Genomic DNA, 57,671 nt, shown 5'->3' with positions numbered 1-57,671 from the left:
ATTGGGCACGCGGCTCGCGGCGCATTTGGGATGCGAAGTCGTGCCCGAATATGGCCGCGCGTATTGCGAGGCACATGGCACCGACATCGGCATGGCCGAGCTTGTCCACATTGCGCAAACGCAAGACGCGATGAACCGCGCCGCCGCCGCGCGCGCAGCGGAGCTGGGCGCCGGTTATGTATTGTTCGACACAGACCCGCTGATTACGGCGGTGTGGGCGCAGATGATGTTTGGCGCGGCAGACGGATATTTCGATGCCTTTGCCGGTTTTGCCGACCATTATCTGTTGCTCGATATCGACCTGCCCTTTGTCGACGACGGCTTGCGCGTGTATGCGCAAACGGCCGAGCGCAAACGCTTTTTCGACCTATGCCGCGCGGAGCTCGATAGACGCGGCGTCGGCTACACGCTGGTTCAAGGCGAAGGCGAAGCACGTTTCACAGCGGCGTTGGCCGCCATCGCAGCCTAAGCCTTCTCCAAAGCCTCGCTGGCCGCGACCCAGCGCGCTTCGGCGGCCTCTTGCGCGGCAACAATCTTCCCTCGCCGTTGCGACAGTTCGCCCATCGTCAGGTTCTTATATTCATTCGCAGCAGACGCCGGATCGAACATCGCCCGATCAATCGCGCTCAACACAACCTCAAGCTTGGCAAGGTCTGCCTCGGCATCGCTGACTTCACGCTTAAGCTTGCTTTGCGCCTCACGAGCTGCGGCTTGCGCTTTTTTGTCTTCCTTGCGATCGGCCTTGGAAACCTTCTCTTTCGCGGGGCCCTTGCCCAGGATGAAGTCGGTATAATCCTCAATCGTGCCCGAAAATTCGGTTGCGGTCCCATTATCGACGAGCACCAGCCGGTCAGCCGTTAGCTCCAACATATGGCGGTCATGGCTGACCAGCACCACGGTGCCTTCATATTCGTTCAGCGCCTGCACCAACGCTTCACGCGCATCGACGTCCAAATGGTTCGTCGGTTCGTCAAGGATCAGCATATGCGGCGCATCGCGGGTAATCAGCGCCAGCGCCAGCCGGGCGCGCTCGCCCCCCGACAGCTTGCCGACCTTCGTCGTTGCCTTTGCCCCTGAAAAGCCGAACCGGCCCAATTGCGCGCGCACCGCGCCGGGGGTCGCGCCCTTCATCTGCTGGGTCATATGCTCCAGCGGGGTATCGTCGCCGTCAAGTTCTTCGACCTGATATTGCGTAAAATAGCCAACACGCATTTTGCCCGACGCGCTCATCGCACCGTCCATCGGCGTCAATTGCGCCGCAAGCAACCGCGCGAGCGTGGTCTTGCCATTGCCGTTCCGCCCCAGCAAGGCGATCCGATCATCGGGGTCGATGCGCAGGTTCAACCGCTGAAGTATCGGTTTACCCGCGGTGTAGCCAACACTCGCCAGATCAAGCGTGACCAATGGCGGCTTCAATTCATCGGGACTTGGAAAGTCAAAGCTTAACGTCGGATCTTCGGCCATCGCGGCAATGGGCTGCATACGCGCCAACGCCTTGGCTCTGGACTGCGCCTGTTTCGCGGTGGAGGCACGCGCCGAGTTGCGCGCGACATAATCCTGCAACTTGGCGCGCTGTGCGTCCTGCGAAGCCTTGGCCGCCGCGAGCTGCGCCGCACGTTCGGCACGCTGGCGCTCGAACGAGTCATAGCCGCCGGAATAGAGCGTGGTGGATCCGCCTTCGAGATGCAGGATATTGTCGACGACATTGTTCAACAAATCGCGTTCATGGCTGATCACCACCATCATCGACGGATAGGATTTGAGGAAGTTTTCCAGCCACAATGTCGCTTCAAGATCCAAGTGGTTTGACGGTTCGTCGAGCAGCAACAAATCGGGTTCGGAGAACAAAAGCGCCGCCAAGGCAACGCGCATTTTCCAACCACCGGAATAGCTATCGAGCGGCCGACCCTGCATCTCTTCATCGAAACCAAGCCCGACCAAGATGCGCGCGGCACGCGCAGGGGCGGTGTAGGCATCAATCGCAATCAACCGTTCGTGCAGTTCGCCCAGCCGGTCGGGGTCGGCGCAATGCTCCGCCTCTTCCATCAAAGCCGCACGCTCGACATCACCCGCCAGCACGGTTTCGAACGGCGTTGCCGTGCCCGATGGCGCTTCCTGCGCGATATAGCCGATGCGCGTGTTCTTCGGCATGTCCATGCTGCCTTCGTCGGCTTCAAGCTCGCCGATCATCACCTTCATCAGCGTGGATTTGCCCGCGCCATTGCGGCCGATAAGGCCAACGCGCGAATAAGGCGGCAGCGTCGCGGTCGCGCGGTCCAATATGGTGCGGCCGCCAAGGCGCACGGTGATTCCGTTTAAGTTTAGCATGATGCCGCGCGCCTAGCAGAGGCGGATGTGTATGTCACCGCATACCGTATGGCAAATTCCGGCCGACGAAGGAACCCAGCAAGCTCAGCTAGGCTTACTCCTCACCCATCCGCAACGCAGCAATGAACGCCTCCTGCGGGATGCTGACGTTGCCGTACTCGCGCATCTTGGCCTTGCCCTTTTTCTGCTTTTCCAGCAGCTTTTTCTTGCGGCTGATGTCGCCGCCATAGCATTTCGCCGTCACGTCCTTGCGCATTGCGGCGATGGTTTCGCGGGCGATGACTTTGCCGCCGATGGCCGCTTGGATGGGGATTTTGAACAGATGGCGCGGGATGAGGTCTTTTAGACGCTCGCACATGCCGCGGCCGCGGGCTTCGGCGGTGCCGCGGTGGACGATCATGCTCAGCGCGTCGACCGCGTCGCCATTGACCAGCACGCTCATCTTCACAAGGTCACCTTCGCGGTGGCCGATCTGGTGATAATCGAACGAGGCATAGCCGCGCGAAATGCTCTTCAACCGGTCATAGAAATCGAACACCACTTCGTTGAGCGGCAGTTCATAGACGATCTGCGCACGGCCACCGACATAGGTCAGTTGTTTTTGAATGCCGCGCCGGTCCTGACACAGTTTCAATATGCTGCCCAGATATTCGTCGGGGCAGTAAATCGTCGCCTCAATCCACGGCTCCTGAATTTCCGCGATACGGTTAATGTCGGGCATGTCGGCGGGGTTATGCAGCTCCATACTGCGCGCATCTTCGGTCTTCGACCGGCTCAGCTCCAGCTTGTACACAACCGACGGCGCGGTGGTGATAAGGTCCAGGTCAAACTCGCGCGTCAGGCGCTCCTGAATGATCTCAAGGTGTAACAGCCCCAAGAACCCGCAGCGAAAGCCAAAGCCCAACGCCGCGCTGCTTTCGGTCTCAAAACTGAATGATGCGTCGTTCAGGCGCAGCTTGCTGATGCTTTCGCGCAATTTTTCAAAGTCCGCGGCGTCGGTGGGGAACAGGCCGCAGAACACCACAGGCTGCACTTCCTTAAACCCGGGCAGCGGTTCGGCGGCGGGGCGCTTGGCATCGGTGATGGTGTCACCCACGCGGGTCTGCGCAACTTCTTTGATCTGCGCGGTGATAATGCCGACCTCGCCCGCCGCGATTTCGGACAGGATTTCTAGCTTTGGCCGCATACAGCCGACGCGGTCGACCAAATGCTTTGTGCCGGCGGCCATGAATTGGATTTCCTGACCTTTTTTGATCACGCCGTCGATAACGCGGATCAGGATGACGACGCCCAGATAAGGGTCGTACCATGAATCGACCAACATCGCCTTCAACGGCGCGTTGCGGTCGCCCTTTGGCGGGGGAATGCGCGTGACCACGGCCTCCAACACCTCATTTATGCCGATGCCGGACTTGGCCGATGTCAGCACCGCATTGTCGGCGGGCAAGCCAATGATTTCCTCAATCTCGGCCTTCACCTTGTCCACCTCTGCCGCGGGCAGATCGATCTTGTTGATGACGGGCACGATTTCATGGTCATGCTCAATGGATTGATAGACGTTGGCGAGCGTCTGCGCCTCAACACCTTGCGCGGCGTCGACGACAAGCAACGCGCCTTCGCACGCGGCGAGGCTGCGGCTGACTTCATAGGCAAAGTCGACATGGCCCGGCGTGTCCATCAGGTTCAGCTGATAGGTGATGCCGTCCTTCGCGTTATAATCCAGCCGCACCGTCTGCGCCTTGATCGTGATGCCGCGTTCTTTTTCAATGTCCATATTATCAAGGACTTGGCTCGTCATCTCACGCGCCGTCAGCCCGCCCGTCTGCTGGATCAGCCGATCCGCAAGGGTCGACTTTCCGTGATCGATGTGGGCGATAATGGAAAAATTACGGATAAGGGACAGTTCGGTCATGAGCCGCCCCTAGCAGGGCTGCCCTGCCCCTTCAAGCATGGCGGAACGCCTGTATCACGCTATGTGAATCGGGATAATGGATGGGGGTGTTTGTAGGGAAGTGGTTTTTTGTAGCTGACTTGCTCCTCTCCATCGACTTGCGATGGGGAGGTGGCGCGCCAGAGCGAAGCGGCGGCGTGACGGAGGGGCCCCTCCACCACTCGGCTGCGCCGAGCGGTCCCCCTCCCCATCGCAAGTCGATGGGGAGGATTTAGAAAGCTCCACCAGTCCCCTGACCTGGGCATAGATTGTGGGATCGAAATTTACGCGTCGCTCGGTTTCGAGCGTGCTTTAATCGGCGTAGATATAAAGAGAGCAGTCTTATTTTACAGAAACCTGCATTTCGATTGCCTGACCAATAAGAATTGGATGACTTTGCTAAAAATTATCGACATCATTTACCGTTCGTTTCGGAAAGCAAAGATACGATGCCAATAACTGTAGGTAACATTGTCGACGCACTTGAAGCACTCGGCGGTGAAGCGCATTATTCGGATATTACTGCGCAGGTTCTAAAAGTTGCCAGGCCCCTTTCCCTGCAGACCCGGCAGCAAGTGTAAGGGCACGACTGCAGGAACGATGCTCCGATTATAAAGCCTTCAAGCACAAACAAGACTTGTTCGAAAGTGACGCTGGTACTGGCATCTGGCGTTTTCGTCAGTGGCGGAAAGCGCCTCCCCAGCCGTCCCAGTTAAAAGAAGAGTTAGATACCTACGAAGGATTTGAAGGGCGACTTGTTCCAAAGTTACATTTGGTACGTGAGCGTGACCCAAAGCTTATTGCCAAGTTCAAAGCCTCTTTGGCAGAAGCCCGCTGCGAAGCGTGTAGCATCAATCTATCTGAAATATATGGAGCGCTAGCCGCAGACTATATTGAGGCGCATCACAAGAAGCCTGTGGCGTTGATACAAGAGGGAGGCACGACGACCCTCGATGATCTTGCAGCTCTGTGTCCGAACTGCCATCGCATTATCCATAAAAATTATCCGATGTCTGTCGACGAACTGGCTGTCGCCATTGCAGCACCGAACGGGTTCGTTGGAGATGTCCAAAGCGCGCGCGACAAGCGCAAGAGCTGGAAAGATGCTGTTTATGCAGCAATCGTGAGGCTAGTGAACAGCGAGCACGCAAGCAATTTTACCCGGCAAAACCTAATCGAGCAGGAACTCGCCAAGATCATCGCGGACGTCAACAGCAAGGGCGAAACGCCTGAGCAGACGCTGAGTAGGGTATTGCAGGAACTGAAGTCTGCTGGAGTGATAGATTTTATCGACAATCGTGGGACGTATCGACTTAACTAATTGTTTTAGATCTTTTTTATTGATCCCTTCACAATTGTGATCAACTATCGCACATCATGCACGGACGATCTTTGGGACATTATGACCGCAGCCGCCTAGAGGCAGTCATCTTAGGATCACACATCTTGTACATTGATGGTCGCTTGTCTGCTCTTTCACTCGAAAACCACCACGCGGCGCGGTTTTGGGCAGCGGAATCTAAATGGTGCATCGAAAGCAAGTCTTGGTTTGAAGATTACCGCGAGAGCGGCAAACTCGTGCTGTTTCGTTTGCATAAAGAAAACCGTCGATATTTGCTTAGCCCCGCAAATCTAGAGTTCCGCAATGCCAGAAATAGACGTGTGAACTTGAGAGCCTTCATTGAGCGTTTTCCCAACGTCGAATCTACGGTCCGGCAGCTTCTAGCTCGCGATTGGCGCGCGCTCTTTCACTTTGAACTGGTCAGGTCAGATATGCACTTTGATCATAGCCTTGACTTAAATGGGTTGCAGATATCATCGTTGCCATGTCGACTGTCCGTGAGGGACGACTTAGTGTTAAGATATAACCCGATTGCTGCGCTACCTGCCGACCTGATAATTGGGGGAAATCTTGACATCAGGGATACAGGTATCCTGTCCGTTCCCGACAGTGTTCAAATCATGGGTAGAGTTATTCGCTAATGGCACCTTGATTGGGTGAATGCCGATACCGAAACGAACAGGGAGCAAAAGTCTAGCGGCTTATTCGCCTAAAGTGTCAATTTTAACGTCGAAAGTAAGACCCTGAAACAGTTGTGCTCTGCACGCCTTCGGCTCCAGGGTGACGAATGGAGGGTGACGAATGGAGGGTGACGAATGGAGGATGACGAATGGAGGGTGACGACTGGAGGATGACGGGCGCTGACCATTTCGGGCGCGCCCCACCCCCCCTTGAAATGTAGGATTTGCCCTGCGATCATCGGCGCGGTCATCGGTAACTGCCCCTCTGGCTGATCGGGGTTCGCACAACAGCCGCCTTCCATCGTTACAGCGACAAAGGGGACAGTCATTTCACCGTCGCAGGTATCTTTTGTATCCTTAAGGGCCAAATTCGGCGCTCTTGCGGGTGCTGCGCCGCCGCGGATTTGCCTGTGATCGGCGCAGGCCGGGGTTGACCCTCACCGCCTGCGGCTCTATACAACGTCCAACATCTGCCCCATCGGGATTGGCCTTGTCGTCGCGCAACTTGGCTAAAGCATTGAAGGGTCTGGATTTTCACATACGCGAAACGGCTGCACGGCAGGACCCGAATCTTCGGACCTTTGCCATGCGGCCTTTTCTTGTCTGGTGAAAACGAATTTAGCGCGTTTGACATTTCTAACTGAGGCAAAGCACCTTATGGCAACCCGTACCGCTCCTGCGACACTCTCGCGTCAAAAGCGTATCCGCAAAATCTTCGGTAACATCCACGAAGTTATCGACATGCCCAACCTGATCGAGGTTCAGCGCGAAAGCTATGAGCAGTTCCTGCGCTCTGACCCGTCCATTGGTTATGTATCCGGCCTCGAAAAAACGCTGCGCAGCGTTTTCCCGATTAAGGATTTTGCCGGAACGTCGGAACTCGACTTCGTCCATTACGAACTCGAAGATCCCAAATATGACGTTGAAGAATGCCGTCAGCGCGGAATTACCTATGCCGCACAGATGAAGGTGACACTGCGCCTCATCGTGTTTGAGGTTGACCCTGACACCGAAGCGCGTTCGGTCCTCGATATTAAGGAACAAGACGTTTACATGGGCGACATGCCGCTCATGACGCATAACGGCACCTTCTTCGTCAACGGTACAGAGCGCGTTATCGTTTCGCAGATGCACCGTTCGCCGGGCGTTCTTTTTGACCATGACCGCGGTAAAACGCACTCTTCGGGCAAATATCTGTTCGCCGCACGCGTTATTCCGTACCGTGGTTCGTGGCTCGACTTTGAATTTGATGCCAAGGATATCGTCAACGTCCGTATCGACCGTAAGCGCAAGTTGCCGGTCACGACCTTGCTCTACGCGCTGGGTTTGAACGACGAAGAAATCCTCAGCCACTTCTACGACCGCGTGACATTTGAACGTGGCACCGGTGGCTGGAAAATTCCATTCAATGCGGAACAATGGCGTGCGTCGAAACCGATGTTCGACATCGTCGATGCAAAGACCGGCGAAGTCGTGTTCCCTGCGGGTACCAAGGTTACCCCACGCGCCGCGAACAAGGCGGTCAAGGATGGCCTGACGCATCTGCTGATCCCGACCGAAGAAATCTTTGGCCGTTATTCGGCATTCGACCTGATCGACGAGAAGACGGGCCGGATTTATGTTGAAGCCGGTGACGAAATCACCGCTGAAAACTTGGAAGCATTGGACAAGGCCGGCATCGACAGCCTTGAGCTGCTCGACATCGACCATGTCATCACCGGCGCTTGGATGCGCAACACGTTGAAGGCTGACAAGGCCGAGAACCGCGACATGGGCCTTGATGCGATCTACCGCGTCATGCGCCCTGGCGAGCCGCCAACGCGCGAAACCGCAGAAGCATTGTTCGCTGGCCTGTTCTTCGACCCGGACCGCTATGACCTCAGCGCCGTTGGCCGCGTGAAGTTGAACATGCGCCTGCAGCTTGACGTTGAAGACACGCTCACCACCTTGCGGACGGAGGATATCCTCGCCGTGGTCAAGGAACTGGTGAACCTGAAAGACGGCAAGGGCGAAATCGACGATATCGATAACCTCGGCAACCGTCGTGTCCGTTCGGTCGGCGAATTGCTGGAAAACCAGTATCGCGTCGGTCTGCTCCGTATGGAGCGCGCCGTGAAAGAACGTATGAGCTCGGTTGACGTATCGACCGTGATGCCAAACGATCTGATCAACGCAAAGCCAGCGGTTGCTGCGGTGCGCGAATTCTTCGGCAGCTCGCAGCTGTCGCAGTTTATGGATCAGACCAACCCGCTTTCGGAAGTCACCCACAAGCGCCGTGTTTCGGCCCTTGGACCAGGTGGTCTGACGCGTGAGCGCGCTGGCTTTGAAGTCCGCGACGTTCACCCAACGCATTATGGCCGTATCTGCCCGATTGAAACGCCAGAAGGCCCGAACATCGGTCTGATCAACTCGCTGGCATCATTCAGCCGCGTCAACAAATATGGCTTTATCGAAACGCCGTACCGCAAGGTCATCGACAACAAAGTCACCGACGACGTGGTCTATCTCTCCGCAATGGAAGAGCAGAAGAACACCATCGCGCAGGCAAACGCCGAACTGAACGCCGATGGCAGCTTTGCCGAAGACCTGATTTCGTCACGTGAAGCGGGCGAATTCCTGATGGCACCGCGCGACCAGATCACGTTGATGGACGTTTCGCCAAAGCAGCTGGTTTCGGTTGCGGCATCGCTCATCCCGTTCCTGGAAAACGATGACGCCAACCGCGCATTGATGGGTTCGAACATGCAACGTCAGGCTGTGCCTTTGCTCCGCGCAGAAGCACCGTTTGTCGGCACCGGCATGGAAGAAACCGTTGCCCGCGATTCCGGCGCTGCCATTGCTGCACGCCGTACCGGTATCGTCGACCAAGTCGATGCGACCCGTATCGTTGTCCGCGTGACCGGCGACGTTGAACCCGGCAAGTCGGGCGTTGACATCTACACGCTGCAAAAGTTCCAGCGTTCGAACCAGAACACCTGCATCAACCAAAAGCCATTGGTGAAGGTTGGTGACGTCATCGAAGCTGGGGACATCATCGCCGATGGTCCTTCGACCGAACTGGGCGAACTCGCACTGGGCAAAAACAGCCTCGTCGCGTTTATGCCTTGGAACGGTTACAACTACGAAGACTCGATCCTGATCTCCGAACGCATCGTGAAAGACGATGTCTTCACCTCGGTCCACATCGAAGAATTCGAAGTTATGGCCCGCGATACAAAGCTTGGACCTGAAGACATCACCCGCGATATTCCAAACGTAGGTGAAGAAGCGCTTCGCAGCCTCGACGAAGCTGGCATCGTGTACATCGGCGCAGAAGTGCACCCCGGTGACATTCTGGTCGGCAAGATCACGCCAAAGGGCGAAAGCCCAATGACGCCGGAAGAAAAGCTGCTGCGCGCCATCTTTGGTGAAAAGGCAAGCGACGTGCGCGACACATCGTTGCGTCTGTCACCTGGTGTTGCTGGTACTGTTGTTGAAGTGCGCGTGTTTAACCGCCACGGCATCGACAAGGACGAGCGTGCGATGGCCATCGAACGCGAAGAAATCGAGCGTCTTGCGAAGGACCGCGAGGACGAACGTTCGATTTTGAACCGTGCAACCTACAACCGCCTGAAAGACATGCTCATTGGTCAAACTGCAGCCGCAGCGCCAAAGGGTATCAAGAAGGGCGACAAGATCACTGAGGATAATCTCAGCGAAGTTGAGCGTCACGAATGGTGGAAAATCGCGGTTGCTGATGACAAGATCCAGGGCGACCTCGAAGCGGTCAAGGTTCAGTATGACGATGCCGTCAAGCTGATCGTTGAGAAGTTCGAAGATCGTCGTGAGAAGCTGGAGCGCGGTGACGAACTCGCACCTGGCGTACTCAAGATGGTCAAGGTGTTTGTCGCGGTGAAGCGTAAGCTGCAGCCAGGCGATAAGATGGCCGGACGTCACGGAAACAAGGGTGTTATCTCGCGGATCCTTCCGCAAGAAGACATGCCATTCCTTGCCGATGGTACACCTGTCGACATCGTTCTCAACCCGTTGGGCGTTCCATCGCGTATGAACGTCGGACAGATTTTCGAAACCCACCTTGGTTGGGCCGCACGCGGTCTGGGCATGCAAATTAGTGAGGCTTTGGAAGAGTGGCGACACAATAACCCGAACCCCGAAGCCGCGGCCCCACCAGCGATCGTGCGCGAACGTTTGGCGAAAGCCTATGGCGAAGATTATGCCGACGAGATCAAGAGCCGCAGCGACGCGGACATCATTGAACTTGCAAGCAATGTCGTCACCGGCGTTCCAATGGGCACACCCGTGTTCGACGGCGCACGTGAAGCGGACGTTACCTCTATGCTCCAGCTCGCTGGACTTGACGGTTCGGGTCAATCCGACCTGTTCGACGGCCGTACGGGTGACAAGTTCGACCGTAAGGTAACCGTAGGCATCATCTACATGCTGAAATTGCATCACCTTGTTGATGACAAGATCCACGCCCGTTCAATCGGACCGTACAGCCTTGTTACGCAGCAGCCACTGGGTGGTAAGGCGCAATTCGGTGGTCAGCGTTTCGGGGAAATGGAATGCTGGGCACTTCAGGCATATGGCGCGGCCTATACCTTGCAGGAAATGCTCACGGTCAAATCCGATGATGTTATCGGGCGTACCAAGGTTTACGAAGCGATCGTCAAGGGTGACGACAGCTTTGAAGCCGGTATCCCCGAAAGCTTCAACGTTCTGGTTAAGGAAATGCGCTCATTGGGTCTGAATGTTGACCTGAAGGCGCACGACTTGATCGAAGGTGACGAGGGCTTTGCCGAGGCAGCGGAATAAGCAGAGCTGGGCGGACTTAGGTCCGCCCCCTGCCCCTGCCCTTAGGTTTTCATGGGCAAAAGCCCAATGAGGAAAAGATTATGAACGAACTGAGCAAATTCAACAATCCCATCGCCAAGGTCGAAACATTTGACCAGATCCAGATCGGGATCGCATCGCCGGAAAAAATCCGCAGCTGGTCTTTTGGTGAAATCAAAAAGCCTGAAACCATCAACTATCGTACGTTCAAGCCAGAGCGTGACGGCCTTTTCTGCGCACGTATTTTCGGACCCGTGAAGGACTATGAGTGCCTTTGCGGTAAGTATAAGCGCATGAAGTATAAGGGCGTCGTCTGTGAAAAGTGCGGCGTTGAAGTCACCGTTACCAAGGTGCGCCGTGAGCGCATGGGCCACATCGAGCTCGCGGCTCCCGTTGCGCATATCTGGTTCCTGAAGTCGCTGCCTTCGCGCATCGGCCTACTGCTTGATATGCAGTTGAAGCAGCTTGAGCGCGTGCTGTACTTCGAAAACTACATCGTTACCGAACCCGGCCTGACCGCGCTTGAGAAGTTCCAGTTGCTGAGCGAAGACGAATTGCTCGACGCGCAGGACGAATATGGCGAAGACGCTTTCACCGCCAGCATTGGTGCCGAAGCGGTCAAGACCATGTTGATGGACCTCGACCTTGAGCAAGAGCGTACCGACCTGCTCGACGAGCTTGCTGTTACCAAGTCGGAACTCAAGCCCAAGAAGATCATCAAGCGTTTGAAGGTCGTCGAAAGCTTCATCGATTCAGGCAACAAGCCCGAGTGGATGATTTTGGACGTCATTCCGGTCATTCCACCAGAATTGCGCCCATTGGTGCCGCTGGATGGTGGCCGTTTTGCAACGTCCGATCTGAACGATCTCTATCGCCGCGTAATCAACCGTAACAACCGTTTGAAGCGCCTGATTGAACTGCGCGCGCCAGACATCATCGTCCGCAACGAAAAGCGCATGCTGCAGGAAGCTGTTGACGCATTGTTCGACAATGGCCGTCGCGGCCGTACGATCACCGGTGCCAACAAGCGTCCGTTGAAGTCGCTGTCCGACATGCTCAAGGGCAAGCAGGGCCGTTTCCGTCAGAACCTTTTGGGTAAGCGCGTCGATTATTCGGGTCGTTCGGTTATTGTGACCGGTCCTGAATTGAAATTGCATCAGTGCGGCCTGCCAAAGAAGATGGCGCTCGAACTGTTCAAGCCATTCATCTACTCGCGTCTGGATGCAAAGGGTCTTTCGATGACCCTGAAGCAAGCCAAGAAGTGGGTCGAAAAGGAGCGTAAGGAAGTTTGGGATATCCTCGATGAGGTTATCCGTGAACATCCTGTGTTGCTGAACCGTGCACCGACGCTTCACCGTTTGGGCATTCAGGCGTTCGAGCCTGTCCTGATCGAAGGTAAGGCTATCCAGCTTCACCCGCTCGTCTGCTCGGCCTTTAACGCCGACTTTGACGGTGACCAGATGGCTGTTCACGTTCCATTGAGCCTTGAGGCCCAATTGGAAGCACGCGTTTTGATGATGTCCACCAACAACATCTTGTCGCCTGCAAACGGTAAGCCCATCATCGTTCCTTCGCAGGACATGGTCTTGGGCCTATATTATCTTTCGATGGATCGCCGCGGCGAGCCAGGCGAAGGCATGATGCTGTCCGACATGGCTGAAGTGCATCAGGCGCTTGAAGTTGGCGCCGTAACGCTCCACTCCAAGATCATCGCCCGCGTCCCACAGACCGGTGAAGATGGCGTTGAACGCATGGTTCGCTTTGACACCACACCTGGCCGTATGTTGCTCGCAGAAACGCTACCAAAGAGCCACCGCGTGCCGTTCGAAACCGTCAACCGCCTTCTCACCAAGAAGGAAATCGGCGACGTTATCGATCAGGTTTATCGTCACACGGGTCAGAAAGACACGGTTCTCTTCGCCGACGCCATCATGTCGCTTGGCTTCAAATATGCGTTCAAGGCCGGTATTTCGTTCGGCAAGGACGACATGATCATTCCGGAAGAAAAGACGGAAATGGTCGCTGAAACCAAGGCAATTGTTGCCGACTTTGAGCAGCAATATCAGGACGGTCTGATCACGCAGCAGGAAAAGTACAACAAGGTCATCGACGCCTGGTCCACATGTGGTGACAAGGTCGCCAACGCCATGATGGACAAGCTGAAGGCATCGCCAACCGATGAGCATGGCCGTGAATTGCCAGTCAACTCGGTGTACATGATGAGCCACTCCGGTGCGCGTGGTTCGCCAGCGCAGATGAAGCAGCTTGCCGGTATGCGCGGTCTGATGGCCAAGCCTTCGGGCGAGATCATCGAAACGCCGATCATTTCGAACTTTAAGGAAGGTCTGACCGTTCTCGAGTATTTCAACTCGACCCACGGTGCCCGTAAGGGTCTGGCCGATACCGCACTGAAGACTGCAAACTCAGGTTACCTGACACGCCGTCTGGTCGACGTATCGCAAGATTGCACCATCGTTGAAGTCGATTGCGGTACCCAGCGCGCGCTGGAAATGCGTTCGATCGTTCAGGGTGGTTCGACCATCGCCTCACTTGGTGAGCGTGTCCTTGGCCGTACCACGGCAGAAGACATCCTTGGCCTTGATGGCAAGGTGCTGATCCCTGCTGGAACCTTGCTCGACGAGCCAATGGTTGCTGCCATGGAAGAAACCGGCATTCAGGCCCTCAAGATCCGTTCACCGCTCGTGTGCGAATCCAAGGTCGGTGTGTGCGGTACCTGCTACGGCCGTGACCTTGCACGCGGTACGCCAGTCAACATTGGTGAAGCTGTCGGCGTTATCGCTGCGCAGTCCATCGGTGAGCCTGGAACCCAGCTGACCATGCGTACCTTCCACATCGGTGGTGCGGCGCAGCTGAACGAACAATCGAACCTTGATGCGACCGCAGCGGGTAAGGTCATGTATCGCGATCTGCCAACCATCGTCGACAAGCGTAAGAAGCGTTTGGCGATGGCCCGTAACGGTGAACTTATCATCGTCGACAAGGATGGCCGCGAGATGGAAATTCACCGTCTGCCTTATGGTGCGACGCTGGCATTCGCGGATGGTGCGGAGGTCAATGTTGGCGACCGTTTGGCTGAATGGGATCCATTCACCATGCCAATCATTACCGAAAAGTCGGGTATCATTAAATATCAGGACCTGATCGACGGCAAGACGCTGACCGAGCAAACCGACGAAGCAACGGGTATCGCCCAGCGCGTCGTTATCGAAGATCGTGCCGGCAGCCGCACCAAGAAGGAAGACCTTCGCCCACGCATTACCTTGCTGGATGACGACAGCGGTGAAGCTGCGCGCTATCTGCTCGGCGTTGGCACGATGCTCTCGGTTGAAGACGGTGCCATGGTTCAGGCAGGCGATGTTATCGCTCGTGTGACCCGTGAATCTGCCAAGACCCGCGACATCACCGGTGGTCTGCCACGCGTTGCCGAATTGTTCGAAGCACGTATTCCGAAGGATAACGCAATCATTGCGAAGATTTCGGGCCGCGTTGAATTCGTCCGTGACTATAAGGCGAAGCGCAAGATCGCGATTGTTCCGGAAGAAGGCGATCGTATTGAGTATCTGATCCAGAAGTCGAAGGTACTTGATGTTCAGGAAGGCGATTTCGTTCGTAAGGGCGATAACCTGATTGCTGGTTCGCCGAACCCGCATGACATCCTTGAAGTCATGGGCATCGAAGCATTGGCTGAATATCTGGTTGCGGAAATTCAGGAAGTGTATCGTTTGCAGGGCGTGAAGATCAACGACAAGCACATCGAAACGATCGTTCGTCAGATGTTGCAAAAGGTTGAAATCACATTCGGTGGCGACACAACCTTGCTTCCCGGCGAACAGGTTGACCGCGAAGAAATGGACGCAATCAACGCGAAGTTGTCCAAGGGTCAGGCACCAGCAACTGGTAACCCGGTTCTGTTGGGCATCACCAAGGCTTCGTTGCAGACACGTTCGTTCATCTCGGCAGCATCCTTCCAAGAAACCACCCGCGTCCTCACACAGGCCGCTGTGGAAGGTAAGAAGGACATCCTGACCGGTCTGAAGGAAAACGTTATCGTTGGCCGTCTGATCCCTGCGGGTACTGGTTCTGCCATGAACCGCATGCGGATTGCCGCGACAAGCCGCGACGTTGCGCTGCGTGCCCAGTACAAGAAGCTTCAGGAAAGCCTGATTGCGCCTGAGACAGCAGCTGAAGAGCATGCTGCCGAATTGGCACAGGGTTCTGAAGCAGCCATCGGCGATGATGTTTTGGCAAAGGTGATTTCAGATGATCTGACCACCATTGACGCCGCCATCGATGATGTTGTGGATAGCGACGAAGAAGAATAAGCGTCGATTCCTTTAAGGAATGATAAAAGCCCGCTGGAAGCAATTCCGGCGGGCTTTTTGCTGTGTTATGTGAATAAATCACTGGCCTAATCATTGCGCACTACATATACAGTGACGGAAGACAATTGAGGACAGGTCGGATGTTTGAAACAATACGGGCTTGGGTGAAACGGCACCGCGTCTGGTCAGCGATAATCGCGCTGATACTGTTATTCATTCTCTACCGCATGGTTCGCCCTACCCCGCATGACTATGAATATGTCAGCGAGACCGTCACGCGCGGCGAAGTTTTGCGCAAGGTTTCGGCCAGCGGCAAAATACGTGCACTGAACACGATCAAGGTCGGTACCGAGGTGTCTGGCCAAGTGACCAAGGTTTACGTCGATTTCAATTCGCCCGTGAAGGCAGGCCAAGTCCTTGCCGAGATCGACTCAACCCGCGTGCGTGCCCGCGTGCAGCAGTCCGAAGCGCAAGTCGCACTTGCCCGCGCCGGTTTACAGCAAACGGTTGCGAATGTCGCCCGCGCACGGTCGGAGCTTGAAATACAGGAACGCGATTTTGCGCGGCAACGTGCGCTGGCCGAGCGCGGTTTTGTTTCAAAGGCAGGCCTCGACATTGCGCAAAGCAAGCTTAACAGCGCGCGCAACGCCTTGCAGGTTGCACTGGCGCAAACGCAAAGCGGCAATGCGCAGATCAGCCAAGGCACGGCGGAGCTGTCCTCTGCACGGCTCGATCTGAACCGCACCGTGATTGTCGCGCCGGCCAGCGGCGTTATCATCAATAAACTGGTGGAGCCCGGCACCACCGTCGCCGCCAGTTTCCAGACGCCGAACCTTTTCGAAATCGCTGCCGACACCACCAAGATGCAGGTTGAGGCATCGGTTGACGAAGCAGACATCGGCCAGATTATCGAAGGCCAAGATGTAACCTTCACCGTCGACAGTTACCCCAATGATATATTCCGCGCCAAAGTGCGGCAGGTCCGCAAAGCGCCCGTCGAAACGCAGAATGTGGTCAGCTACCTCGTCATCATCGACGTGGACAATAAAGATGGCAAATTGCTGCCCGGAATGACCGCGAACGTGGAAATCATCACTGGCGCAAAGGCCAATGTGTTGCGCGTGCCAACCAACGCGCTTCGCTTCCGTCCCAAATTGGCGGACCGGGGCGAACCGAAAGAAGAAAAGCCAGGGGCACCCGCAAAAAAGGGAACGCCCAAGCCTAGTTTGTATCTGGCAGGAACCGATCTGTATCGCCCGGTCAGGAAACAGATTCAGATCGGCTTACAAGGTGACGATTATACGGAAGTGACTTCGGGCATCAAAGCCGGCGACAAAGTCCTCGTCCGGACAAAATCCCTGAAGCCAAAGGCCCAAACCGACGACAATGCGGACGAAGATGACAGCGCCGCTTCTTGAAACGCATGATCTGGTCAAAGATTATGTGATCGGCGGCGAGGTGTTGCACGCCGTCAATGGCGTTTCGCTGAGCATAAAACGCGGCGAGTTCGTTGCGATCATGGGTGCCAGCGGTTCGGGCAAATCGACGTTCATGAATATGATCGGTTGTCTGGATGTCCCAACGTCCGGAACCTTGTTACTCGACGGCATTGATACAAAGACGCTCAACAGCGACGCATTGGCGGAAATCCGCAACCGCAAAATTGGTTTTGTGTTTCAACAGTTCAACCTGCTCGCCCGCACAAGCGCGTTGGACAATGTCGCGGTGCCGCTCATTTACGCTGGCCTTGGCTATACCGAGCGCCGGGAACGTGCGCAGGCAAAGCTTGAGGCAATGGGGCTTGGTAACCGTTTGCAGAACACCCCTGCAAAACTATCGGGTGGCCAGCAACAGCGCGTTGCCATTGCCCGTGCGTTGGTCACCGATCCGCTCATGCTGCTTGCCGACGAACCAACAGGCGCGCTGGATACCCAGACATCGCTAGATATCATGGGTATTTTTCAGAAGCTAAATGACGAAGGCATTACGCTCATCGTGGTTACGCATGAACCGGACATTGCCGAATATGCCGAGCGGCGCATTGTCTTTCGCGACGGACGGGTCATCGAAGACGCTGCGGTCAAATCGCGACGCCGCGCGGTTGCCGGATGAATAGTCTACTGAACTCCATTGCTGGTTGGGGCGTAAATATTGCCATTGCGATGACGGCGCTGCGCACCAATTTGATGCGCTCCATCCTCACCACGCTTGGCGTGATGATCGGGGTTTTCTCTGTTATCTTGGCGGTAGCGGTGGGCAATGGCGCACAGGTTTCCGTAACCCAGCAGATCGCGACTTTAGGTTCAAATATGGCCATCGTCGTGCCGCAGCCCGACAGCGGCAGCGGCCCGCCACGCTCCACAGACCGCGGCCGCTTAACCGAGCGCGATGGTCGCGCCATTTTGCGTCAGGTATCCGGCGTGAGCGCTGTCGCACCCCAGATCCGCAGCAGCGTCCAACTGGTCACACCGGGCCGCAGCGCCACCACACAAGCGACTGGCGCCACGCCCGAATATGGCATTGTGTCCAACGTCACCGCGTCCGAAGGCCGTTTTCTGACCGATGGCGATGTCGGTGCGGCCGCACGTGTTGTCGTGATTGGACAGACAGTCGCCGACAAGCTGTTCGCGGATGCAAATCCTGTGGGCGAAACCGTGCGCATCAATCGCGTCCCTTTTAAGGTAATTGGTTTGCTCGAAAGCAAGGGCAGCAATCTGGGCAATGACAATGACGACCAAATTGTCGTGCCGATCACGACGCTGCGCCAGCGGCTGCAGACGACGGCGATGCAGGGGCCGGACGATGTGACACTGCTGTTTGTCGGTTTCGAGGATGAAGATTCACTGCTCGCGGGGCAGCAGGAAATCAAACGCATGTTGCGCGACCGCTACCGCGTACCCAAAGGAAGAATTAGCCCGTTCACTGTGCGCACAACCACTGAAATTGCCGAGACCACCGGTCAAGTAACGCAAATATTTCAGGCCGTTTTGGTCGCCATCGCGTCCATATCGTTGCTGGTGGGCGGCATCGGTATCATGAACATCATGTTGGTCAGCGTTACCGAACGCACACGCGAAATCGGCCTTCGCATGGCATTGGGCGCAAAGCGCAGCGACATCCGTAACCAGTTCCTCGTTGAAGCCGCTGTGCTGTGCGTCATCGGCGGCGCTATCGGCCTAACCTTGGCCGTGCTCGCTGCAGCGGTTTTTCAGCAAGTGGCCGACTTTCCTGCCCCGGTCGGGTTGGACACTGCATTGATGTCTGTCGCGTTTTCCGCAGTTATCGGCATCCTATTTGGCGGCTACCCCGCTATCCGGGCATCACGCCTTTCGCCGATTGAAGCGTTGCGCAGCGAATAATCAGAATTTACCGGACAACGTCAATTGAAGCAACGGATCAAGGCTGCGTGTCCGATTGACGATTTGATCAAGCCCTCCCGATGCCCGCGTTCCCGCATAAATAAACCGGTCTCGTTGGAAACCCGCCATATCGGTCACTTGGAAACGCAATGTCCCTAGGCTGAACTTGCTATATTCGATAAACAGCGTCGATTGCTTGCCCTCATGCTGACGCCGGATCTCGTTGAAGAAATAGGCGTAATTGGGTTCCTGGACGCTGAAGGACGCGCCGAAAACAAGACCAAGGTCGGCCATATCATAACGGATATCCCATTGTTGGTGCCACAATGGACGGTGGGATATACGACGGTTCAGGCCAGTAACGGGGTCGGTCACTTTGCTCCCGTGATAATGACCAATATATTTCGCTTCGATGCCCGCGAACCCAATGGGCCGGGTAAGCCAATCCAGTGGTAATGTTATCTCCAGCTCGGCATTCCATCGCTTGCTTTTGCCGATGTTCCCGGTGCCGTCAAATTGCGCTGTAATGTTCCCATTGCTGTCACGGACAGTGATGGGCACAAGATCTTCGGTGTCGTCAACCAACTGATAATCACCACGGAACTGAATACTTCCGCGTTCCAGAAACTTGTGACGGATAAGGCCGGAGAAAGTCGTTGTTTTTTCGGGCACAAGGTCTGCGTTGCCAGCGTCCACCTGATTGCCGACGGTCACATCGACCGACGTCGCAAACTCATTGAAGTTCAGCTGCGCCACCTGACGCTCGGCGCGTAACTCCAAGGTGGTTTGCGGATTGATTGTCCACGTCGCAATTGCGCGGGGCTTGATAAATTGAAAGCTCCGCTCCGCCATACTGTCCCCCGACAAGGTCAGCTTGGAAAATTCTGCAATGGCGCCTGCTTCGATTTTCCAAGATGGGCCAATCGTCCATACGTCACTGACAAATGGTTCAAACCGCGTTTCTTGAACAAGGACATCTGATGCCGGGAAACTGGTCACGGCACCGGCGACCGAATTGGCCACACTGAAACGTGCATCAAGGCGATTATAAGCCATCTCAGCGCCGAATTGGACGGCATGCCTCCTTAGCCCACTCCAGTCATTCTGGATGCGCACAACGGCTTCTGTGGGCGTGTTGCGGCTGCGCGTTTCAAACAACGTCACCGGCTGGCCCATACGGGCAATTTCGATGCTGCTATTATTGCTTTCCTGCCCTGAACGATAAAGCGTTACGATTTTGGTTTTCGTCTTGGGCAAGGCAGAAAACTCAATGTCACCGCCAATTTCATAATTTACATCGCTAATGGGACCATCGCGCAGCAAAAGTTCATCAGCGATGTCAACACCGGAACCGTTGAAATAGTTGCCCTTCCGAATGTCAAAGCTGTCGCTCCAACGCACTTGGCCATTGAGGTTTACCTTGCTCTCACCCAATTTGGTTTTGACGGCGCCACCAAGGGCAGCTTGGTCATATCCGCCTTTGCCAGTGTAAAAGCGTCGTTCCAGCAAGACAGCCGATCCCGTCTTAAATTCTTCAGGACCAAATCCGTAGACCCGTTCAGAATAAGATGACACGTTCAATTCATAGCTTGTTTCGCCCCGCCGCAGCGTTGCCGACGCATTCACCGATGGCTGGAACCCATAACGGGTTCCAGCAACGATCGACCCTTCATAGGTACCGCTGACCTTTGCCGTCCGCTTACGGACGATGTTGACGACTTGTCCTTGCCCTTGGGTTTCGGTGTCAGCGCCGGCCTGCTCAGACAGCTCAATATATTCGACCTGACTTGCCGGAATCCGGGACAGCATCGTCCATATGTCATCGGATTTTGTGGATGGCCGATCTCCATCGATCAGAACATTACCGGCATTTTCGCCAAAGCCACGACGCCCTTCTCCTTCACTAATGGAAAATCCCGGGATGCGATTCACCATATCCAACGCAGTAACGGGGGCGTAAGTTGTGAAAAAATCGGGTGTGAATTGCCGACTGCCGGCCCGAACTGAAGATGCCTCGGCATTTGCGGCGCTGTCATTGGCAACAGCTTGAGACGGTACAGCCATCGCAGCCATAGCCGACGTCAACAGTGCCAGACGGAGTTCAAAAACGCGCATTAACCCTCCACGAGACCCGCGGGCATCTTCCCCATCGGTCTATGCCGGTGCGTTAACGGACGGCAGGCCTTGGGCGAAAGCTGCGTTCGACCAAAAAGCTTAGAAATCGACGAGTTGCAATTTTGATGCAAATTGGCCGTTGGTCGACAGCCATTACCGGTTGGCAGACAAACGCGTTTACCGTGCGCGATTCTTTTCCCGCTCAATCTGTTCGCTCAGGTCCGCTGCCTTTTTGCAGGCGCCTCGATCACCGTCGGCACAGCGTTTATTCTCCTTGGCACGTTTACGGCTGAGCTTACCAAGAGCTTCGTCGCGTTTACGCATTTCACGGCCGCGTTTTTCATCAGCTTCCGCTTGACTGGTCGTCAAAACATCTAACGTCTTTGAAACGGCTTTCATCGGTGCGTTCGTAACATCCGACACGATCGAAGCAACGCATCCTTGGAGGAGCACACACAGCAAAGCACAAACAATCAAACGCATTTCAAAACCCCCAATATCTCGTGCAACAGGCCTATTTTAACAAATTGACCGCAATGGCGCGAACTTCTTCGGCCATATCAGCTCTTTGCAACGCTACAGCCAAGTTAGCTTCGATGTAACCTACTTTTGATCCGCAGTCATAGCGATTTCCGTCAAATGTGACGGCATGGAAAGGTTGCTTACCGAGCATCTGCGCCATGGCATCGGTCAACTGGATCTCACCGCCAGCGCCTTTTTCTTGGCCTTCCAGAATATGCATCACTTCGGGCTGAAGGATATAGCGACCCGAAACAATCAGGTTCGATGGCGCGTCCTCAACCTTTGGCTTTTCAACGAGACCAAGCACCTCCGTAATCGCGCCGCGGGACTCGCCGGGGGCAATAACGCCATAGCTGGATACCGCGTGGCGGGGCACTTCAAGCACGCTGATAACATTGCCGCCAATGTTCTGATAAGCGTCAACCATCTGCTTCATACATCCCGGCGAGCCATGCATAAATTCATCGGGAAGGAATATGGCGAAAGGCTCATCACCAATGATGTCGCGCGCACACCAGATGGCGTGTCCAAGACCCAGTGGTTCCTGTTGCCGAACATACACGCAGTTTCCGGGTGTCAGGCGTGAGCTCGCCAACACCGATGTGTCTCTGCCACGCGCTAACATTGTATGCTCAAGTTCGAACGCGATATCGAAATGGTCTTCGATTGCGCTCTTACAGCGACCCGTCACGAATATCATCTGCTCAATACCCGCTTCACGCGCCTCATCGACCGCATATTGGATGAGCGGGCTATCGACTATCGGCAGCATTTCTTTTGGAATGGCCTTTGTCGCTGGCAAAAAGCGGGTGCCAAGACCAGCGACAGGAAATATGGCTTTTCGAACAGGTTTATGGGGCATGACTTATGCTTAGCGCGCCAATTGGGATTGTCTATGCTGAACCGGCGATCCGTTCGGCAAATCCCTTTTTCAGCTTTGCTAATTTGGGCGGAATGACAGCCAGGCAATATGCGTTCCGCTGACCTTCTCCTTCCCAATATTCCTGATGATAATCTTCGGCAGGGTACCAAGTCGCAGGGCCTTCAATCGCGGTGACAATAGGCGCTGGCCAGTCCGCGGCGGCTTTTGCAATGCCGGCTTCGGCGGCAGCACGTTGATCATCGTTCAACGGAAAAATGGCCGACCGATATTGCGTCCCGACGTCATTCCCCTGACGGTTTAATTGTGTCGGATCATGCGTTGCAAAAAATATCTCAAGCAAATCGGCATAGCTGATGATTTCGGCATCAAAGGCAATGCGGATGGCTTCTGCATGCCCGGTTTGACCGCCGCAAACCTCTTTATATGTGGGGTCAACCGTGGTCCCGCCAATATATCCGCTTTGCACGCTGTGCACGCCATTCAGCTGGCCAAAAACAGCTTCGGTGCACCAGAAACAACCTCCGGCGAAAATCGCTTCATCATGTGACATGTGCTTATCCTTGAACTTGAATGCGGTCCGGCGCCTTCGCGACATCCCCGCGTACCACCAGCAGATACATGGCTGGTGTGACGATACGTGATAGCACAGTCGAAGAAATCAACCCCCCGATCAATACAATCGCCAGCGGGCCGTAAAGACTTCCGCCAAAAAGCGCGAGTGGCATAAGTCCGCCAATGGCCGTTACCGATGTCAGCAGCACCGGAAGAAAACGGACCTCTCCGGCCTTTTCAATGGCTTCACGCAGCGCATAGCCGCTGGCGCGCAATTGGCTGGTGAAATCGACCAGCAGGATCGAGTTTTTAATTTCGATCCCGATGAGCGCGATAAAACCAATCACTGCCAAGAATGAGAGATTGTTGCCAGTAACAAGAAGCGCGATGATACCACCGAACGTACCCAATGGAATGACGCCCGCGACAACCAATGCCTCTTTGAACCGGCCAAATTCGGCCACCAGAATGGCGAAAATGCTAAATAGGGCAACAATGACGACCGGGCCAAAACCGGCAAATGTCTCGTTGATTTTTTCCGCCTCACCGCCGACCGCGATACTATATCCGGGCTTCAACGGAATGGCGTCCATCTTCTTCTGCGCGTCCAAGTTCACCTTGGAAATCACCGCACCGTCGGACACCTGCGCGGTCACGCTGACGTTGCGTTGCAGATTATAGCGGTAGATTGCAGCCGGCGTTGATTCCAAAGTCGGATTGGAAATTTCAGCCAATGAAACGGCCTGCCCGCTTCGGTTAGACACATAGATCGATTCCAAAACCGATATGGGCTGGGTATCGGTTAGGGGGTGCCGCACAATGATGGGATAGCTGTCGCCTTCCTCGTCCCGGTATGTGCCAGCACGCTCACCGCTGATAGCAAGTCGGACCGCCCGGCGTGCGGCGCCTGCCGGCACATCCAACAGGGCTGCTTTTGCGTCATCGACCCGGATATCAAGGTCAATGCGGTCAAAAGCGACGGGATTGTTGATGTCTCTGGCCCCGGGCGTTTCGCGGAGCGCCAACTCCATCTTTGCTGCGATACGTTTCAGCTCGTCTTGGTCGGGCCCATATACCCGGAATTCAACGGGCGCGTTTATCGGCGCGCCATTTTGGAACAAGACCAGCTTAATGCGCGCGCCAGATATCTCGTCGAATTTCTTACGCAGCCGGTCGACCATTGCCCGGGATTTGGAGCCCTCCCAATTGTCCATGATTGCCAATACTTCACCATGGGCCGGATTTTCGCCGCGTTGGAAAACATTGTAAAAGACAGGCGGATTATATGACCCGACATTTTCCGCGCGCACTTTTATCGCGGGCTCGGTCTTCAAAATCTCCGAAACTTGGCGAACGATGCGGCCCGTTTCTGCAATGCTGGCGCCTTGTTCCGCTTCCACCGTGACGCGGAAATAGGATGTGTCCGCATTTGGAAATAAGCTAAAACCCAGCAAAGGGATGAAGAGAAATGCCGCGCACGTAACCGCAAGGGCACCCCACACCGAACGCCGCGGCCTATCGAGCGCCCAATGCAGCATCGGATGATAAAATCGGTCAATCTTCAACATCAGCCACTGAAGTAACGGATTGCCGCCCTCATGCTCTTCGCGCTTCAAGATACGACTGGCAAGGAATGGGACAATAGTGAGCGATACGATCATCGAGGCGGTAATCGTCGACACGATTGTCGCGATAAAGCTCTGGGTGAATTTGCCCGCGCCCTCCGGCAAAAAGAACAGCGGAAGGAAGGCAAACACCAAAACACCCGTTGAGCCCAAAACGGCCATGGTGATTTCTTTGGTGCCATCGATAGCAGCTTCGCTCCTGCCTTTGCCCATCCGCAAATGTCGCGCGATGTTTTCGACAACGACAATCGAATCGTCGACCAACAAACCAAGCGTCAAAATGAAGCCCGCGACCACAAGCTGGCTAAGGTTAAATCCATATGCCGAAATCGCCAGCAACCCCGAAGCAACCGACAGCGGGATCGATATCATGACAATCACCGAGGCGCGCCAGCCCAAGGGCAGCAGCGTAATCAGCACCAAAAACAGCGCTAGGGTAAAATCGCGCGCAAGTTCTGCGAGACGCTTGCGAATGTCCCGGCTCTGATCAAACTGAACGACAGCCTTTATATCGGGCGGAAGCAGCTTCTTTTGAATCTCAAGCTCTTGGATTAAACGGTTCCGAAGCTTGGTCGCATCGGTGCCCTGTTTTTGGTTGGCCGAAATAAATAGCCCGCGCTGGCCATTATGGCTTACTTTTACGCGCTGTTCCGCCGACCCCATTTTAATGTCCGCGACATCGCCGACGCGCAATAAGGTCCCATCATTGGTGCGGATGGGCAAATTGCGTATTCTATCAAGGTCGCGAAACGCGCCCCCTGCTTCGATGTTAAAACGGCGTGCGCCACTAGTGACTGCACCTGCTGGAACATCGGCACCTGCAAGGCGGATTGCGTCGACCACGGCGTTTGCGGGAATGCGCAGCTCGGCCAAACGCCCCGGGTTGATGGCGACGCTTATTTCGGGTTGCGGCAGCCCATAAATTTCCGACTGCCGGACTTCCTTGTACCGCCCCAATGCCTCGCTGATATCCCGCGCATATTTTTCCATGCGATACCAACTGGCCGTCTCGCTCAGCAAAGCGATTTGCAGAATGGATGCATTCGTCGTTCGAATTTTCTCAAACTGCAGCTTTTGCAGGTCGGCCGGAAGTTGGCTGCGGATGGCCGTCACTTCGCGAACGGTGTCGTTGAAATATTGGTCAGGGTCGCCCGACCAGTCGAATTCCGCCCGAATGACGGCGTTGCCATCACTACTTGTCGAATTTACGCTCTGGACGTCTTCCAAACCCTGAACCAGCTCTTCGATTGGCTTGGTAATCGTCTGCTCAATTTCCGCTGCATCCGCACCCGGTTGCGCCGCAACGATGGACACGACGGGCATCGAGAAATGCGGATCAACGGCGCGTGGCACCTGTTGGAATGCGGAGAATCCAAGCGCGCACAGCAGCGTAAAAAGCACTAAGGTCAGTTGCCACCGGCGGATGGCTATTTCGGCGACATGCATATGCTAAGGCTGCGTCGCAATAATGCGAACAGGCGACCCTGTTCGCAGTTTTTCCAAACCAGACGTCACAATCTTGTCCCCGGGCTTTATGCCCCCGGACACAGTGACGAATGTGTCAGACACACGTTCAATCGCGACATTACGTGTTTCGACGCGATTGTTTTTTGCGACAATGTACACGAGGCCTTCGCCGGTGCGGACCCCGAACAATGCACTCGCGGGAATCTGCAACAGATCTCCGCTTTCCAAAGCAGGAAGCTTGATATTCGCCGTTCCAATTTGTCCCGAACGCAAATTTGCGCGCGAGGGTAGCCGGAATTGCACGGTGAAGGCCCCCGTTGCTTCATTCGCGCGACCATCGATTTCCGAAATGGTTGCAGAAACAGGCCCATCGCCCGCGGACTCGATCATGATGTCCGCCGTCATGCCCACGCGCAATTTTGATGCGTCACGGTCGACTATGGGTACGCGAAAGACAAAGCCCTCATCGGCTTCGCCCAGAATGAGCGCTGGCATACCCGCCGCGATGACTTGTCCCGGCTGGACATTGCGTTGCAAAACGACGCCGCTTGATGGCGCATAAAGCTGCGCGGTGCTGCGCACAAAGCCAGCTTGCCGGACGCGGGCGTCGGCGGCTTTTACCGCAGCGTCGGCCGCTTCAAAACGCGCTTTGGTTATCCAGCCATCCGCATATAATGCACGCACGCGTTCAAACTCCGCGCGTGCACGATCCCGTTCAGCGACGGACACGCTCACGTCAGCGCCAACAGTCGTCGCATCCAACGCCGACAATAATGCGCCACGATTGACGAAATCACCTTCTTCAAAGCGAACAACGGCCACTTTTCCTGGGGTAGTGAAGCCAAGCGGTGTTTCCCGCCGATACCGCACCGTTCCCACCGCGCTAATTTCACGCTGAAGGTTTTCCTTTTCCACGGTGAACACGCGCACAACCTGTGCTGTTTCGACCGCAGCCTTTTTGCTGTCCGATGCCTCTCCACAGCCGGCAAGTGCAACGATCGGCAAAAGCCCAATCAAAAATCTCTTCGATGTAGGCAATTTGCTCTCCCCTGCACTGCTATACATCACTCGATAGGCGAGAGCGCGCCGGGATGAAATAGCATTTTGATATGCAACTTATTTTTCTAGTTCGACGGACTTAACAGGATGCCAGCAGCCCACTTCACCGAATCGATGCCCGCTGCAGCCGGTCGTTAATCGCAACGCCAATCCCTTCGTGCGGTATTGGCGCGACCGATATAGATAATGCGGCGCTCGCATCGGCCCTGTGTAGGGCGTCAAATAAATTGGCGGCGGCCTGCGCTAGGTCGCCTGGCTCGGACAAATTATCATTGCCCTCCATTGCCCCAAACCCGATGTGCCATTCGCCCGGCTCTGCTCGGATCGCGTTTAGGCGCACAGCCTTTGACGGTGCATAATGGCTCGCCAATTGGCCCGGCGCTTCAATATTATCGCCCGACGCCGCCAAGGGCCTCGTCCCCAGAACACGCTCAATATCCGCCGCGGTGACTGGCCCCGGTCTCAAAATCTGCCAACCATGCTCGCGCACCGCAACAATCGTGGATTCGAGTCCCGCAGAACAAGGCCCGCCATCCAAGATCATCGGAACCGCACTGCCAAGCCCCGCAAGCACATGTTCGGCACGGGTCGGGCTTATACCGCCACTTTTATTGGCGGACGGTGCGGCAATGTTCAGGCCGGTTTTTTTCAGCAGCGCCTGCATGACGGGATGCGCGGGGCAGCGTAATGCAATTGTCGGCAACCCCGCCGTGACGGCGCCGGCAATGTCGGCGCCAGGCCGGAGCGGTAGCACCAGCGTAAGCGGCCCCGGCCAAAATGCCTGCGCCAGTTGATGTGCCATCGGGCTGAAATCACCCAGGCTTTCGGCAGACGATTGGTCGGCAACATGCACAATCAACGGATTAAAGTCAGGGCGCCCCTTTGCCGTATAAATTTTGGCCACAGCATCGGCATTGCTGGCATCCGCCGCGAGGCCATATACCGTCTCAGTGGGAATCGCGACGATTTGACCGGAACGCAAAAGTTCCATCGCCGCCGTTATTGCAGCGTCATCAGCGGGCAGGACCCAGCCATTCCCCAAGGTATTTGAGCCAAACATCATTCGCGGCTATAGGCCTTGGTCGACACGATTTAACAGGATTTTTTATTGATCATGGCCTTTTCTGCACCCGTTACTGAACAAGCATTTGTCCTGAAGCATATCGTAGGTATCGAAGCTTTATCGCAACATGAACGCTTCGCCGATGCCACCCCCGATATGGTGCACGCGATTGTGGAAGGCATTGGCGCCTTTGCCGAGGGCGAATTTGCGCCACTCAACCGGATAGGCGACACCGTTGGTGCGCGTTTGAAAGACGGCAAAGTCGTCATGCCCGAAGGTTTTGTAGCGGCATACAAAGCCTATGTCGCAAATGGCTGGGGCTCAATAAACGCACCGTCGGCGTTCGGTGGCCAGGGCCTGCCATTTTCGATGGCGACTGTTGCGCTGGACTCCTTGGGGGCGGCGAACATGGCATTTGCCTTGTGCCCGATCTTGTCGGTTGGCGCGATCGAAGCCATCAACCACCATGGGTCAGACCGGCAAAAACACATGTTCCTGCCCAAACTATCGACCGGCGAATGGTCAGGCACGATGAACCTGACGGAGCCACAGGCAGGTTCCGATGTCGGCGCGTTGAAATCAACCGCGACACCGCGCGGCGATGGCACCTACCAAATCAAAGGCACCAAAATATATATCAGCTTTGGTGACCATGATATGGCCGAAAACATCGTCCATCTCGTGCTGGCCCGCACGCCGGATGGCCCTGCTGGAACCAAGGGTATCTCGCTGTTTCTGGTCCCGAAATATCAGGTGGCCGAGGATGGTAGCATTAGCAAAGCGAATGATATCAAGGTCGTATCGATCGAACATAAGATGGGCATCAATGCCTCCCCAACCTGCGTTCTCGCTTTTGGTGAAGAGGGTGAATGCGTTGGCGAACTGATCGGTCCTGAATTCGGCGGCATGCGTGCGATGTTCACGATGATGAATAACGCGCGGCTAAACGTCGGATTGCAAGGCGTTCAAATTGCCGAAGCCGCAACGCAGAAAGCCATCTGGTTTGCCCGTGAACGTGTCCAATCGGCCAAAGCAAGCGGACCGTCGCGCGAGTCCGTCGCGATTGTCGAGCATCCTGATGTCCGCCGCATGCTGCTCCGCATGAAAGCGGGCACGCAAGCGATACGGGCCTTGCTCTATCTGGCCTCGGGCTATGTTGACCGCGCCACGCTCGGCGAAGCTGGAGCGCAGGAGATGGTTGATCTGCTGACGCCGCTGGCCAAGACCTACGGCACCGACATGGGCAGCGAGATCGCCTCGTTGGGTATTCAGGTGCATGGCGGAATGGGCTTTGTTGAGGAAACCGGCGCAGCCCAGTTTTATCGCGATATCCGTATTGCCGCGATTTATGAAGGAACCAACGGCATTCAGGCCGCCGATCTCGTCGGGCGGAAGCTGGCAATGCAAGGCGGTGATGTCATTCGGAACCATCTCGCGGCCATTTCGCAAGACGCCACCGACCAACCGGGTCTTTCGGCATTGAGCGCAGCATGCGCTGAAGTCACCGAATATATGTTGGGCGCAAGCGTGGATGGTCGTCTCGCAGGCAGTTATGCCTATACCAACATGATGTCCGTCGTGACTGCAGGCTGGTTGATGCTGAAGCAATTGCGGGCCGCACAAACAGAAATCGACGCCGGAGATACGAGCGCCTTCCTAAAGGCCAAAATTGTCGCCTGCCGTTATTATCTGGACATCATGGTTCCCGAAGCCTTTGCGTTCAAAGGCAGCGCAATGGCCGGTGCCGACTTGCTCTACGCATTGGATGCCGAGGATTTGGCGGCTTGAACGATCACACACTCAAACGCATTGCTGAGGCGCTGGAGCGGCTGTCACCGCCGCCTGCACCACCGACGGACCTATCTTCCCATCCGGCCTATCATTGGAACGGCACGGCATTGGCTCCGGTGCATGATTTCAAGCCACTGCCGCTTGACCTTATCGTTGGTATCGACCGGCAGAAAGCCGACCTGATCGAAAACAGCCGTCGTCATGCTTCGGGCGCGGCAGCGCACGACGTCCTTTTGTGGGGTGCACGCGGCATGGGGAAATCCGCGCTGGTCAAATCGGTGGTCGCGGCGTTGCAAGAAGAAGGCTTCTTCATTGCGCTTGTCGAGGCGGCGGCGAACCACGTGACCAGCATGCCTGCATTATTCGACGAGCTTGCCGCATCAGGCCGCCGATATCTGCTGTTTGTCGACGACATCTCTTTCGAGCCCAATGACCAAAGCGCCCGTCTGTTGCGGTCGCTGCTGGAAGGCGGCGTTGAAGCCCGCCCGAACAATGTCCGCTTGTGCGTGACATCGAACCGTCGGAACATCGTTGAAAGAGAAAATGGCGCGGATCCAGATACTGGCGGACGTGATGCGGTGGATGATAGCTTAGCGCTGGCTGACCGGTTTGGCCTTAAGCTCGGTTTTCAATATCCCGATCAGGATGCCTATCTAAAAATGGTGGGCAGCTACGCGGCGCACTTCGACCTCGATTGGGACGAGGCCGATGCCTTAAGTTTTGCGCAAAGCCGTGGCGGCCGGTCGGGCCGCATAGCATGGCATTACACAGTGGAACTTGCCGGCCGCGCGGGCCGACGGATTTAGGGTCAGGACCTAGCTTTTCGTCCGAACCCGCCAAACAATATTGCCCACATCGTCGCTGACCAAAAGCGAACCGTCCTTTGCGATAACAACCATCGTGGGCCGCCCCTGCGCTTTGCCGTCTTTGTCCAGGAACCCGGTCAAAATGTTGACTGGCTTTCCGGCAGGCTCGCCTTTTGGAAAGGGCACGAAGATTACGTCATAGCCAGACACAGGCTTGCGGTTCCAAGAGCCATGGCGCGCAACAAACGCACCATCGGTCAGTCCCGCACCCAATTTACCCTTATAGCCAAAGGCAAGGCCCAAGGGGGCGGTATGCGCACCCAAGGCGTAATCAGGGCGACGTTCATATTCCCGTTTTTCTGGTTTCGGTGGTGAAACGCGATGGTCGGTAAAGCCGCCCCAATAATGCTGCGGCCATCCGTAATCGGCACCAAACTCCACAAGGGCAAGATAGTCGGGCACCATATCCGACCCAAGCATGTCGCGTTCGTTGACCACCGTCCACAGGCGCCCACGGCTATCCCAATCGAGGCCAACGGGGTTACGCAAACCGATGGCATATGGAATTTTCTTGTCCTTCGCGATGTCATATTCGAACACCATCGCGCGGCCATTTTCGGATTCTATCCCATGTTCAGCAATGTTGCTGTTTGACCCGACCGATATGTAAATCTTCTTTCCATCGGGCGATGCAGCCAAGTTGCGCGTCCAATGGTTGTTTGGCGCTTGTGCATTAAACTTTGTCAGCTCTTTGCCCTTCGCGGTAATCTGTGTGTCGCCTGTTTTGTAAGGAAAGGCCATCAATCCATTGGTGTTCGCGACATACAAAGTATCGCGGATCAGCACCATGCCAAATGGCGAGTTCAACCCCGTCAGGAACGGTGTTTTCAACTCCGCTTTGCCATCTCCATCGGCGTCACGCAGCAATGTGATGCGGTTGGCAGACGGCACGCCCGCGCCAGCCTTGCCCATCAGCCATTTCATGACAAACCCTTCAATACCGCCAACGTCGCGCGGCGGGGAATTTGTCTCAGCAACGAGAACATCACCATTGGGCAAGACATACATGTTGCGGGGATGGTCGAGGCTTTCCGCAAAGCGCTCGACAATCAGACCCGGCGCAGCGATTGGTGCTTCGCCGGCTTTCCAGCGGTCAACCTCGGCAACCTTAATGGTCGGGAAAATCTGTTCGCGGCCCTCAGTGATGTTGGGCTTAGGCCCGGTCACTGCATCCAACGGCAATTGCGCGACGTCAGGGCGCGTAATGTACCAGACGCCAGCAAGCGCCAACGCAATGAATATCAACGTAATGTTGCGAACGTGCTTCCACATTATTTTGACCCTTATGTGCTTCGTTTACGATCAAACAACCATATCACCACCGCGATCAGGCTGCCGATCGCCATACCGATAACCAATCCGGCGGAGGGTTGGTCCAATGCCACACCCAAAATAGCGCCGATTAATAAACCGAGAGCGACGAAAATGCCGCCGGCAAGGCGGGGCTGATTGTTTTGTGTTCCAGACATATTCGCTCTTTGCCACCAAGTGCCGCAGCCTAGCAAGCCCGATGTTCATGCTTAATTTGCGCTAACCAATTGCTTTGACGGAAACGCGACACGTAATGTGTAATTAGGCGTTGCAGATGGGCCACCCCCCCCCGGGCCTGTCTGCGACCCAAAACAACAATCGAAAGCCGCTGTCTTTATGTATCTGCCGCTCTACGTCGAACCGCAGGATGTTGCTGAAGCCACGACGTTAATGGACACATTCGGTCCCAAAGCCGGCATGGAAGCCGCCGAACGCGCGGTACAGAGCCGTAATGTTGGCAATCATCTGCATTATTGCCGCTGGCGCCAGATCGAACGCCTCATCATCATGCTGAGCGCGCATACGACTTTGGGAACCATTCACTGACTCTTAAAGTCAGCTATCGTCCTCAAGCGACAGCAACGATGCGTTGCCGCCCGCGCTGGTTGTATCGACAGATGTCGTTCGTTCAGCGCAGAAGCGGTACAAATAATGCGGTCCGCCTGCTTTGGGACCAGTGCCGGATAAGCCTTCACCGCCAAATGGCTGGCTGCCCACCACCGCGCCAATCATCGACCGATTGATGTACAGATTGCCAACGCGGGCAAGGTTTTCGACCAACGCACTGCTGCCCGCAATCCGGCTGTGCAGCCCCATAGTCAGACCAAATCCCTTGGCATTCACCCTTGCGACTGTCGCCTCAAGCTCGCCAGCCTTCCACGTTGCAACATGCACCAATGGGCCGAACCATTCACGGTTCAGGTCGTCCAAATTGTCCAGACGGATAACCGACGGGGGCACAAACAGGCCTTTTGCCGGAACGTCTATCTCATGAACTATTCTGTCCTTCACCTCGGCACGATAGGCCATCAGCTTGTCATAGTTATCCTGATCGATGACAGGGCCGATGTCGGTAGAAGGATCGGCAGGATCGCCCACGTTCAAAGTGTCCATCGCGCCGCGCAGCATCTCAAGCGTGTGTTCTGCGATATCCTCTTGCAGAAGCAACAACCGCAAAGCCGAACAACGCTGGCCTGCCGATTGAAAGCCAGAGATGATGATGTCGCGAACGACTTGTTCGGACAAAGCCGTGGAATCGACGATCATGGCGTTGAGGCCACCCGTTTCGGCAATCAGCGACACCAATGGTCGCGCATCATCAGCGAGCAAGTTGCGCGCAATGGCCTTTGCCGTCGGGACCGAACCAGTAAACACCACGCCAGAAATGCGGACATCGGCGGTCAGGGCCGCGCCGACGTCGCCACCGGCGGTAACAATCTGGAGCACATCTTCGGGAACACCGGCTTCATGCGCCAGCGCCACTGCATATTGCCCAATTGCGGGTGTTTGCGGGGCAGGCTTCGCGACCACGGTGTTGCCCGTGACCAATGCAGCCGCCACTTGCCCCAAAAATATCGCAAGCGGGAAATTCCACGGCGCAATGGCGACCCACACACCCCTGCCTTCATGCCGCAGAACATTTCGTTCGCCCGTCGGGCCGGGCAATTCAACAGGCATTAAATCGGTACGGGCGCGCGCAGCATAATAACGGCAAAAATCAATCGCCTCGCGTACTTCGGAGAGCGCATCAGGGATCGTTTTGCGTGCCTCTTGCACCAAAATAGCCATTAACCGGCCACGGTTGGATTCCAACAGGTCGGCCAGTCTATCCAGACAGTCCGCGCGTTCGTCCAATGGGGTATTTGACCATGCCGGATAGGCGGCAAGCGCCGCCGTGACAGCACCTTCTGGTGAGGCTGTTGTCTGTTTGCCCAATGGTACCGGGCGCGCGATGTCCGCTGCAGTTTCTTGCAAAATCACCGCATCATCCAGGTCAATGCCAAGGCTATTCGTCCGCTCTGGCTGAAACAGATCCGCAGGCGCTGCAATGGCCGGGTGCCGCGTGCCGCCAACGGCCATAATTTTCTCTACCGGATCGGCAAGCAGCTCGTCCTCACTGATGGATTGGTCCGCCAGTTGGTGGACGAAACTGCTGTTGGCGCCATTTTCCAGCAAGCGGCGGACCAGATAAGCGAGCAAGTCGCGATGTCCGCCTACCGGAGCGTAGGTGCGGCATTGATAGCCTTCTTCGCGCACAAGGCGTTCAAACAGCCCTTCGCCCATGCCATGCAGGCGCTGAAATTCAAAATCGCGATTGTCCCCCGCCCATTGCAAAATCGTCGCGACGGTAAGCGCGTTATGCGTTGCAAATGCAGGGCGAATGTTGGGGGCTTCAAACATATCTTTGGCGCACGCAAGGTAGGATACGTCCGTTGCCGGTTTGCGGGTAAACAATGGGAAGTCGGTCAGTCCGCGTTCCTGCGCATGTTTGATCTCGCTGTCCCAATAAGCGCCTTTGACGAGGCGCACTTGCATGATGCGGGACGTGTCATGGCCCAGTGCATTGGCCCAAGCGATGACGGGACGGGCGCGTTTGGAGTAGGCTTGCACCGCCATGCCTAGGCCACTCCAGCCGCGCAGTTCACGGTCACGGGCTACGCGTTCAATGATATCTAGGCTCATTTCCAGCCGCGCGGCTTCTTCGGCGTCAATGGTGAGTTGCACACCAAGCGCAGCGGCAGACCGGGCCAATTGCGTGATCATATCGGCCAGTTCTGGAATGCATGTTGCACTTTGCGCGGTTTCATATCGCGGGTGCAGCGCCGACAATTTTACAGAAATGCTATGCCCGCGCGCCGCGTTGCGGCCGACGGCGGCGATAGCCGCAGCGTAGGATGCGAAATATCGTTCTGCATCATTTTTGGTGCGTGCGGCTTCGCCAAGCATGTCGAAACTGGCGGTGAAGCCGCGGTTGTCTTTTGATTCCATCCGCTTGATGGCTTCGTCAATATCGCGGCCCATCACGAAAACTTGGCCCATCAGGCGCATAGCCGCGCCAACGGCTTGCCGCACAAATGGCTCGCCTGCCTTTGCAATCAGGCGTTTCAATGTGCTTGTGCTGTCACCCAGAACCGCTTTACCGAGGACAAGTCCCCAAGTCGCGCTGTTCACCAGCAAGCTCGACGACTGCCCCTTATGGTTGCTCCACTCCGCTTCCGTCAGCTTGTCGGCAATCAGCAGATCGGCTGTTTGGGGATCGGGTACGCGCAAAAAGGCCTCCGCAAGCGAAAGGAGCGCCGTGCCCTCTTCGGTCCCGAGGCGATATTCCTGCAGGAACTGGTTCACCCACCCATCGGCTTGCACCTGGCGCAAATCGGCCAGCAGGGTCCGCGCGGTGCGCACAACTTCGGCGCGCGTTGTGCCATCGACAGTGGCAGCGACCACCAATGGGGCGAGCACTTCTGGTTCATACTTGCGATGAAAGGGCCGGATGGCAGTTCGTGCGGATTCGAGTGATGAAGTCATTGCGGCGCTTTGCCGGATAAAGCGCATGCAGACAAGTTTCAGTTGAAACGAAAAGCCAGCCCTCGATCGAAGGCTGGCTCATGATCGTCAGGCAATCGCCTGATCGACCGTTCCGTCCGGATGTGATTGAGGTTCAGGGATCACATCCGGACGAAATGCTGATATTCTAACGATTGCGGCGGCAATTGCTGTCCGACTTGTCGATGACGTTCGATACTCCTTTGGTTTCAGGTTCGGCCCGCATTGGGCAATTCGGCGATTTGCTGTGCCGATAATTGCCTTATGAAGATGCTTCATTGTCCGAATGCTGAATGTGTCTGTTATCGATCGTTCATATTCCGCCCGTAATTGACGAAGTTCCGGCTGCCCTCTGCCCCGGACAAGAAAAAACCGGAGGCAGTGACTGCCCCCGGCTTTGATTCGTTCTAAATACAGGCTGCAAAAGCAGCCGTTGGGCTTACGCCGCAGCTTTTTGCTTCTTGGCGATTTCTTTTTTCACCTTGCGCGCGTTTGTCGAGAGTTTCTCGTCCGAAGTCTTCAACAACCAGTTGTCGAGACCGCCAACATGCTCAACCGAACGCAGACCGTGGGTCGAAACGCGGAACTTGTAGCCCTGCTCAAGGGCATCCGACAACAAAGTGACATTCTGCAGGTTAGGCAAGAATGTGCGCTTGGTTTTGTTGTTGGCGTGGCTCACATTGTTGCCGACCAGACGGCCTTTACCGGTGAGTTCGCAGATGCGCGCCATGATGTATGTCCTGTATAAAAAAAGTGTATGCGGAATCACTGTCCCGCGAAAGTCGCTGCCCCTAACGCTCCACACCGAAAAGGTCAAGCCGATGTGTGGTCAAAAGCAGTAATCTACGCTAGCAAAATAACATGCCCTTGTCCAAAGCCCGCGAAATGATGAACGAAGCACTCAACTTGGCGCAGGCAGCCGCCGCGCAAGGCGAAGTGCCCGTTGGCGCGATTGTCGTCAAGGATGGGGTCATTATTGGCCGTGGCGCCAACCGTCCACTTGAGCATCATGACCCCACGGCCCACGCCGAAATCCTCGCCATCCGCGCCGCTGCGGCGCACCTTGGCAATGACCGGCTCACGGGATGCGACCTGTGGGTCACGCTAGAGCCCTGTGCGATGTGTGCAGGCGCAATCGCCCATTCGCGCATCGCCCGCCTCTATTATGGCGCTGAGGACCCCAAGGGCGGCGCTGTGGCGCATGGCCCGCGCTTATTTGAACAGCCCACGGTGCATCATCGCCCCGAAATATATTCTGGGATATCCGCAGACGAATCGGCGGAACTGCTTCAGGTGTTTTTCAAAGACCGGCGCTAACGCAGATTTTTCCCGAAAAACGCGAGCGTGCGGGCCCATGATAAGTCTGCCGCTGCTTTGTCAAAACGGGGCGTGCTGTCATTATGGAAGCCATGCTGTGTACCCGGATAGAAATGCACCTGAAACGCCTTCTGGTTCGCGATGAGCGCTGCCTGATAGGGGAGCCAACCGGCGTTGATGCGCTCGTCGACCTCGGCATAATGGACCAACAGCGGCGCCTTAATAAAAGGAACTTCGGCAGCCGTTGGTTGGCGACCATAATAAGGCACTGATGCAGCCATTTCCGGATAGGCAACAGCCAACGCATTGCAGACGCCGCCACCATAACAAAAACCCACCGCGCCAACCTTGCTTGTGCTGTCGGCATGGTCGCGCAAGAATTCATAGCTGGCGAAAAAGTCTTCCAATAATTTGCCGGGGTTCAGCTTTGCCTGCAGCTCGCGGCCTTTTTCGTCATTGCCCGGATAACCGCCAAGCGACGACAGGCCATCAGGGCCAAACGCCATATAGCCGGCCTTTGCCAGACGGCGCACGACATCTTCAATATAGGGGTTCAATCCGCGATTTTCGTGAACCACCAAAACCGCCGGCAGCTTGCTGCTTGCCTTAGCCGGCCGCGCCAGAAGACCGCTGATGCTGCCATGCCCATCCGGGCTTTGTACCGTCACCCGCGACGTGACGATTTCGGGATCGTCGGCTTTTACTTGCTGCGCCAAAGCATAATCCGGCTGCAACTGGTTGAGTATCATAAGGCCGGTTACGCCCGCAGCCGCGAATTTACCGGCTTGGCGGATGAATTCACGTTTGGTCAGCTTGCCGTGGACATAGCCATCAAAGATTTCCAGAATATAGGGATGGAAGTCACTGGCCTTCATGCGCGGCGAGGTATCGGCTTCTGCCATCCTTATTCTCCTTAATGGACAAACCTGGCTACAACGTCACGATAGGAACGGCTGACTTTTACCTGTGCGCCGGATTCGAGCACAAGGAAGCATTCGCCGTTCGTATGCGGCTTGACCTGCCGCACCTGATCCAAATTGACAATTGTCGAACGGTGGACGCGCTGGAACGTCCTTGGATCGAGGCGCTTTTCCAGATCCTTCATCGTCTCGCGCAGGATGAGTGAGTTGTCGGCGGTATATATGCACATATAGTCGCCAGCCGCATCAATACGTTCGATGCTTTCCACATCGACGCGGAAAATCTGGCCGCGATCTTTGATATTGATAAGCTTCTCAAACCGGGTCGACGCCACGTCGTCGTCAAGCGAACTCAGATTGTCAGCAGCATCCGGCGCAACTTCATTGATGACATTGCGAAGCCTGTCCAGCTCATCCGATGTGCGCTTGTCGGCAAGCCTGCTGCGCACACGGTCCATGGTGTCTGCAAGACGTTCTGGCTCGACCGGCTTCATGAGATAATCGATGGCCTGCGCTTCGAACGCCTTAATCGCATGTTCCGAATAAGCCGTCACAAAGACGAACAATGGCGGATCAATATCCATCACGCCCTGAACAACCGAAAAGCCATCGAATCCGGGCATCTGAATGTCGAGAAACACGAGATCGGGTTTCAGCGTTTTAATCTTGCGAATGGCTTCGCGGCCATTGTGGCAGGTCGCGACGATTTCGATGTCGTCGAATGGCTGAAGCCTTAATTCAAGGCCTTGGATCGCCAGCTTTTCATCGTCGACCAATATTGTACGAATGCTCATGCGGATATTTGTCCTTGCTGCTTAGCCCCCGTTTGAATGTCTTCCCCTGTTATAATCCGGCTTTGATAGGGTAGTTCCAACAAAACCTCAAATCCTCCGCCCGCTTTTACATAATGTTCAAAGCGTTGATCGTCGCCATAAGCTTGTGAAAGTCGCTCGCGGGTGTTCGCCATCCCAACACCGGTGGAGAGGCTGTGATCTTGCTGTCCCGGCTGCAAGCCCGGTCCCGTGTCCGATACGGTAATTCGCACTCTTTGACCGACGAGTTGAGCGGTGACGGAAATGTCGGCGCCCTCTTCTTTCGGGGTCACCGCATATTTAATGGCATTTTCCACCAATGGCTGCAGGAGAAGTGACGGCACCAGAGCGTCTTCGACAGCCGGTTCAATCGTGAAATATGTCCGCAGCCGTTCTTCAAAACGCATTTTTTCAATATCAAGATACAATTTCAGCGTCTCGATCTCTTGCGTCAGAGGCACCTTGGCCGCCGCTTCGTTGATGAGGGTGAAGCGCAAAAATGACGATAGCCGCGACAACATGGCGTTTGCCTGCTCCGTCTGCTTCAGCAGCACGAGCGTCGATATACTGTTCAATGTGTTGAACAGGAAATGCGGATTCAACTGATACCGCAACATCGTCAGCTGCGCACTGGTGGCCTGCGCCTCAAGCCGCATCATCTGATCCGCTTGTTCTTCAGCGCGCACGAAATAATTGATCGCGTAATACAGCGCGGACCAGGCCGCCAATAGCACGGAGTTAATGTAGATCGCAGCCAGCCATAACTGCGCAAAAGGCGTTTCATCCACCCCGTCCCGAATGGTTTGAAGCACCCACACGTCCATATACGCGTAGCCAATCGTGGCCAAGGACACCGCGACGAACGTCAGGCTCCACGTAATAAATGGCCGCTGATCAATCAGAAATCGGTAAATAACCGATAGCAGAAGCGTGATCGAATAACCGGTGACCGCTGAAATCAAGATGGGCACGAGGAAGCTGACAGGCTGCCCCTGGGCGATACCCGACGCAGCGCGCAAAATGACTGCGCCTGCCCATCCGGCTGAATGGAGATTCCAAAATGCGCGATTTTTATCGGCAAAGAAGGGTTTGTCTGTAAGCTCAAGTACCGCCATAAAATCGGTCTAGCCGCATTTTACGCGCGCATGAAGCACTTGTTTCATCACAAGGACATGATAGGGTTTTGGGGAGAGGATATCGACCATGGACAACCACGAAGATCGCGCAAATTTCCACGACATGTCACAAAGCACGCAAGAAGATTGGCAAATCATCATGCGGCACAATATCCCGTTCTCGCAAAATGGCGGACAACGGATATTGGACCATCTTCGGCTGCTCGATGGCGATTTTGGTGGATTCGCGGTGGACCGGTTGACCCATTCGTTACAAACCGCGACGCGCGCCCATCGTGATGGACGGGACGAAGATTATGTCGTCATGGCGCTGCTGCACGACATTGGCGACACACTTGGCGCCGCAAACCACCCAGACATTGCTGCTGCCATATTAAAGCCGTTCGTTTCCGAAAAACTGCACTGGATTGTCCAGAACCACGGCATTTTCCAAGGTCACAACTTCTTCCACCATCTTGGACTTGATCGTGACATGCGCGAAAAGTTCCGCGGTCATGAATGGTTTGCTGACACCGAAGAATTCATCGACAAATATGACTGCCCATCGTTCGATCCCGAATATGACACGCTGCCATTAGAGTTTTTCGAACCCATGGTGACGAAGCTGTTCCGCCATCCGCTGAATAGCATTTATAAGCGTGAAGCAGAGGCAGTGGCTTAATCACCTCATTTCGGTGGGTGCCCTTATAACGGGGGCCATTCGTGCATATAGATAAGGATCACCGGACGTTCGCGTGAACGATCCGGCGCTTTGCACGTTGTCCCCTCCACCCCCGAAAGGAAAACATCATGGCAAAGAGCCAAAAGAAATCGAACCGCGAAGTCCGCAAACCAAAGGCAGAGGCGCCCAAGAAGCAAAATGCTTCGAACCCCTCAACCAAAGGCAACCCCGCCGGATTGGCTCCATCCAAGAGCTAAGGGCTTAACGCCCCAATAGCACCCGTGCCTGACCGGCAACCTGTGCCAGCATCGCGGGCGTTGGTATGCCTGCCATGCGGGCACGGTCGACCATCGCCTTGAATGCACGCACGCGGACGGTGTTGGTTTGCAGCCAATCCTGTGCATCCTCGAGCGGCTTCTTGGCGGCACGGCGCCGTAAGAAATCCAAACGCATCGTTTGGAAATCGCGCGCCAGACCCGCAACCAGCAGTCGTTCCCACGGGTCGTGCGGATCAATCTGCATGGCCGCCCCTTGTGCCCAGCTGAGGCCAAGCGCATCGCCTATGGCGGTGAAAGCACGCGTAAGCGCGGTCACATCACCCTTTTGGGTCGATGACAACGCCGCAAGGCCAATCGCTCCATCCAACTGCGCCAATTCAACCAGCCGATCGGCAATTTTGCGTGGCGCGCCATTTTCCGCAAGCCGTGCGCCAAAACGTTCTGTCTGAAGCCGGACGTCATTGGGCAACAACCCGTCAAGCGCGGCAGACAATTTCTGCACGACGGGGGCATATACGGCCGTGGCGGCACTGACGTCGCGGCCTTCATGCGCGTTGCGAATGATGTCCGCCATCTGCGCACGAATTTCAACGGCAGCTTGATTGAATAGCATCAACCGCGTCGCCTCCGGCATCGGTGTCGTATCGATGGCCTGCCACAGCGATGGCAGATCATAAATGCGTTCGGCAATGGCGAAGGCCGCGGCAACATCACCAAGGCCGCAGCCTTCTTCCTCAGCCAGTTCAAACGGGTGCAGCATGCCCAGCCGGTTGATCATGCGGTTCGCCAACTTGGTCGCGATGATTTCCTTGCGCAACCGGTGCGACAAGATCGCGCTTTTGTGCGCCTTGACCATCGCCTCTGGAAACGCAGCCAGCAGTTCGCTGTCCATTGAGGCATCTTGTGCCAAAGGCGCGTCCTCAACGCCGTCTTGCGCGGCCAGCTTTGCCGTCGACAGCAGCACGGCCAATTCAGGCCGGGTCAGACCACGTCCTTCACTTGCGCGCCGGAACAGTTCCTCGCTCGGTGCGAGCCCCTCAACCGCACGGTCAAGCTTGCCAGAGCCTTCGAAGATTTCAATAAGCCGGACATAGGCAGGCAAATCCCCCGCCCCGCCCGTTTCGGCAATGGAAAGCGCAAGCGTTTGCAGGCGATTGTCCTCAAGCACCAAATGCGCAACGGCGTCGGTCATATCGGCGAGCAAAATGTTGCGCGCCGGTTCCTTCAACTTGCCGGCACGCATTTGCGCATTCAGCGCGATTTTGATGTTCACCTCATTATCTGAACAATCCACGCCGGCGCTGTTGTCGATGAAGTCGGTGTTGATCCGGCCCCCGCGCAATGCGTAGCCAATACGCCCCGCCTGCGTGACGCCAAGGTTGGCACCTTCGCCGATGACCTTTGCCTGCACATCCGCGCCATTGACGCGGATCGCGTCATTGCCCGGGTCGCCAACATCCAGATGGCCTTCGCTTCGGTCCTTAATATAGGTTCCAATTCCGCCAAACCACAGCAGCTGCACAGGTGCCTTCAATATTGCGGTCATCAATGCAGACGGTTCAATCTCTTTCGCATCAATGCTTAATAATGCTCTGATTTCAGGCGAAATTTTGATCGACTTTTCGGTCCGTGCAAATACGCCGCCGCCCTTTGAAATCAGCTTGCTATCATAATCCAGCCAGCTTGAGCGCGGCAGATTGAACAAACGTTGACGTTCTTTCCAGCTGACCGCCGGGTCGGGATCGGGATCAAAAAAGATATGGCGGTGGTCGAATGCGGCGACGACTTTCAATGTTTTCGAAAGCAGCATTCCGTTGCCAAAAACGTCACCAGACATGTCACCGACGCCAGCAACCGTGATCGGTTCTTTTTGAACGTCGATACCCATTTCGGCGAAATGGCGCTGGACCGAAAGCCAACCACCCTTGGCGGTGATACCCATTGCTTTATGGTCATATCCAACCGAGCCGCCACTGGCGAAAGCGTCGCCCAACCAGAAATTGCGTTCCAGCGCGATGGCATTTGCGGTGTCGGAAAATGTCGCCGTGCCCTTGTCAGCGGCAACAACGAAATAAGGATCATCCCCGTCATGAATGACGACATTGTCGGGATGCACGATGCGGTCGTTGACGATGTTGTCGGTTATCGACAGCAAGGTGCGGATGAATATCTTATAGGCTTCGGTGCCTTCGGCAAACCATGCATCGCGGTCAACGCGCATGTCGGGCAACCGCTTGGGGTAAAAGCCACCCTTGGCCCCTGTCGGCACGATCACTGCGTTTTTAACACGCTGTGCTTTCATCAGGCCGAGAACTTCCGTGCGGAAATCGTCACGCCGGTCTGACCAGCGCAAACCGCCACGCGCCACGGGGCCAGCGCGCAAGTGAATGCCTTCAACGCGCGGCGAATACACAAACACTTCGCGCCAGGGCAGCGGCGCAGGCAGGCCCGGGACTTTCGCGCAATCAAGCTTAAATGCGAGCGCTTCTGCCGCAGCCGCCGAAAAGGCGTTGGTGCGGACCGTGGCCAAAACGATCGCCAAGAAGCGGCGCAATATGCGGTCTTCGTCGATGGCCGATACTGCGGCCAAGTCCGTGTTAATCGACTTCACATATTTGGTGATCTCTTTTTCGCGGTCACCGGAATGCGCCGGGTTATGCCGAACGTCGAACAGGGCAATGATCGAACGCGTGATATTGGCGTTTTTGGCCAGTGCCGACACCACAGTCGGCATGCCGTACGTCACGCCCGTTTGACGCAAATAGCGATACCATGCCCGCAGCCAAATAACCGATTGCGGATCAAGACCGCCGACCGTCACCAGTTGGTTAAAGACATCATTTTCAAAGCTGCCGTCCAAAACCTGGCTCAACGCGCCTTCGATAATGTGCGGACGTTTCATCACCGTCGCCACATCGCCGCCGCGCAGCGACAATCGGAAATCATGGATATAATTGCCGTCGCCCAATGCAGTGGGCAATTCTTCCAACACGTCGAAACCAAAATTCTCAAGCGCCGGAACAACATCACTGAGCGGAAGCGCGCCGCCACCGCTATAAATTTTAAGCCGAAGATTATCGCCGTCGACGAACAATCGGGTGACTTTACTGTGGTCGCGCTCCATGGTCAGCAGGCCAACCATGTCACGCGCGGCTTCTTCGGTCGAATACGTGCTGCGATAATTGGCGGGGAAGCCGGCGCCATAACGTACGAGCATTGCGGCCGCGCGCTTTTCGTCGGTCAGCGACGCGAGAGCCGCTTCGACTGCAGGCTCCCATCCGCGCACCATCAGCTCGACTTTGCCATCAAGCGCGGCCTCGTCGACCTTTTGGTCGCGATCTGGCAGGTCGAGCGTGTAGCGCAGCAAGGCAACGCCGCCATCTTCCAGACCAATCGTCCAGCCGAGCAAGCTACCGCCTGTGGCATCTATAAGCATATTCTGGATTTGCTTGCGGATGCCCGTCGAGACATCGTCGCGCGGCAACCAGACGAAGATATAGAGATGACGGCCAAGCGGCGACCGCAGCGCAATCAGCTTTGGCCGTGGGCGATCCGTAAGCGACATCGCGGTCAGTGTGACTCGCTCCAAATCATCCAATTTTAGCGCAACCAAAAGATCGTGTGGCAGCGCCGTCAATGCATGTGCCATCGCCTTGCCCGCATGCCCCGAAGGGTCAAAGCCAAACCGGTCCATAAGCGCCGCCAGATGCGTTCTCAGCACGGGTATTGCCTCTGGGGTAGTTGCGAGCGCGGCGCTCGTCCAAAGCCCTGCAGTGACCGCTACGCCCGTAATGCGGTTGCCGTTTGTGACGGGGATGACGATCAGATCCAGCTGGACATTACGGTGGACCGTCGACACCCGGTTGGACTTGAGCACCAATGGCGCGACGCCGCCGTCTTCAAACCATTTGATCGCAAGCCCAACGCTGTCTTCTGCAAGAACCGGTGCATCGGTCACGCGCGATAGACCAAGGCGGTCGGACCGCGTGCCATCGCCGTTGATCCGTTCGTGCGCCAGAACCGTCATGTTATTTTTGGAGAACCAACGAAGGAGCGCAGCGCCCTCACTTTCCGGCAGGCTGTCAGCGTCAGCGGACAAAGCCGCGAGCATATCGCGCCAATCCGTCACCGCGCCGCGCACATCGGCCAGAACGGCGTTGAGGCGCGCTTCAAGCTGCCGGCGTTCCCGCGCGTCGACCCGCTCTGTCTCAAGATAGATGAATGATTCCCGGGCCTGACCGTCCATACGCTTCCGGCGGATGTCGGTGAGCGTCAGGGCATCATCACGGACGACACTCAACACGGGGTGAATGATGCGTTTGACCGATATGCCACTTGCGGCAACGGCGGCGGACACCGAATCCACCAAAAATGGCATGTCGTCGTTATTCAACGCGATCCGCATCATCAAACGGCCGTGCGCATCGGTGAAACAGTCGAGCGCGATGGCGGCAGTGCCAGCTTTGCGATGAAGACCGGTTTGAATGATAAAGCGGGCGGCCTCTTCCGTTGCCTTGGCATCAAAGCCTTCATTTTCGCCAGGCAGCGCGGTTTCAGCGAACGCCGAAATCATTGCCTTCAGCAAGCTTTTGTCCAGTTTTCCGGTAGTTTTAGCAATTTTGGCGGCCGCCATGAAATCATCTCCTGAGCCCGCAAGCATTGGGTTAAGTGCCATGTCCAACGACAAAATACGTTGTAATTTTATTACAAAGCTTATGACGCCCTTCGAGCGCTTAAACAAGTCACGTTTGTAACTTGTTGCGACAGCCATTACTCCTGTGTAGCGTGCGCAAAAGTAAAAAATAGGAGAGGCTCCGCGTGGATAAACGGCTTACATTATGGATTTTGGTGGGAATGATCCTCGGCGTAGCCGTGGGTTACGCAGTCCATGTCAGTTTCGCGCAGGACAGTATGCAGTTCGAATATCTCACAAAGACGTTCAAACTGCTTTCCGATATTTTCCTCAATCTCATCAAGCTTTTGGTCGCGCCGCTGATCCTGTCGACCATCGTCGTCGGCATTGCGCACATGGGTGACAGTAGTGCGCTGGGCAGAATCGGTTTCCGCGCCATCTCTTGGTTCATCGTTGCCAGCTTCATCTCGATTGGCCTTGGTCTGTTGATGGTCAACCTGCTTCAGCCCGGTATTGGCGCGCCGGTAGATAGTATCACCAATGCCGCAGCCACGATTGGCGAGGTCAAGAAGCTCGACTTCTGGGATTTCATCCTGTCGATTTTCCCCAAAAATGCGTTCGAAGCGATGGCAACGAACAATATTTTGCAGATTTTGGTGTTCGCATTGTTCGCTGGTATCGCATTGTCCGCTGTGGGCGAAAAAGGTGCGCCGCTCGTTCGGGGTGCGGAAGCCCTTGCCGAAATGATGCTGCAAATCACACATTATGTGATGCGTTATGCGCCTGTTGCGGTGTTTGGCGCGCTTGCCGCCGTGGTTTCCAAGAGCGGCCTAGCGATTTTGCTGACCTATCTTGAACTCGTGGGTGAGTTCTATCTGTCGCTCGCATTGTTGTGGACGATCCTGCTGTCGATTGGCGCAATATTCTTGGGCCGACGCATTTGGACGCTCATTCGTTACATCCGCGAACCTATGCTCATTGCTTTTTCGACCGCATCTAGCGAAGCGGCCTTGCCAAAATTATTTGAACAGCTTGATCGCTTCGGCGTCCCGCGCCGGATCTCGGGTTTCATGCTGCCATTGGGCTACAGCTTCAATCTTGATGGTTCGATGATGTATATGAGCTTCGCCACCATCTTCATCGCGCAAGCTTATGGCATTGATTTGTCCATCGGAACGCAGATCCTTATCCTGCTGACACTGATGATTTCGTCAAAGGGCGTAGCCGCCGTGCCCCGCGCATCTTTGGTGGTGATTACCGGTACGCTGGCCATGTTTGACTTACCTGTGGAAGGTGTTGCGCTGATCCTCGCAATTGACCAGTTCCTCGACATGGGCCGGACCGCGACCAACGTCGTGGGCAACGCCGTGGCAACGTCTGTCATCACCAAATGGGAAGGCATGCTTGAGGTGGAAGAGCCCGAGTTTGTCGAGCCATTGCATGCGCCTGCGCACACGGCATCGCGTGGCAAAGCCGGGCTGGACCTTGCCAGCGACATGGTAACTGACGAACGAAAAACGAAGCTTTAAGCGGGGTGTTTGTGCCCCAGCAAGGTGCCTTTGGCGCCTTGGCTGTCGAGCTTGAAGCCCATATTGCGATGCTCTTTGCGCCACCGGCGGGCGACCACACGCTCGCCGGGACGCGCAGCATCATCCAGCAGCACGCGGCCGCCGGGCCGCAAATGCGGAAATAGGCTCGCTGCGGCGCCGCGCACATGCGGGTGAAGGGCCCATGGTGGCCCATCAACGATCAGCAGATCGATTTCAGCCGTTACATCGCTCAGTTGATACCAATGGCCCGGCCAGCCAGCCGGTGGCGGTCCCAATGGCGCATGGCGGATTTCGACATCCATATCGTTCTCACGGATCCAATCTTGCGTCGTCGCCGCAAAATCCGCGTGCTGGTCAAAGCTGACGATCTTTCCGCCACCAAATAGCTGCATTGCCCGCGCTGCGACGAATGTGGATGCACCGCAGCCCAACTCAACCACCTGTTGCGGGCGCGTTTCTTCAATCGCCGAAACGATGTGCCACAAAAAATGCGTATCTGCCTTCCAGCTGCCCAAATTGGGCAACGCATCCAGCGGCAAATCGAGATAAGCGAGCAGTTTCGCCTTATCCTTCTCTCGGCCACCATCAAGGCTGCGCAGCAACCAGGGCCATTGGATGGCCCCATAAGCCATTACCATGAACCGGTCACTCAACGACAATGTGAGATCAAGATCGTCGAGGGCCAAGAAAGCCGTGGTTTCGCGCGTGGTCATATGGTCCTCCAATGACGCGGTACGACCAACAGTCAATCACGCATTTTTCAGACTGTCCGATTTTCCATACCCTTTCCGACGCTGGGAGAAACGATTGTCGAACGCATTGTTTCAAGGACGCTTTACAATCCCAAAAATAGTGGAATAACTGCGCATTGGAGAAGGAGAAACGGAATGAATGATCGAGCGGCTGTGCGCAGCGGTGGATTGGCGATAACCAACCCCAAGATAATGCTGTTCGCGCTTCTGCTGGTGTACATTCTGAACTTTCTGGATCGCCAGATTATCAATATTCTGGCCGAACCTATCAAGGGCGAGCTTGGGCTGAGCGATACGCAGCTCGGTTTGCTCGCTGGCCCTGCTTTCGCAGTTTTTTATGCCGTGCTCGGCATACCAATCGCCCGCTATGCGGATAATGCAAAGACCAACCGGGTTTGGCTCATCTCTGTTTGCCTCGCGGTGTGGTCGGCTATGACCGCATTATGCGGTGTTGCGCAAAACTTCGTTCAACTCGCTCTTGCGCGTATTGGCGTAGGCGTCGGCGAAGCTGGCTGCACGCCCGCTGCGCACTCGCTGATCGCAGACAGCGTGCCGCCTGAAAAACGGTCTTCGGCTATTGCCTTTTTTGGGTTGGGCATCCCAATTGGTGGATTGCTTGGCCTCATCATTGGCGGGGTCGTCAACGACCAATATGGCTGGCGCATGGCGCTGATGCTGGTTGGTATGCCGGGGATATTGCTGGCGTTTATACTCCCATTGCTCATTCGCGATCCACGGCGCTGCGCCGATAGCGCACATTTCAACACCGCAGACACCCCCGTGAAGCCAAAGCTTTCGATTAAAGATGCTGTGCGTGAAGTCTTTGCGTCCAAGGCCTATTTGTACGTCTTTATCGCCGCATCGTTCACCGCCTTCCTCAGCTACGGCAAAGGCCTGTGGACGATCAGCTTCTTCATCCGGTCCCACGGCCTATCAACGACCGAGGCGGGGCTCGCTATGGCGGTCGCGCTTGGCATCTCCGGCATCATCGGCACATGGCTTGGCGGGAAAATGGCTGATGTTTTTGGCAAGCGTGACAAGCGGCATATCTTGACCCTGCCCGCCATCGGCATGGCGATTGCTGCACCGATTTTATTTGCCGGATATTGGGCCGAAGATTGGCGGATTGCCGTCGCTTTGCTCATTCTGCCGACCATATTGAATGCGGCTTATTATGGGCCCGCTTATGGATGCGTCCAAGGCCTTGTGCGGTCAGAGGCGCGCGCCATTGCCGCATCGCTTGTCGTCTTTGGACAAAATCTCATCGGGCTTGGATTGGGCCCATTATTGTTCGGCGTGCTGTCCGATTGGCTGCAACCCATGGCCGGCGACGATAGCGTCCGTTGGGTGCTGTATGGTGCAGCCTGGCTTGGGCTAATCCCCGCCTTCTTCTTCTGGCGCGCTAGCTTGCGGCTGAACGCCGAACTGAAAAGCGGTTAATCCGCAAACGGGTCGCGCACCAAAATCGTGTCTTCGCGCTGCGGAGACGTCGATACCAAGGCAACGGGCGTTTCGATCAGTTCCTGAACGCGGGTGATATATTTAATCGCCTGTGCAGGAAGGTCGGCCCAGCTGCGCGCGCCGGCGGTCGTTTCTTGCCAACCGGGCATTTCTTCGTAAATCGGCTCAACCGCAGCCTGTTCTGCGGCGTGCGCGGGCAGATAATCATATACCTTGCCATTCAGGCGGTAGCCCGTGCAGATTTTGATCGTATCAAAACCGTCCAAGACATCCAATTTCGTCAGCGCAATGCCCGTGACACCCGACACAGCACAGCTTTGACGCACGATGACGGCATCGAACCAACCGCAACGGCGCTTTCTGCCCGTCACGGTTCCAAATTCATGACCACGTTCGCCCAGCCGCTGGCCCGTTTCATCTTCCAACTCGGTCGGGAAAGGTCCCGAACCAACCCGGGTGGTGTAAGCTTTCACAATGCCCAGAACAAAACCGGCCGCACTTGGTCCAAGACCAGAGCCAGCTGCGGCAGTACCCGAAACCGTGTTTGACGATGTCACAAATGGATAGGTGCCATGGTCGACATCCAGCAAAACGCCCTGCGCGCCTTCAAACAATATCCGCGCGCCTGCCTTGCGTACTTGGTTCAACCGCTTCCACACAGGCTGCGCATATTCGAGAACGAATGGCGCAATTTCCTTCAGGTCAGCGATCAGGCGGGCACGGTCTACCGGCGGTTCGCCAAAACCGGCACGCAGCGCATCATGGTGCGCGCATAGACGGTCCAATTGTGCATCAAGCGCATCCAAATGTGCAAGGTCGCACACGCGAATGGCGCGGCGGCCAACCTTATCTTCATAAGCAGGGCCAATGCCGCGGCCCGTCGTGCCAATCTTGCCCGAACCGGCGGCGGCTTCGCGTAAGCCATCCAAATCACGATGGATGGGCAAAATCAGCGCGCAATTGTCGGCCAGCACGAAGTTTTCGGTCGTAATCGAAACGCCCTGCCCACGCAGTTTCGTCATTTCGTCGCGCAACGCCCATGGGTCGAGAACAACGCCATTGCCGATAATCGACAACGTGCCCGTTACGATACCCGACGGCAGCAGCGACAATTTATATACATTTTCGCCGACCACCAAAGTGTGGCCCGCATTATGTCCGCCCTGAAACCGGACCACTGCATCGGCACGTTCCGCCAACCAGTCGACAATCTTACCTTTTCCCTCGTCGCCCCACTGAGCGCCAATTACGGTTACATTTGCCATCAGATATTCCCTGTCAAAGCCAGATAGCTCTGGGGCCTTTTTCTGCGCAGGAGCTTTTTCCTGCGAAGGGATTCGCCATGTGCTCCGTTATGATTATGATTGCGCTGCGTCCACCCTAAAGCATCGTGCTGGACGATTTCAGACGATAACTGCCTGCCCGTTGATCCATTTATGGGTGCAGCCCAGCACCGCGGCGCTGTCATTCTCGTCCAACGCAGCAACGGTAACCCAACCTTCGCCACGCAATTTCGTACCGGTGGCAGCATCGGTGCCGAGCGGCAGGAAAAGACGCTGCACGGTGCTTTCTTCGGCCAAGTCAATCAAGGGGTCTGGATACAACGAGAAGCCGGTTGCGGCTTCGGATGGACCATCGGCGCGGTCGATGTAGTAAGTACCACCACGACCGAGCGCCGCGCTATATCCTTTGGCGAAGATCGTGAAGCCGAACCAGCTTTGATATTCAAAGCCATGCCGTTCGGTGGGATCAAGCGTCACATTGGCACGGCCAGCGACCGTTGCGGCAATGCTTTCCAGCGCCTGGATTCGCGATGCAAGTGCGCCGCCAGCATCAATCGCCCGCAATTTTTCAACCGCCGCAGAAAAAGGACCGGTAGCCGCGAGCAATGGCAGATAGGCATCAGCGCCCAACCCGCTCAGGCCGCCAGCATCCTTCATATCAAGTTCGGAACGGACGGCATCGATTTTATCGGGAGCCAAAGGCAGCGCCTTTTCAGCAAGCCTTTCGACCAAGTCGGGGAGCGTAAAATCGATGGTGATGTCTTTGACCCCCGCTGCCTCCAGCGCATCAATAGCAACGCCGACAATTTCGCACGCCGCAGCGACGCTGTCATTGCCGATCAATTCCGCGCCCAGCTGTGTCAATTCACGCTCGGGGCGCAGCTGCTTTGCCTTCAGGCGCAGAACCTGACCATGATAGCACAAGCGCAGCGGCCGAGGCGATTCCTGCATCCGTGTTGTCGCAATGCGCCCGACCTGAACGGTTATATCGCCACGTAATGCCAGCGTGTGCCCGGAAACAGGGTCGGTGAAACGCAAATGCTGATTACGCGCCGCGCCGCCACTGCGTTCGGCAAGCGCGCTTTCAAATTCGGCGATGGCTGGCGCTACTCTGGCATAGCCATAGCGTGTCAGCACATCGATCATGGCACGCGACACCCGCGCCGCAACCTCCGCTTGGGGAGGAAGTCGGTCGCGGAAGCCTTCAGGCAGCAAGTCAGGCGGAATCTTCATGCGCGTTCTTTACGCGAAAAGTTCTTGCGGGGAAGCCCCGCTTAAAACTTAAGCGCCTTTACGGTCTTTACGCCCGGAAGCGACGCCAACTGCTTAAGAACAGCCTCTGGAATCGCGGCATCCATCGACAGCAGCAGAACCGCCTCGCCGCCTGCACTGCGGCGACCCAAATGGAAGGTGCCGATGTTCAAGCCAGCTTCGCCCAATGTCGTACCAACACGGCCAATGAAACCGGGTGCATCTTCATTGACGATATACAGCATGCTGCCTTCGAGCTCTGCCTCAAGGCTGATGCCGAAAATCTCGACAAGCCGCGCTTCGCTATTGGCAAACAATGTGCCTGCAACCGAACGTGGCCCTTGCGCCGTGTTAACGGTGACGCGCACCAATGTGTGATAGGCACCAGCTTTGTCATGGCGGACTTCACGGATATCAAACCCGCGCTCTTTCGCCAAAAACGGTGCGTTGACCATGTTCACCGCGTCCGAGAACCGCCGCATGAAACCGGAAAGAACGGCCGCGGTAATTGGCTTGATATTCAATTCGGCTGCAGCGCCCTCAACCTCAATCGCAATGTTATCCAGATTATCGTGCGCAAGCTGGCCAACCAGCGATCCCAGCTTTTGCGCCAAGGTCATATATGGCTTTAACTTGGGCGCTTCTTCGGCAGACAGGCTGGGCATGTTGAGCGCATTGGTCACGCCGCCATTAACGAGATAATCCGCCATCTGTTCCGCAACTTGAAGCGCAACATTGACCTGTGCTTCGTTGGTCGACGCACCCAAATGCGGGGTGCAGATGAAGTTTGGTGTGCCAAATAGCGGTGATTCCTTGGCAGGCTCGGTTACGAAAACGTCCAGCGCAGCGCCGCCGACTTGGCCGCTGTCCAACGCTTCCTTCAACGCGGCTTCATCGACCAGGCCACCGCGCGCGCAGTTGATAATGCGCACACCCTTTTTGGTTTTCGCCAAATTTTCTTTGGACAGGATATTGCGGGTCTGATCGGTCAGCGGCGTGTGCAAGGTGATGAAATCAGCCTTGGCCAGCAGCGTGTCCAAGTCCGCCTTTTCCACGCCCATTTCAATGGCGCGTTCCGCCGTCAGGAACGGGTCAAAGGCGACAACCTTCATACGCAGGCCAAGCGCGCGGCTTGCGACGATGGAGCCGATATTCCCTGCGCCGATCAGGCCAAGCGTCTTGCCGGTGACTTCAATGCCCATGAAGCCGTTTTTCGGCCAGAGGCCAGCTTGTGTCTGCGCATTTGCTTCCGGCAATTGGCGCGCCAGGGCAAACATCAATGCAATCGCATGTTCGGCGGTGGTGATCGAATTGCCGAACGGCGTGTTCATGACGACAACGCCCTTTGCCGACGCGTTCGGGATGTCCACATTGTCGACGCCGATACCCGCACGGCCAATCACCTTCAGATTGGTGGCGGCGTCGAGGATGGCCTTTGTCACCTTGGTTGAGCTGCGAATGGCAAGGCCATCATAATCGCCGATGATGGCGGCGAGCTCTTCAGGGCTTTGGTCGGTAATGACATCAACGTCACAGCCGCGTTCTGCGAAAATCTTCGCAGCGTTGGGATCCATTTTGTCGGAGATAAGTACGCGTGGTTTGGTCATTTTGAAATTCCTATATGTCTTTTGTCGTCATCCCCGACTTGATCGGGGATCCATGTTCCGGACTGCCGCCTTGCGCGGCCATGTGCGTTCATGGATTCCCGCATGCGCGGGAATGACACGGGTGGGATTTAAGCTTTTGCTTTCTCGTAAGCCCAATCGAGCCAAGGGCCGAGCGCTTCAACATCTGCGGTGTCGACAGTGGCGCCGCACCAAATACGAAGGCCCGCAGGGGCGTCGCGATATCCGGCGATGTCATAAGCCGCATCTTCCGCCTCAAGCAGTGACGCCATTTTCTTGATCATGGCCTCGTCTGCACCCTCAACGGTCAGACACACCGACGTCGTTGACCGAATAGCAGGGTCAGCGGCAAGAAAGCCGAGATAGTCACGTGCCTCAACAATTTTTGCGAGCGCAGCGGCATTGGCATTGCTGCGGCCCATCAGGCCCTGCAAACCGCCAACGGTCTTCGCCCATTCAAGCGCGAAGATGACATCTTCCACCGCAAGCATCGATGGCGTGTTAATCGTCTCGCCCTTGAAAATGCCTTCGGCGAGTGCGCCTTTCGACATCAGGCGGAACACTTTGGGTAGCGGCCATGCCGGGGTGTAATTTTCAAGCCGTTCAACAGCGCGCGGTCCGAGAATGAGCACGCCATGTGCGCCTTCTCCGCCAAGCACTTTTTGCCAGCTGAATGTTGTGACATCCAGCTTGTCCCATGGCATATCATAGGCAAAAACCGCCGATGTAGCATCGTTGAAGGTCAGGCCTTCACGGTCGTCGGCAATCCAGTCGCCATTTGGAACGCGCGCACCTGAAGTCGTGCCGTTCCATGTGAAAACCACGTCGTTGGTAAAATCCACCGCGCTCAGGTCAGGAATTTCGCCATATGGGGCGTTCATGACGGTCGCATTCAGCTTGAGCTGCTTGTTGACGTCAGTAACCCAGCCCTCGCCAAAGCTTTCCCACGCCATCATCGTGACCGGGCGTGCGCCAAGCATGGTCCACATCGCCATTTCGATTGCGCCGGTATCCGAACCGGGGACGATGCCGATGCGGTGCGTGTCAGGCACCTGAAGCACTTCGCGCATCAGGTCGATCGCAAGCTGAAGGCGCGATTTACCGATTTTCGCACGATGCGAACGGCCAAGAGATTCGGTTTGAAGTTTTTCGGGGCTCCAGCCTGGCGGTTTCGCGCAGGGACCGGAGGAAAAATATGGACGCGCCGGTTTAACGGCGGGGGGTACTATAGTCATGTAAGCTTCTCCTTGCAGAGAGCAGCGCGGCGTTGGGACCGCGTGGCCCGGAGCCGCGTTTAAGCGCAGCCCCGGCTTTGTCAATGACTATCGCAAATTCTGATCAGTAACCGGCCTTGCGAAACAATACTTCACCGCGGCGACCGACGTATAGTTTTTCAAGCGTTACAGGGTGGAAATAGGCTTCGACACGGTCGCCTTCTGGCGTTGTGCCGTACACTTCATAACAACCGCCATCGACCTTTGTCTTGCGGACGGTCCAGCCTTCTTTGGTAAGCTTATCGGTAAGTGCCTTTTGGCTTTTCCAACCCGAAACCGGTCCAGCCTTACATGTGATAACGCCGGTTGCCGATGCAGGCACCGATGCGAAGGCAATTGCGGTCGCTGCGGCCAGTGAAAGTGAAGTCAATAAACGCATATTCATGCTCCTTTAAATGCAGATGTACGGGGAAGAAAAAAGCGTGCCGCCACGAGCAATGCCAATGGGACGAAATGAACGAGCGCTGGGCCTAGATTGTTGTGGATGAATATCCAGTGTACCAGAACAAGCAACGCAGCGGGATATACAAGGCGTTGCAGCCGTTTCCATCCCGCCTTCAGCGCGCGCATCGATGCATCATTGCTCGTCAGCGCAAGCGGAACAAACAACAGCATGGCCGCCCATCCCGTCCAGATGCCCAGCGCCAGAAACTCGGCGATCATGTCATCAATATTGCCCATGTCGATAAGATAGAAGACCAGATGGAGCACCGCATAAGCGAACGCTGCGACACCCAGCGCACGGCGCCGCTGGATCAACCAGCTGAGCCACGGGCGTGGTCCTAGTAAGGACAACAACGGACTTAAAACCATCGCAACAATCATAAAACGCGCGGACCACTCACCGGTTGGATGCAGCATATCCATCGCGATGCGGTCACCCGCATAGAAGCTGCGCAGCATCAATATCGCTGGCAAAGACAGCAATATCCAAAACAACGGCTTCTTATTAAGAATGATTCGCAACATGCGTTCGCGATAATCGCGCACGCCACTGTGCGCAACGCGGAAATTGAATAAACATCCACGTCTTTGCCGCCATATGGCGTCCATTTGGTCGATTTGGGGCTGCACACAGCTGAGATTTCGCTATGATATGGGCTATGGCCGTCGTCACTGCTCCAAGAATATTGCTTGTCGCGAGCGCACTGCTATTGGCGTCTTGCAGCGCGCGCGAAGCCCCGAAAACGACACGCACGGGTGCAAATGCAACAACGGAAAATGCGCGGCAGTGCATGGCGGGTTTGAAAGAAAAGTCCGTCCGCTTTGCCGGCTTACCCAACAAAAGTTTCGACGGCGGGTGCCGCATGATCGACACGATCAAACTCATGGATTTTGGGACGCCAGCCACCAATTTGGGGGCAATGACGTGCCCGTTGGCGGCCAACTTTACCGATTGGGCACGCTACGCCGTTCGCCCCGCAGCCAAGCATTATTTGGGCGCTGAGGTCGTCCGTATCGAAACAATGGGCACGTTTAATTGCCGGAACATCTATGGGGGGCGTTCGGGCAAATTATCCGAACATGCCTTTGCCAACGCTGTCGATGTTTCAGCGTTCGTTTTGCGCGATGGCCGCCGCGTGTCCGTGCTCACAGGGTGGAACGGATCCAGCGAAGAACGCGCTTTCCTGCGCCGCCTGCACCAGTCCGCCTGCAAACGGTTCGGCACCGTGCTTGGCCCCGATTATAACGCTGCGCATGCAAACCATTTCCATTTGGACATGGCCCGATCGATGCGCAACGGCACATCCTTTTGCCGGTGAGGGGCTTTTGCCGATGAGGGGTGGCAGAACACCCACTTGCACCCTATATGCAGGGTAATGACAGATACAAAAATTAACGATCGTCGCTTCTACAAAGCACAACAAGAAGCGGACTTTGCTGAACAGCAACTCTCCACCCCCCAAACGCAAAGCAAGTCATACAGGCTCGCATTTCAGGACACCGACTTCCTGTTGCGTGAGGATTTGCGCCCCGTCCGTTTCCAGCTGGAACTGCTCAAGACCGAAATGTTGCTGGACGAGGCCAACATCGGATCCATGTTGGTGATCTACGGCTCTGCGCGCATTCCCGAACCCGACGGTGCAGATGCCTTGATTGCGGCTGCAACCGATGAGCGGTCAAAAATCATCGCCGAACGCATGAAGGAAAAGGCGCGTTTCTACCACGAATCCCGTCATCTTGCGCAGCTTGCGGGACAAGCCAATGTGACGGACGAAGAAGGTCGACGCCACTTCGTCGTATGTTCGGGCGGCGGCCCGTCCATCATGGAAGCCGCCAACCGCGGCGCGCACGACGTTGGCGCGGAATCGGTTGGTCTAAATATCGTGCTTCCGCATGAACAGGCGCCAAATCTGTTTGTGACGCCGCGATTGAGTTTCCAGTTCCACTATTTCGCGTTGCGCAAAATGCATTTCTTGCTGCGCGCACGTGCCGTAGCGGTGTTCCCCGGTGGCTTTGGTACGTTCGACGAATTCTTCGAACTGCTCACGCTTGTGCAAACCGGCAAGATCAAAAAGATGCCGATTCTGCTATTTGGTCGCGAATTCTGGAACCGTGTTGTGAACTTTGAGGAGCTTATGCTCGAGGGCGTCATCAGCCCACATGATCTGGAACTTTTCCAGTTTGTAGAAACCGCAGAAGAAGCATGGAATGCTATCTGCGATTTCTACGAAGTCTCAAACTGACGTAAACTGATTACTTTGCAGCAGGTGCCGCTGGCGCCGCTGCGGCATCAGCCGCTGGCGCGGCAGCTGCTTCACCGGTTGCCGCATCCGCCGCAGGTGCTGCGGCATCGGCTGCTGGTGGCGGTGGCAACGGCAGGTTTGAACCCTGCGCATTGAGATACGCGATCAAATTTGCGCGTTCTTCGGGGTTACTCAAGCCAGCGAAAGTCATTTTCGTGCCCGGCGCATATTTCTTAGGGTTGGCAAGCCACTTGTCCATGCCTTCAAAGTCCCAGTTGCCGGGAATGCTTTTCAACGCATCCGAATAAGAAAAGCCTGCAACATGGCCGTGCGGTTTACCCATCGAGGCCCAAAGATTTGGACCAATCCCATTTGCGCCACCTGGCGCAATGGTGTGGCAAGCCGCACATTTTTTGAAA

Annotated in this window: 44 protein-coding genes (1 of these 44 running past the window's edge); 19 read left to right on the top strand and 25 right to left on the bottom strand. The window is 55.8% G+C overall.

Annotated elements, in window-relative coordinates; translation table 11 throughout:
- Positions 1–469, top strand: partial view of an AAA family ATPase gene (locus ACIQZK_RS03170; RefSeq protein WP_397574877.1) — the 3' portion only. The gene continues 47 nt to the left of window position 1, outside the view; 469 of the gene's 516 nt are visible here — the last part of the coding sequence; its start codon lies beyond the left edge, outside the window; it ends in the stop codon at positions 467–469.
- On the opposite strand, the gene ACIQZK_RS03165 is transcribed toward ACIQZK_RS03170, so the two are convergent.
- Both ACIQZK_RS03165 and lepA read right to left on the bottom strand, forming a co-directional pair.
- On the bottom strand, positions 466–2,328 hold the full coding sequence (locus tag ACIQZK_RS03165) for an ABC-F family ATP-binding cassette domain-containing protein (protein ID WP_397574876.1): 1,863 nt from the start codon (positions 2,326–2,328) through the stop codon (positions 466–468). The two genes, ACIQZK_RS03170 and ACIQZK_RS03165, sit on opposite strands and share 4 nt — an antisense overlap.
- A 94-nt stretch (positions 2,329–2,422) precedes the next feature.
- Positions 2,423–4,240 (bottom strand): translation elongation factor 4, encoded by a 1,818-nt coding sequence (gene lepA, locus ACIQZK_RS03160; protein WP_397574875.1) that lies wholly within the window; start codon positions 4,238–4,240, stop codon positions 2,423–2,425.
- A gap of 404 nt (positions 4,241–4,644) precedes the next feature.
- Here lepA and ACIQZK_RS03155 point away from each other — a divergent pair, with 404 nt between their 5' ends.
- The 8 genes from ACIQZK_RS03155 (at position 4,645) to ACIQZK_RS03120 (ending at position 18,815) form a co-directional block, all read left to right on the top strand.
- The gene (locus ACIQZK_RS03155) at positions 4,645–4,839 is read left to right on the top strand and encodes a hypothetical protein (protein WP_397574874.1); all 195 of its coding nucleotides are present in this window, start codon (positions 4,645–4,647) and stop codon (positions 4,837–4,839) included.
- A gap of 56 nt (positions 4,840–4,895) precedes the next feature.
- Positions 4,896–5,579: an HNH endonuclease gene (locus ACIQZK_RS03150; protein ID WP_397574873.1), complete on the top strand. Its 684-nt coding sequence runs from the start codon at positions 4,896–4,898 to the stop codon at positions 5,577–5,579.
- Positions 5,580–5,704: 125 nt separating this feature from the next.
- The gene (locus tag ACIQZK_RS03145; protein ID WP_397574872.1) at positions 5,705–6,241 is read left to right on the top strand and encodes a hypothetical protein; all 537 of its coding nucleotides are present in this window, start codon (positions 5,705–5,707) and stop codon (positions 6,239–6,241) included.
- Between the two features lie 696 nt (positions 6,242–6,937).
- Positions 6,938–11,095, top strand: a complete 4,158-nt coding sequence (gene rpoB, locus ACIQZK_RS03140; protein WP_397574871.1) for a DNA-directed RNA polymerase subunit beta — start codon at positions 6,938–6,940, stop codon at positions 11,093–11,095.
- 80 nt (positions 11,096–11,175) lie between these two features.
- The gene (gene rpoC / locus ACIQZK_RS03135; RefSeq protein WP_397574870.1) at positions 11,176–15,456 is read left to right on the top strand and encodes a DNA-directed RNA polymerase subunit beta'; all 4,281 of its coding nucleotides are present in this window, start codon (positions 11,176–11,178) and stop codon (positions 15,454–15,456) included.
- 140 nt (positions 15,457–15,596) lie between these two features.
- Positions 15,597–16,874 carry an efflux RND transporter periplasmic adaptor subunit gene (locus tag ACIQZK_RS03130; protein WP_397574869.1) on the top strand — a complete coding sequence of 426 codons (1,278 nt, stop codon included), beginning with the start codon at positions 15,597–15,599 and terminating at the stop codon, positions 16,872–16,874.
- Complete coding sequence (locus ACIQZK_RS03125; RefSeq protein ID WP_397574868.1) at positions 16,855–17,568, top strand: ABC transporter ATP-binding protein; 714 nt, start codon at positions 16,855–16,857, stop codon at positions 17,566–17,568. The genes ACIQZK_RS03130 and ACIQZK_RS03125 overlap by 20 nt, the downstream gene beginning before the upstream one ends.
- Positions 17,565–18,815, top strand: a complete 1,251-nt coding sequence (locus ACIQZK_RS03120; protein ID WP_397574867.1) for an ABC transporter permease — start codon at positions 17,565–17,567, stop codon at positions 18,813–18,815. Before ACIQZK_RS03125 ends, ACIQZK_RS03120 begins: the two co-directional genes overlap by 4 nt.
- Here ACIQZK_RS03120 and ACIQZK_RS03115 read toward each other — a convergent pair whose 3' ends face one another.
- The 7 genes from ACIQZK_RS03115 to ACIQZK_RS03085 all read right to left on the bottom strand — a co-directional run bounded on the left by ACIQZK_RS03115 (position 18,816) and on the right by ACIQZK_RS03085 (position 28,101).
- The gene (locus tag ACIQZK_RS03115; RefSeq protein ID WP_397574866.1) at positions 18,816–20,930 is read right to left on the bottom strand and encodes an outer membrane beta-barrel protein; all 2,115 of its coding nucleotides are present in this window, start codon (positions 20,928–20,930) and stop codon (positions 18,816–18,818) included.
- A 177-nt stretch (positions 20,931–21,107) separates the two neighbouring features.
- A complete protein-coding gene (locus ACIQZK_RS03110) occupies positions 21,108–21,413 on the bottom strand; it encodes a hypothetical protein (protein WP_397574865.1) in 306 nt (101 codons plus the stop codon).
- Positions 21,414–21,444: 31 nt separating this feature from the next.
- Entirely contained in the window at positions 21,445–22,314 is an 870-nt protein-coding gene (galU, locus tag ACIQZK_RS03105; RefSeq protein ID WP_397574864.1) for a UTP--glucose-1-phosphate uridylyltransferase GalU, read from the bottom strand.
- 31 nt (positions 22,315–22,345) lie between these two features.
- Positions 22,346–22,885, bottom strand: coding sequence for a peptide-methionine (S)-S-oxide reductase MsrA (msrA, locus tag ACIQZK_RS03100; protein WP_397574863.1), 540 nt, complete (start codon positions 22,883–22,885; stop codon positions 22,346–22,348).
- A gap of 4 nt (positions 22,886–22,889) precedes the next feature.
- Positions 22,890–25,958: an efflux RND transporter permease subunit gene (locus ACIQZK_RS03095; protein ID WP_397574862.1), complete on the bottom strand. Its 3,069-nt coding sequence runs from the start codon at positions 25,956–25,958 to the stop codon at positions 22,890–22,892.
- Between the two features lie 3 nt (positions 25,959–25,961).
- A complete protein-coding gene (locus ACIQZK_RS03090; protein WP_397574901.1) occupies positions 25,962–27,044 on the bottom strand; it encodes an efflux RND transporter periplasmic adaptor subunit in 1,083 nt (360 codons plus the stop codon).
- A gap of 97 nt (positions 27,045–27,141) precedes the next feature.
- Positions 27,142–28,101, bottom strand: a complete 960-nt coding sequence (locus ACIQZK_RS03085) for an L-threonylcarbamoyladenylate synthase (RefSeq protein WP_397574861.1) — start codon at positions 28,099–28,101, stop codon at positions 27,142–27,144.
- A 51-nt stretch (positions 28,102–28,152) separates the two neighbouring features.
- Here ACIQZK_RS03085 and ACIQZK_RS03080 point away from each other — a divergent pair, with 51 nt between their 5' ends.
- Positions 28,153–29,889 (top strand): acyl-CoA dehydrogenase, encoded by a 1,737-nt coding sequence (locus ACIQZK_RS03080; RefSeq protein ID WP_397574860.1) that lies wholly within the window; start codon positions 28,153–28,155, stop codon positions 29,887–29,889.
- On the top strand, positions 29,886–30,698 hold the full coding sequence (locus ACIQZK_RS03075; protein ID WP_397574859.1) for an ATP-binding protein: 813 nt from the start codon (positions 29,886–29,888) through the stop codon (positions 30,696–30,698). Before ACIQZK_RS03080 ends, ACIQZK_RS03075 begins: the two co-directional genes overlap by 4 nt.
- 9 nt (positions 30,699–30,707) lie before the next feature.
- On the opposite strand, the gene ACIQZK_RS03070 is transcribed toward ACIQZK_RS03075, so the two are convergent.
- Together ACIQZK_RS03070 and ACIQZK_RS03065 are read right to left on the bottom strand one after the other, a co-directional pair.
- Positions 30,708–32,030 (bottom strand): PQQ-dependent sugar dehydrogenase, encoded by a 1,323-nt coding sequence (locus tag ACIQZK_RS03070; protein WP_397574858.1) that lies wholly within the window; start codon positions 32,028–32,030, stop codon positions 30,708–30,710.
- Between the two features lie 11 nt (positions 32,031–32,041).
- Positions 32,042–32,227 carry a hypothetical protein gene (locus ACIQZK_RS03065; protein WP_397574857.1) on the bottom strand — a complete coding sequence of 62 codons (186 nt, stop codon included), beginning with the start codon at positions 32,225–32,227 and terminating at the stop codon, positions 32,042–32,044.
- 178 nt (positions 32,228–32,405) lie between these two features.
- Here ACIQZK_RS03065 and ACIQZK_RS03060 point away from each other — a divergent pair, with 178 nt between their 5' ends.
- Positions 32,406–32,615 (top strand): hypothetical protein, encoded by a 210-nt coding sequence (locus tag ACIQZK_RS03060; RefSeq protein WP_397574856.1) that lies wholly within the window; start codon positions 32,406–32,408, stop codon positions 32,613–32,615.
- Positions 32,616–32,624: 9 nt separating this feature from the next.
- On the opposite strand, the gene ACIQZK_RS03055 is transcribed toward ACIQZK_RS03060, so the two are convergent.
- Positions 32,625–35,594 (bottom strand): L-glutamate gamma-semialdehyde dehydrogenase, encoded by a 2,970-nt coding sequence (locus ACIQZK_RS03055; RefSeq protein WP_397574855.1) that lies wholly within the window; start codon positions 35,592–35,594, stop codon positions 32,625–32,627.
- A gap of 457 nt (positions 35,595–36,051) precedes the next feature.
- Positions 36,052–36,342, bottom strand: coding sequence for a 50S ribosomal protein L28 (gene rpmB / locus ACIQZK_RS03050; RefSeq protein WP_125230549.1), 291 nt, complete (start codon positions 36,340–36,342; stop codon positions 36,052–36,054).
- A 155-nt stretch (positions 36,343–36,497) separates the two neighbouring features.
- Here rpmB and tadA point away from each other — a divergent pair, with 155 nt between their 5' ends.
- Entirely contained in the window at positions 36,498–36,929 is a 432-nt protein-coding gene (gene tadA, locus ACIQZK_RS03045) for a tRNA adenosine(34) deaminase TadA (protein ID WP_397574854.1), read from the top strand.
- On the opposite strand, the gene yghX is transcribed toward tadA, so the two are convergent.
- From yghX to ACIQZK_RS03030, 3 genes are read right to left on the bottom strand one after another with little or no spacing between them, the layout of a single operon-like run.
- Positions 36,926–37,831 carry a YghX family hydrolase gene (gene yghX, locus ACIQZK_RS03040; protein ID WP_397574853.1) on the bottom strand — a complete coding sequence of 302 codons (906 nt, stop codon included), beginning with the start codon at positions 37,829–37,831 and terminating at the stop codon, positions 36,926–36,928. The two genes, tadA and yghX, sit on opposite strands and share 4 nt — an antisense overlap.
- An 11-nt stretch (positions 37,832–37,842) precedes the next feature.
- Complete coding sequence (locus ACIQZK_RS03035; protein WP_397574852.1) at positions 37,843–38,643, bottom strand: LytR/AlgR family response regulator transcription factor; 801 nt, start codon at positions 38,641–38,643, stop codon at positions 37,843–37,845.
- The gene (locus tag ACIQZK_RS03030) at positions 38,640–39,776 is read right to left on the bottom strand and encodes a sensor histidine kinase (protein WP_397574851.1); all 1,137 of its coding nucleotides are present in this window, start codon (positions 39,774–39,776) and stop codon (positions 38,640–38,642) included. Before ACIQZK_RS03030 ends, ACIQZK_RS03035 begins: the two co-directional genes overlap by 4 nt.
- Positions 39,777–39,864: 88 nt before the next feature.
- Between ACIQZK_RS03030 and ACIQZK_RS03025 the strand changes: the two genes are divergently transcribed.
- Both ACIQZK_RS03025 and ACIQZK_RS03020 read left to right on the top strand, forming a co-directional pair.
- Positions 39,865–40,458 carry an HD domain-containing protein gene (locus tag ACIQZK_RS03025; RefSeq protein WP_397574850.1) on the top strand — a complete coding sequence of 198 codons (594 nt, stop codon included), beginning with the start codon at positions 39,865–39,867 and terminating at the stop codon, positions 40,456–40,458.
- 128 nt (positions 40,459–40,586) lie between these two features.
- Entirely contained in the window at positions 40,587–40,715 is a 129-nt protein-coding gene (locus tag ACIQZK_RS03020) for a hypothetical protein (RefSeq protein WP_397574849.1), read from the top strand.
- A 4-nt stretch (positions 40,716–40,719) separates the two neighbouring features.
- On the opposite strand, the gene ACIQZK_RS03015 is transcribed toward ACIQZK_RS03020, so the two are convergent.
- Entirely contained in the window at positions 40,720–45,369 is a 4,650-nt protein-coding gene (locus ACIQZK_RS03015; RefSeq protein WP_397574900.1) for an NAD-glutamate dehydrogenase, read from the bottom strand.
- A 185-nt stretch (positions 45,370–45,554) separates the two neighbouring features.
- Between ACIQZK_RS03015 and ACIQZK_RS03010 the strand changes: the two genes are divergently transcribed.
- On the top strand, positions 45,555–46,898 hold the full coding sequence (locus ACIQZK_RS03010; protein WP_397574848.1) for a dicarboxylate/amino acid:cation symporter: 1,344 nt from the start codon (positions 45,555–45,557) through the stop codon (positions 46,896–46,898).
- On the opposite strand, the gene ACIQZK_RS03005 is transcribed toward ACIQZK_RS03010, so the two are convergent.
- On the bottom strand, positions 46,895–47,632 hold the full coding sequence (locus ACIQZK_RS03005) for a class I SAM-dependent methyltransferase (RefSeq protein WP_397574847.1): 738 nt from the start codon (positions 47,630–47,632) through the stop codon (positions 46,895–46,897). The two genes, ACIQZK_RS03010 and ACIQZK_RS03005, sit on opposite strands and share 4 nt — an antisense overlap.
- A gap of 174 nt (positions 47,633–47,806) precedes the next feature.
- On the opposite strand from ACIQZK_RS03005, the gene ACIQZK_RS03000 reads away from it, so the two are divergent.
- Positions 47,807–49,111 (top strand): spinster family MFS transporter, encoded by a 1,305-nt coding sequence (locus tag ACIQZK_RS03000; protein WP_397574846.1) that lies wholly within the window; start codon positions 47,807–47,809, stop codon positions 49,109–49,111.
- On the opposite strand, the gene ACIQZK_RS02995 is transcribed toward ACIQZK_RS03000, so the two are convergent.
- The 6 genes from ACIQZK_RS02995 to ACIQZK_RS02970 all read right to left on the bottom strand — a co-directional run bounded on the left by ACIQZK_RS02995 (position 49,108) and on the right by ACIQZK_RS02970 (position 55,534).
- Positions 49,108–50,397 carry an adenylosuccinate synthase gene (locus ACIQZK_RS02995; RefSeq protein WP_397574845.1) on the bottom strand — a complete coding sequence of 430 codons (1,290 nt, stop codon included), beginning with the start codon at positions 50,395–50,397 and terminating at the stop codon, positions 49,108–49,110. The two genes, ACIQZK_RS03000 and ACIQZK_RS02995, sit on opposite strands and share 4 nt — an antisense overlap.
- A 138-nt stretch (positions 50,398–50,535) precedes the next feature.
- Positions 50,536–51,648 (bottom strand): ATP phosphoribosyltransferase regulatory subunit, encoded by a 1,113-nt coding sequence (locus ACIQZK_RS02990; RefSeq protein ID WP_397574844.1) that lies wholly within the window; start codon positions 51,646–51,648, stop codon positions 50,536–50,538.
- A 41-nt stretch (positions 51,649–51,689) separates the two neighbouring features.
- Complete coding sequence (serA, locus tag ACIQZK_RS02985; protein ID WP_397574843.1) at positions 51,690–53,273, bottom strand: phosphoglycerate dehydrogenase; 1,584 nt, start codon at positions 53,271–53,273, stop codon at positions 51,690–51,692.
- Between the two features lie 128 nt (positions 53,274–53,401).
- Complete coding sequence (locus tag ACIQZK_RS02980; protein WP_397574842.1) at positions 53,402–54,526, bottom strand: phosphoserine transaminase; 1,125 nt, start codon at positions 54,524–54,526, stop codon at positions 53,402–53,404.
- Positions 54,527–54,629: 103 nt separating this feature from the next.
- Positions 54,630–54,944: a PepSY domain-containing protein gene (locus tag ACIQZK_RS02975; RefSeq protein WP_395635421.1), complete on the bottom strand. Its 315-nt coding sequence runs from the start codon at positions 54,942–54,944 to the stop codon at positions 54,630–54,632.
- A gap of 2 nt (positions 54,945–54,946) precedes the next feature.
- Positions 54,947–55,534, bottom strand: a complete 588-nt coding sequence (locus ACIQZK_RS02970) for a ferric reductase-like transmembrane domain-containing protein (protein WP_397574841.1) — start codon at positions 55,532–55,534, stop codon at positions 54,947–54,949.
- Between the two features lie 266 nt (positions 55,535–55,800).
- Here ACIQZK_RS02970 and ACIQZK_RS02965 point away from each other — a divergent pair, with 266 nt between their 5' ends.
- Together ACIQZK_RS02965 and ACIQZK_RS02960 are read left to right on the top strand one after the other, a co-directional pair.
- Positions 55,801–56,328, top strand: a complete 528-nt coding sequence (locus tag ACIQZK_RS02965; RefSeq protein WP_397574840.1) for an extensin family protein — start codon at positions 55,801–55,803, stop codon at positions 56,326–56,328.
- 57 nt (positions 56,329–56,385) lie between these two features.
- Positions 56,386–57,252: an LOG family protein gene (locus ACIQZK_RS02960; RefSeq protein ID WP_397574839.1), complete on the top strand. Its 867-nt coding sequence runs from the start codon at positions 56,386–56,388 to the stop codon at positions 57,250–57,252.
- A gap of 10 nt (positions 57,253–57,262) precedes the next feature.
- On the opposite strand, the gene ACIQZK_RS02955 is transcribed toward ACIQZK_RS02960, so the two are convergent.
- Positions 57,263–57,671 (bottom strand): c-type cytochrome (locus tag ACIQZK_RS02955; RefSeq protein WP_397574838.1); only part of this gene is annotated, 409 nt, incomplete at its 5' end.

The organism is Sphingorhabdus sp. (genome assembly GCF_044338195.1).
Classification (GTDB): Bacteria; Pseudomonadota; Alphaproteobacteria; order Sphingomonadales; family Sphingomonadaceae; genus Sphingorhabdus_B.
This window is presented reverse-complemented; position numbering and strand designations above follow the sequence as displayed.

Excerpts from the sequence above, each read along its gene's own strand:
- rpoC (WP_397574870.1), top strand. The coding sequence starts at position 11,176 with ATGAACGAACTGAGCAAATTCAACAATCCCATCGCCAAGGTCGAAACA.
- tadA (WP_397574854.1), top strand. The coding sequence starts at position 36,498 with ATGATGAACGAAGCACTCAACTTGGCGCAGGCAGCCGCCGCGCAAGGC.
- ACIQZK_RS02980 (WP_397574842.1), bottom strand. The coding sequence starts at position 54,526 with ATGACTATAGTACCCCCCGCCGTTAAACCGGCGCGTCCATATTTTTCC.
- ACIQZK_RS03110 (WP_397574865.1), bottom strand. The coding sequence starts at position 21,413 with ATGCGTTTGATTGTTTGTGCTTTGCTGTGTGTGCTCCTCCAAGGATGC.
- ACIQZK_RS03070 (WP_397574858.1), bottom strand. The coding sequence starts at position 32,030 with ATGTGGAAGCACGTTCGCAACATTACGTTGATATTCATTGCGTTGGCG.
- ACIQZK_RS03055 (WP_397574855.1), bottom strand. The coding sequence starts at position 35,594 with ATGACTTCATCACTCGAATCCGCACGAACTGCCATCCGGCCCTTTCAT.
- ACIQZK_RS03060 (WP_397574856.1), top strand. The coding sequence starts at position 32,406 with ATGTATCTGCCGCTCTACGTCGAACCGCAGGATGTTGCTGAAGCCACG.
- ACIQZK_RS03030 (WP_397574851.1), bottom strand. The coding sequence starts at position 39,776 with ATGGCGGTACTTGAGCTTACAGACAAACCCTTCTTTGCCGATAAAAAT.
- ACIQZK_RS02965 (WP_397574840.1), top strand. The coding sequence starts at position 55,801 with ATGGCGGGTTTGAAAGAAAAGTCCGTCCGCTTTGCCGGCTTACCCAAC.
- galU (WP_397574864.1), bottom strand. The coding sequence starts at position 22,314 with ATGCCCCATAAACCTGTTCGAAAAGCCATATTTCCTGTCGCTGGTCTT.
- ACIQZK_RS03115 (WP_397574866.1), bottom strand. The coding sequence starts at position 20,930 with ATGCGCGTTTTTGAACTCCGTCTGGCACTGTTGACGTCGGCTATGGCT.
- ACIQZK_RS03085 (WP_397574861.1), bottom strand. The coding sequence starts at position 28,101 with ATGATGTTTGGCTCAAATACCTTGGGGAATGGCTGGGTCCTGCCCGCT.
- ACIQZK_RS03125 (WP_397574868.1), top strand. The coding sequence starts at position 16,855 with ATGACAGCGCCGCTTCTTGAAACGCATGATCTGGTCAAAGATTATGTG.
- ACIQZK_RS03130 (WP_397574869.1), top strand. The coding sequence starts at position 15,597 with ATGTTTGAAACAATACGGGCTTGGGTGAAACGGCACCGCGTCTGGTCA.
- ACIQZK_RS03090 (WP_397574901.1), bottom strand. The coding sequence starts at position 27,044 with ATGTATAGCAGTGCAGGGGAGAGCAAATTGCCTACATCGAAGAGATTT.
- ACIQZK_RS03015 (WP_397574900.1), bottom strand. The coding sequence starts at position 45,369 with ATGGCGGCCGCCAAAATTGCTAAAACTACCGGAAAACTGGACAAAAGC.
- ACIQZK_RS03095 (WP_397574862.1), bottom strand. The coding sequence starts at position 25,958 with ATGCATGTCGCCGAAATAGCCATCCGCCGGTGGCAACTGACCTTAGTG.
- ACIQZK_RS02970 (WP_397574841.1), bottom strand. The coding sequence starts at position 55,534 with ATGTTGCGAATCATTCTTAATAAGAAGCCGTTGTTTTGGATATTGCTG.
- ACIQZK_RS02990 (WP_397574844.1), bottom strand. The coding sequence starts at position 51,648 with ATGAAGATTCCGCCTGACTTGCTGCCTGAAGGCTTCCGCGACCGACTT.
- ACIQZK_RS03005 (WP_397574847.1), bottom strand. The coding sequence starts at position 47,632 with ATGACCACGCGCGAAACCACGGCTTTCTTGGCCCTCGACGATCTTGAT.
- ACIQZK_RS03065 (WP_397574857.1), bottom strand. The coding sequence starts at position 32,227 with ATGTCTGGAACACAAAACAATCAGCCCCGCCTTGCCGGCGGCATTTTC.
- ACIQZK_RS03020 (WP_397574849.1), top strand. The coding sequence starts at position 40,587 with ATGGCAAAGAGCCAAAAGAAATCGAACCGCGAAGTCCGCAAACCAAAG.
- ACIQZK_RS03025 (WP_397574850.1), top strand. The coding sequence starts at position 39,865 with ATGGACAACCACGAAGATCGCGCAAATTTCCACGACATGTCACAAAGC.
- ACIQZK_RS03000 (WP_397574846.1), top strand. The coding sequence starts at position 47,807 with ATGAATGATCGAGCGGCTGTGCGCAGCGGTGGATTGGCGATAACCAAC.
- ACIQZK_RS03035 (WP_397574852.1), bottom strand. The coding sequence starts at position 38,643 with ATGAGCATTCGTACAATATTGGTCGACGATGAAAAGCTGGCGATCCAA.
- rpmB (WP_125230549.1), bottom strand. The coding sequence starts at position 36,342 with ATGGCGCGCATCTGCGAACTCACCGGTAAAGGCCGTCTGGTCGGCAAC.
- msrA (WP_397574863.1), bottom strand. The coding sequence starts at position 22,885 with ATGTCACATGATGAAGCGATTTTCGCCGGAGGTTGTTTCTGGTGCACC.
- rpoB (WP_397574871.1), top strand. The coding sequence starts at position 6,938 with ATGGCAACCCGTACCGCTCCTGCGACACTCTCGCGTCAAAAGCGTATC.
- ACIQZK_RS03165 (WP_397574876.1), bottom strand. The coding sequence starts at position 2,328 with ATGCTAAACTTAAACGGAATCACCGTGCGCCTTGGCGGCCGCACCATA.
- lepA (WP_397574875.1), bottom strand. The coding sequence starts at position 4,240 with ATGACCGAACTGTCCCTTATCCGTAATTTTTCCATTATCGCCCACATC.
- ACIQZK_RS02995 (WP_397574845.1), bottom strand. The coding sequence starts at position 50,397 with ATGGCAAATGTAACCGTAATTGGCGCTCAGTGGGGCGACGAGGGAAAA.
- ACIQZK_RS03080 (WP_397574860.1), top strand. The coding sequence starts at position 28,153 with ATGGCCTTTTCTGCACCCGTTACTGAACAAGCATTTGTCCTGAAGCAT.
- ACIQZK_RS02975 (WP_395635421.1), bottom strand. The coding sequence starts at position 54,944 with ATGCGTTTATTGACTTCACTTTCACTGGCCGCAGCGACCGCAATTGCC.
- ACIQZK_RS02960 (WP_397574839.1), top strand. The coding sequence starts at position 56,386 with ATGACAGATACAAAAATTAACGATCGTCGCTTCTACAAAGCACAACAA.
- ACIQZK_RS03120 (WP_397574867.1), top strand. The coding sequence starts at position 17,565 with ATGAATAGTCTACTGAACTCCATTGCTGGTTGGGGCGTAAATATTGCC.
- yghX (WP_397574853.1), bottom strand. The coding sequence starts at position 37,831 with ATGGCAGAAGCCGATACCTCGCCGCGCATGAAGGCCAGTGACTTCCAT.
- serA (WP_397574843.1), bottom strand. The coding sequence starts at position 53,273 with ATGACCAAACCACGCGTACTTATCTCCGACAAAATGGATCCCAACGCT.